The sequence below is a fragment of the Tepidisphaeraceae bacterium genome (assembly GCA_035998445.1).
Classification (GTDB): domain Bacteria; phylum Planctomycetota; class Phycisphaerae; order Tepidisphaerales; family Tepidisphaeraceae; genus DASYHQ01.
On sequence record DASYHQ010000055.1, the window covers coordinates 56,817 to 114,487 of the forward strand.

A 57,671-nucleotide genomic window follows, 5' to 3' on the forward strand; every position below is an offset into this window, starting at 1 on the left:
CTGGTGTGCCAGCGCCAGCGCCGGCACCCGGCGGTAGCTGTAGCTCACGAACGTCTTGGCCTTGCGCTTCACCTTGCGGGCCGCGTCGCGCATCTCTCGCGCATCGGCCAGCGTGGCGGCGAGCGGCTTTTCGCAGAAGACGTGCTTGCCGGCCTCCAGCGCCGCCAGCGTCATGTCCTTGTGCTGATTGTTCGGCGTACCGATGTCCACCAGCTGTACGTCCGGGTTCGTGACCGCCGTCCGCCAGTCGATCGACGCCGTCTGCCAACCCCAGCGATCCTTGAACGCCTCGAGGTCCGCACGATTGCGTCCGACGACCGTATGCATCACCGGCTGCACCGGCACGTCGAAGAACTTGCCGACCTTCATGTACGCGTTGCTGTGAGCACGGCCCATGAACTTGTAGCCGATCATGCAGACGTTGAGCGATTTCGCCGCCATAGATGGGTTTCCTTTCCGATTTGAAGTGCGCGAAGTGTAGCGGCAACGTTCCGAGGTGAAAACATCAACATGAAACGACATCGGCCCCGCCCGCGTGGTGCGGGCGAGGCCGATGCTTGGTTCGCAATAGTCTCGGCCCTGCCGCTTCAGCGGCAAGGGGCAGCTTGTCGCACGCGCGTTGCGAGGCTAAACGCGACGACGGCGCAGCGCCATCAATCCGCCCACGGCCAGCAATCCGAGGGTCGTCGGCTCCGGAACGGCGGCGATGACGCCGGGCGAACCGATCTCGCCGTCCGTGAGCGACGCGAATGCGCCGTTCACGCCGATCTCGCTCAGCGTCGAAATCAGCCCCGTCGCGCCCGCAGCGTTGTCGAACGTGACGCGGTCCGTCGAGGCGCCGAATTCAACGCTGGTGATGACCGTCCCGCTTCCATCAAAAATGTTGATGGCATCGCCACCCGTGCTCAGGCCAATGCCCGCGCCACCGTAGGCGCCTATCAGAAAGCCGGCTGGCACGTTCGAGCCGAACCAAGCATCCAGAAAGTCGGCAATCTTGGTCGGATCGTTGGTGCCGTCGGCGTTCGATTCCATGAACACCGCCGACGATCCCGCGGGCAGGCTCGTCACACCGCGAAGCGCGCGGGCCGTCAAGAAGCTGGCCGAACTGTCGTCCACGGCCCAGCCGGCGATGTCGACGGCCGACGACCCGGTGTTCGTCAGTTCGAACCAATCGGAACCGTACGAGCTTAAACCGCTGCCGGAGGGGTGAACCTCCGTTACGACGATACTCGCGTGCCCGGTCGACGTCAGGCTGACGCTCACAAGGGCCATGGCCGCAACGGCGGCAAACAGTTGTGACTTCTTCATTCTGATCCTCCCGCCCCATTCAGGGGCAATTTCGGTGACGCAGACGTTCAGGCCACATCCTCACGTGAGGCGCGCGCCCGGACTCATTCGTGCCGTGTCCGTTCGATCGATTGATTGATTGGTTAAAGCGCATCCTTCAGCGGTCGGTGCGCTCCCGTCATGCCCGCTTGCGTCGCTCAGGGCGCTGCATCGGCATCGCTGAGCGACCAGCGCAGGAAGCCCGGGCGGTTCATGGTCTCGTCGAATACCCCCGCGGTCGTCGCGTCCTTGTGGGACACGAACTGCACGTGTCCGTCGGCGAACAGCATATTCCCGCCCCGCGATTTGCGGTGGCGCGTGGTGAAGCGCTGGTAGTCGCCCTTGATGCGGTTCAGGTCACGGCTGGTGAGCCGGTCCGCGTCGCCACCCTGTGACTGGTAATAGGCATCGTCGGACGCGTTCACCTCACCGCCGCGCATGCGCTTCTCGAGCATCAGCACGAACTCCGATGCGGGCCGCAGCCGAGCCATCTTCAGGCCGGGGGTGCCGTCGGACATCTTCGAGTTAAGCACGTAGCAGATGAACGTGTCGCGCGCCTGCCCCGCACTTGAGGCGGCGGTGCGGCCGTACATCGTGAAGTAGCCGTTGTTCACGTTGGTCGCCGGGCTGCTGGTGCGGTTGACGGCGGTGCTGGCGACCGGGCAGACGAAGATGCTGTTGTCGCCGTCGAGTGGCAGTCGCGTGGTTCCCGCGATGTGATCGGCGTACATCTGGTTGTAGCTCTTGCCGTTCAGCAGAGGTGGGACGGCGTTGAACCATAGCCCGTCCGAGTCCCAGCCGCGTAGGTCTGGACCGGTGATGCGGTTGCCGTTGCTGTTGCCATCTTCTGGGCCATCGCTTGGCATCGTGCCCTTGTTGGCGTCCACGTACATCGTGAAGCCCAGGCCCCACTGGCGCAGGTTGCTGGCGCACTGCACCTCGCGTGCAGACTCACGCGCTTTCCCGAGCGACGGCAACAAAATCCCCAGTAGCAGAGCGATAATTCCAATCACTACGAGCAGTTCGACCAACGTGAAGCCACGACGATTCTTCTGCATGTCTAGTCCTTCCAGTTCAATTCGCGGGCGTCTTGCCCGCGGCGGTTAGTGCTTTACGTACTTGTTCGATGTCGGCGCCCGCCCGCGCGTCGGCAGTGACGGTGGCGAAGTCGGCTTTGAGTTGCCGGTTGTATTCCAAGGCTCGCGCGTCGAGCGTGCGGACGAGGTCCGGTGTCAGTCGACCGGCAATCGCGGTGGCGTCAGTGGTCGTGCGGCGGTGAGCGGCGCCGGTGACAGCGCCCCAGATTTCTGCCATCTCCAGTAGTTCAGCAAGATTGCCCACGTCCTCGGTGTCCAGTTCGTCGCTCCAGGGCTCGCGCAGGCTGATCCAGTAGGATGCGCCGTTCACGTCCATCGTGCCGCACACCCACGGTTGCGTGTCCAGCGCCGCCTGCATGTTCGCCACGCATCGCTGGGCTGGCGTGCGCTCGTCCAGTGGAACGACGCCTGCCCGCTCGGCGGCGCTGGGGATCTGTTGCTTCAGGTAGACGACGGCGTCGCCATCGATGCCGGTCAGCGGATTGGCCAGCAACACGTAACACTTTCGCAACCCTTGGCTACCGGACGACCCCACGCGCGACCGCAGCACGACGCCCTTCATTGCCGCGCGCACTTCTTCCGTCCCGCGAAGGCGGAACTGCGCCTTCAGGTCCGGCGATTCGTCGATGGCCGCTGCAAGCGCCGCGGCGATCGCGTCGGCCTGCTCGCTGGCGTCCTGCAACACCTCTTTGACCTTGCTCGACTTGCTCGTGATGGTTGCGTGGAACCGGTTCGTGTCATCCAGCAGTTCCTTCCGTGCGCCGTCGAATGGCTTTCGTTCCTTCGCCAGCATCTTGCGGACCTGTACGTTCCCCGCGAGATCGGCCGCCGCCGACTTAGCTTCAGACGTTAATGCCTCTCGATAGCGGCCGAGCATCGCCTCGGTCACCTTGGCGCGGTCGGCGGCCGCCAGCGTCATGCCGTTCGTTTCCGCGACAAGGTTCAGGCTGATCAGCCCGTGCAGCAGTTCCAATTGAAACGGCAGGCGGGCGCTGTCGTCGAAATCCACCCAACCGAACGCCAGCTTGCCCGGTTCCACGGCGTAGGTTCCGATGTTGCCCGGGTGCAGGTCGCCGTGACAGATGACGTACGCGGCATCGTCGGCCAGCCAGTCGGTGGTGTGCTGTTTGGCCCAGCGGTAGTAGAGGTCCTTCGTCCCCCGCCAGAACTTGTACTTCGACTCGGTGATCGCGGCGACCTTCATCGGGAAGCCGTACGGATCGCCCGCCTGCACGTACGGCGACCATGCGTCGCGCAGCACGGCGTACGGATCGCTCTGCTGCTGGCCCAAGGCAACCGCCGACGACCCACCGATCGCCGCGCCTAGCACGACGCTCATGGCGACGTGGCGAATGCATCTAAACAGCCGATGGCGAGCGATAGGGAGGGACATGTCCATTTCAGAGCATCTTCTGCAAGGTTGGCGACTTTCTATCACCGCCATCCACGGTTGGGGGTTATCACCGCGGTGGCGCTGGGTCGTTTCAGCAACGCGCATGCGTTGCGCTAATTGTCGAGGCTGCTGCAAAGGTGACGCTGCCACGCGCTCGGCGGTATGATCGATCTTGTATGCGATACGCCCGCCCTGCCCACCGCCGCTGCCTTGTCCTGCTGATGGTCGCCGTCACGATCGGTGGTGGCATCGCCACGGCCAGGTCGCAGGACGGCACGATCAACCTGCGTCGAACGGTCGCCGTGGACGTGGTCGACAAGACGAAGGACGCCGTCGTCAACATCGCGGCGCGGCGGTTCGTGAACCAGCGGGTGAACGCGCTGGGGGGCAACCCGATGTTCGACACGCGCGAGGTCGTGAAGGTGCCGTCCAACTCACTGGGCAGCGGGATCATCGTGCATGCCGACGGCTACGTGGTGACGAACAACCACGTCGTTGACCGCGCGCGGCAGGTCATCGTCGAGATGAACGACGGTCGAAAGCTGCCGGCCACCCTTATCAGCGCCGATGCCGGCGCCGACCTGGCGATCCTGAAGATCACCACCGACCAACCGCTGCCCGCCATCCCGCTCGGCGATTCGTCCGACCTGATGATCGGCGAGCCGGTGATCGCCGTCGGCAACGCGCTGGGGTTCAGCCACACCGTCAGCACGGGCATCGTGTCGGCCATGCATCGCGATCTGCGCGAGAACAACGGCACGGTCCTGCTGACCGACCTGATTCAGACCGACGCCGCGATCAACCCCGGCAATTCCGGCGGGCCATTGCTGAACGCGTACGGGCAGGTCATCGGCATCAACACCGCCATTCGCGGCGACGCGCAGAACATCGGGTTCGCGGTGCCGGTGAACAAGCTGCGCGAGCTGATTCCCGAGCTGATGAGCCCCGCGGTGGTGTCGAAGATGAACATCCCGATCAAGCTCGGCGAACGCCGCACGCTGACGCCCCCCGCAACGGTCACCACTGAGGTAATCGCCGACGATGGCGCGCCGATCACGGCGATCAACGGCAGCGAGGTGAAGGACATCGTCGACGCTTACGTGCAGTTGTTGAAGGTCGGCCGAGACGTGAAGGAAGTCACGCTGCGGATGGCCTCGGGCCAGCAGCGGCGGATCGAGATCAGCCCGGTGCCGTTGCCCGACGCGCTCGTGCGCGCACGGGAAACGCTGGGGGTAACGATCGAGCCGCTCACGCCGATGCTGGCGAACCGCTATCGACTGCAGACGGAGGAAGGCCTGATCGTGACCGCCGTCGAACCCGCCACCGCCGCAGCGAACGCCGGCCTGCAACCGGGCGACGTGATCGTGCAGATGGGCCGTTACCGCGTGTCGACGCTGGAGGACTTCTCGGCCTTGCTGCAACATTTGCCGGCATCCGGGCGAGTGCGCGTCGGCGTGGTGCGCGGCGACCGGTTCGGCGTGGCGGTGATCGAGTTTTAGGTTCGGAACGGTCGGAGAGATCGAGCGTCTACGAAAAAGTCTGTCATCCCGAGGGGAGCGGAAGCGACCTGAGGGATCTCCCACTGGCATGGATCGCTCGTCATTCGCGATCCCTCAGGTCGCTACCGCTCCCCTCGGGATGACAACTATCACAAAGGGGCACGCGAGGATGATCGGTCAGACAGTACCTAGATTCGAAAAATGGCGTGCCACCGCTAACGCTCGAATTATGCGAATCCTGATCGCCCCGGACAAGTTCAAAGGCTCGCTGAGCGCGGTCGAGGTGGCCGACGCCATCGCACGTGGCGTTGGCCGCGCTGTTGCGAGCGCCACCGTCGACCGCTGCCCAATTGCCGACGGGGGCGAGGGAACGGTTGCCGCCTTGGTGTCGGCGATGGGTGGGCGGCTCATCTCGGAGCGCGTCACCGGGCCGTTGCCGGAGATGAAGGTCGACGCCGTCTTCGGGCTGCTGCCAAACGACGTCGCCGTCGTCGAAATGGCGGCCGCCAGTGGGCTGGCGCTGCTGCCGCCAAGCGATCGTGATCCGATGGCCACCACGACCTTCGGCACGGGCGAACTGCTGGCGGCGGCGGCTCGACGCGGGGCGAAGAAGGTCATCCTGGGCATTGGTGGCAGCGCGACGATCGACGCCGGCATTGGCTGCGCACAGGCCGCGGGGCTCACCGTGCTGCTGGCCGACGGTGAACCGGTGCACGACACCGAACCGCTCTGTGGTCGTGATTTGGAGCGCGTTGTTTTAATCAAGCACGGGCGCGGCGGCGCGGTGGATCGGTTGACGATCGAGGTCGCCTGTGACGTCACCAATCCCCTGCTAGGACCCGATGGCGCCGCGGCGGTCTACGGTCCGCAGAAGGGCGCGTCAGCCACGGACGTGCAGTGGTTTGACGAGAAGCTTCGGCAGTTGGCGACACGCACGGGCAAGCTGGACATCGCCGGCCGTCCGGGCGCCGGCGCCGCGGGCGGGCTTGGGTTCGCAATGATGGCATACTTCAACGCGAGTCTACGCCCGGGCATCGAACTGGTGCTGGAGGCATGCCGATTTCACGGACGGCTAGCAGGTGTCGATCTCTGCATCACCGGTGAGGGCGGGCTTGATGGACAAACCGCCAGCGGGAAAGCCGTGCATGGCGTGGCGGCGGCGTGTAAGACCGCGGGGGTGCCGTGCATCGCGATCGCGGGAAGTCTGGGCGAAGGACACGAGCGGTTGCGCGACGTGGGCATCACGCGCATCATTTCGCTTGTTGATGAGAGCACCGATGTCGCCACCGCGATGCGCGATGCCGCGGCGTTGGTCGAACGGCGGGCCGAGACCGCGGTGGCGGCGTTCGTCGGTGATCGATCAAGGGGATCGAAATGAAGGGCAGCGCCGCGGTCGCGAGCGATTCCGTTCCGGTCCCTCTCCCGGTACTCCGGGAGAGGTTAGGTGAGGGTGATTCGAACTGCTGGCGATCAGTGCAGATCAAATTCACCCCCACCCAGCCTCCCCCGGCGTACCGGGAGAGGGGCAGGAGGCTGTTTTTCCTCTCCCTTATCGTCCTGCTTCTCGGCGTAGTTGGCTGTGGCGCGAAGGCGCAGCCGTTGCCGCGGGATGATGCGCAGGTCTACCTGCTGCGTGGGTATCGCGATTGGTACTCCACCGGCATCAACGACCTCGGCCGTCAGTTGCAGCACCGTGGCATCGATTCCGTCGTGCTGCCGCAGAAGAATAGTGGCGAGCTAGGCGAGGCACTATTGGGCCGCGACGGGTCGCAGCCGCTGGTGCTAGTCGGCTTCTCATACGGCGCCGACGACGTCATTCGCATTGCCCGCCGAATGGCCAAGGTGGGCAAGCCGGTGGATCTGTTGATTACCATCGACCCCGTCACCCCACCCCGCTTGCCGGCGAACGTCAGGGCTTGTGTGAACTATTACCAGTCCAACGGCGTCGCCGACGCGTTGCCGTGGTTACGCGGCGTGCGGCTGTCAGCCGATCGCGGTGCCGTTGCGCCGATCAACCACAACCTGCGCAACGACCGCAAGGACCTGCTGCAGCCCGACACCAGCCACGCCACCATCGCCGGTCATGCGAAGTTGCACGATGAGATCGTACAGCGGGTGGTTGGCGTGGTCGCGCCGGTGAGTACACTGTCCGGCTCGAAACCATGACCCCGACCTCCATCCCCATCCTCATCATCGCGCTGACCATCGGTGGCTATTGGCTGCGCGTCGTCAGCATGGCCCGCAAGCAGAAGCGCCGTAGCGGACGGGCCGCCAATTTTATTCCCGCCGAGCAGACGGGGCGGTGGAACCGGTTCCTCTGGATTCCTGCCGTCGTCGTCTGGGTCGTCCACCCGTTCTACTCGGCCTTCATCGCGAGCCCGACCGGGCCACTGGCGCCACTGGCCCGCGTGCCCAACGGCATGAAATGGGTGCTGGCGGGCGTCGTCGTTTGTTGTGCGGCACTCACGACGATCTGCTGGAAGCGGATGGGCAAATCGTGGCGAATGGGAATCGACCCTACCGAGAAGACCAACCTGATCGTCAGTGGGCCATATGCCTACGTGCGGCACCCGATTTACGCGCTGTCATTGGCGATGATGGCTGCGACAATGCTGGCCGTTCCGTCGCCGGTGATGCTGCTGGCGGGCCTCCTTCACCTGGCGCTGCTCGTGTGGGAAGCGCGCCGCGAGGAAAGCCATCTGGTGGCGCTTCACGGCGAGACGTACCGCCGGTATTGTTCGCGCGTGGGACGGTTCGTCCCACTGCCGAACCGGCGATACGTGCCGGTCAGCTAACGCCCGCGATGCCGCAAGGAGACGCCATTCATCCCGCCCCGCCAAGTCGACTCGCGCCACTGAATATATTTCAGTATCTCGCTCGGCAGTGGGACAACATCCACCCGTACAACGCCGCGCAAACGCTTGAGATCAACGGCGTCCCCGACCTGAACCAGATCAACGACGCTTGGACCGACACGCTCGCCGCCATCGGCCTCGGCCGCGTGCGGCTGACGTCGTGTGGTCATTTCGGCTTTGAAGTCTTGAACGGCGAGATGCGCGATTACCCCGTCCGCCGGGTGCCCGCGGCCACATCGCTCACGGAGTTTTTGACCGCCGAGATCAACCGCCCGTTCGCCGACCCCGGTGAACCGCCCTTCCGCGCGTTCGTGCGGCAAGGGGAAGGCTCGTACCACCTGGGCGTGGTCTACCAGCATTGGACGGCCGACAGCGTTTCGGTGCAGGGCATCCTGCGGGAACTGTTCTACCGGCTGTACGACCCGTCGCGCGTCCGCCAGTCACCCCAGCGCATTCAGGACACCGGCTATTGGGGCATGTACGGCCCACGGCATGGCCGGTGGAAGCTGGACGAGAACCTCTTCGGCCTGGCGCGGCGCTACTTCCGCTATCGCCGGGTGCGCAAGGTGCAGAGCGCCGGTTTAACCGACCCCGCGGTGCGCATCCACATGCAAACCGCGCCCGCAGACCTCATCGACGGCCTGCGCGCCGCCGGTAGCGCCGCGGGCGTAAAGGTGCACGACATCATCGTCGCCGCGCTCGCCGAGGCGTGCGCCCAGCACGTGCCAACGCAGTTCCGAAAGCGCCGGCGCGACCTGGCCGTCGGTTCGATCATCGACCTTCGCCCGCTGTCGCGCACCGATCTGACCGACGTGTTCGGCCTCTACCTCGGCTTCACCGGCATCATCGTCCATGAGGGCGACCTCGCCTATTGGCCCCGGCTGTTGAAGTCCGTCGCCACGCAGAACCGGCATCACAAGAACCTGGGCATTCCGCAGACCAGTCTCGCCTGGATGCTGGCCGCCCGACTGATCGGGCAGTTCGTGCCGCGCGAACGGCTGTGGCATTTCTATCGCAAGGAGATGCCGCTGTCGGGTGGTTTGTCGAACATGAACCTGTCGAAGAGCTGGGCGACTGCCTATGCGCCCAACCTCATCCGCGACTACATCCGCGTCTCCCCCACCGGCCCGCTCGCGCCGCTGGCGGTTGCCACCACCACCTTCGCCGGCACGTTCCGCGCCGGCGTCACCTACCGCAGTTCGCTGATCGACGACGGCCGCGCGGGCCAGTTCCTCGAAACCTTTATTTCGCGACTGAAGTCGGTGGCGGCACCGTCCGGATCTCCCGTTTCGTCTTGAACGACGAGACCACAGGAACCGTGCGAAGTCCCCTCCGCACGTAGCATGGGCGTCTCGCCCATGCCTATCAACAGCACGGGCGATTTATTTAATAGGGACCCATCCTCCCCGCGCAACCGCCACGAATCCAATTTCCCGCTCCGGCCACAGGCATGGGCGAGACGCCCATGCTACGTGAAGGCCGCCAGCCTTGTCCGTGGAACCCGCCCGCCCATGGCCGAGCATGTCATCCCGATGGGAGCCTCAGGCGACCTGAGGGATCTCGATTGGCCGAGAATCGCTCGGGCTCCGCTCGGAATGACATATCGGACGTTCGGGTCGCCCAATCCGGTTCGTTAGTCAAAAGGACGACATCAGGGCCAGATGCCGCCGAACGTCCGGATAACCATCGCAAGTATGACTTAACGCCTTGCGGCGCCGTGGCGAGCCCTGTCCGGGTCGCCGTGCGATCTGACGCAGGCCACCCGTCCGGACCAAGCGTTGGTCCTCCCCAATTTCCCGACGTCTTCTCCATTTTCCCGAGGCCGTCCCCAATTTCCCGACGTCTTCTCCATTTTCCCGAGGCCGTCTCCAATTTCCCGGCGCCTTCTCCAATTTCGCGAAGCCGTCTCCAATTTCCCGGCGCCTTCTCCAATTTCGCGAGGCCGTCGTGAATTTCCCGACGCCTTCTCCAATTTCGCGAGGCCGTCGTGAATTTCCTGACGCCTTCTCCATTTTCGCCAGGCCCTCGGGAATTAGGAGAAGCCTTCGCCAATTTCGCCAAGCCCTCGGGAATTTGGAGACGGCCTCCCGCGACGCCGTTGCTTTCAATCTTCCGATCCGCCCCTCGCCCCACCCGTTGACAGGAACGCGACATTGGCCACACTTTCCGGTCCGATACTACTTAAGGAGCAACCGCATGGCCAAGCAATACAAGTCCGCCCCCGCGATGTCGATCGACCCGTCGAAGAAGTACGCCGCCACGATCGAGACCAGCCGCGGCACGATCAACGTCGACCTGTTCGCCAAAGAGGCGCCGATGACGGTCAACAACTTCGTCTTCCTGTCGCGCGACGGGTTTTATGACGGCCTGACCTTCCATCGCGTCATCAACGACTTCATGATCCAGGGCGGCGACCCCAACGGCACCGGCAGCGGTGGCCCGGGTTACAAGTTCGGTGACGAGGTGGGGGCCGGCAAGCCCAAGCACAAGGTCGGCAGCCTCTCGATGGCCAACGCCGGCCCCGGCACCAACGGCAGCCAGTTCTTCATCACCCACATCGCCACCGAATGGCTCGACGGCAAGCACACCGTCTTCGGCCAGGTGACCCAGGGCCAGGACATCGTGAACGCGGTGAAGCAAGGCGACACGATCAAGTCGATCACGATCAGCGAATCGTAACGACCGCAACATAGCCGCCCGCCCGATCCCGCGCCATCCGCCGCCGGGACGGGCGGGCGTTCTCGTTACCCGCTCGTCCCGCAGCGACCGAATTCCCTCTTCTGTAGGACAGGCATTCCTGCCTGTCTCTCCCCCCGTCTGCTCTCCCCCCGTATTTCTTTCTGCTCTCTTCTGTGGCACAGGCATTCTTGCCTGTGTTTCTTCTGTCTTTGGACTTTCCAGTGGGGCAGACATTCTTGTCTGCCTCGCAGCGGTAGCTGCGATTCAGAGAGGTGGCAGAGAACGCGAAGGCGCGATGGCACGAAGAAAGCCGCGAAGGAAGAGGATTTGAATCACAGAGGAGACAGAGGGGGAAGGCACAGAGCAATCAATTAAAGCGGTTCTACCTCAGGTGTAGCGTGTCATCCCGATGGGAGCGGTAGCGACCTGAGGGATCCCGAATTAGAGGCGGCTCTCGACAGTGGCGATCCCTCGGGTCGCTCCCGCTCGGGATGACAGGGTTGCGGCCAGACGCTACACCTGAAGTTGAACCGCTCTAGATCAACCCTTGGCTCCCTCCGATTGGGATTTGGTGCTTGGGATTTTGCTTGGCATTGGCGATTGGGATTTCTCCCCCTACTCCACCAACCGCTGCCCCCGCGGCAACCGCCGCCCCGGCGAACTCGGCAGATGCGCATCGCGCTTCATGCGCGCTTCCAAATCCACCCGCATCGCGCGAAACGTGCGGTCGATCAACTGCGTGATCTCCTCCGCCTTCATCCCCCCCACGTCGATCGGCGGCCCGTACAGCACGCCCACCGGATGCGACTGCGGCATCGCCTTCGATCGCGGCCACGCCTCGTACGAGCCCGCGATCATCACCGGCACGATCGGCACCTTCGCCCGCTTCACGATCAGCGCCACGCCCTTCTGGATCGGCCCGAGCTTGCCATCGAGCGTGCGGGCGCCCTCCGGGAAGACGTTGAGCAGATGCCCTTCCTGCAGCTTCCGGATCGTCTCGTCGATCGCCCCCTTGTCCCCCTTGCCCTGGCGAACCGGAAACGCGCCGAGCCTGCGGATGAGCCAACCGAAGCCGGGCACCTCGAACAGCTCCGACTTGGCCATAAAGGTCATGTTGCGCCGAACCTGCACGCCGATGAGCGCGGGGTCGAGGTAGCTCTCGTGGTTGGAGATCATCAGGGCGCCACCCTCGTCGGGCACGTGGTGGACGCCGTAGACCTTCAGGTCGAACAGGACCGTGGTGGCGATGCGGCAGACGCCCCGGCAGAACTTGTAGATGACCGGCACCATCACTTGCCCGCCCCCGCCGCTGCCATCATCTGCCGGGCGCGGTCGGCGATCTGGTCGATGACGGCCTGCTGGGTGATGGACGTCGTGTCGATCGTCTGCGCATCGACCGGGATCGCCAGCGGCCCCACGCTGCGCGACGCATCGCGGCGGTCGCGCGCCACGATGCCGTTCAAAATCTCCAGGTAATCCACGATCTCCCCGCGCGACCGCAACTGCGCCACCCGGCGGTTGGCGCGCTCTTCCGGGGTGGCGTCGAGGTAAAACTTCAGCTCCGCATGCGGGAAGACGACGCTACCCTGGTCGCGGCCCTCGGTGACGAGGTTGGCGTGCTCGCGGCCGATCTGGCGCTGCTGCTCGACGAGCATCTCCCGGATCGCCGGCACCACCGCGACGTACGAGGCCGCCCGCGTCGCCTCACCACCGCGCAACAGGTGGCCGACGGGCTCATCATTCAACGTGACGGCCGGCGGCTGAGTAGAGAAGTCAAAACGGATTCGGGCGTGCCTCGCGACGAAGGTGAGTTCGCGCGGGTCGTCCAGCGACACCTCCCGCCGCAGTGCCGCCAGGCCGATCGCGCGGTACATGGCGCCGGTATCGAGAAAATCAAAGCCAAGGTCGCGCGCGACCGCCTGCGCGACCGTCGATTTCCCCGTTCCTGCAGGCCCGTCGATTGTGATGATCATCGTTCGCGCGGCACGTTAACCCACGCCCGCCCGTGCCGCAATGCATGGCGCGAACTTCTGCGTCGGACGCTCAGGAGTCACTTGTAGACGCGCGCTCGCAGCATACCTACGCGGCTCCCGAAACAGCGGCAAATCGTCATCCTGAGGTACTCCGAAGGATCTCCCCCAGTATTCGTACCCGGGACGGAAGAGATCCTTCGGAGTACCTCAGGATGGCGGCTCCTGGGGGATGCTGCGGCTGAACAACAACCCCAACCATAATCCGAACAAAATTCTTGACGTTCGCTATCCGTTAGGTAAACTACGCCCTAACAAGGATGTTCTTATGACGACCACGAAACGCATTGAGCGGCTTTGGAGCGCAAAGGACTATGCGCGACTGCTAGGCGAACTGTTGTCGGGCCGGTCGGAGGACTTGCCCCGCGCTCGCACGGACATTAATGCCAAGCTGGCTGCGACGGCGCTGGGCATCATCCGCCTGGATGAGTTCAACCAGTCGCACCTGCCGTTGTGCGGCCAACTGATTCGCATGATCCTGACGGCTCAGGAAGCCGACGGTGGATGGGCCGACCCGATGACGACCGCTCTCTGCGTGCGTGCCCTGCACTGCAGCCGTGGCAACGGCGTCGCGGGTGACCGTGGCTTGGAGGCGCTCGCCCGCCTGCAGAAATCGGACGGTAGCTTCCCCGCCGAACCGATCCGCCGCCTGCCCTCCGACGCCTTCGCCACCGCGTTCGTCGTGTACGAGGTGGGCGACATCGCCGGCCAATGGCTGGACGTGCCGCGCGCCATGAACTGGCTGGCGAGCGTGGAATCGTCGTTCGACGATGCGACCCGCATCATCGCCGACCGCCTGAAGCTGAAGTACGGCGCCGTGGCCGCCCAGCATGTTATGCTGCGTCAGTTGAGCGCGTAGGTGGAGGCGGTGTCGGTGACTGATTCAGCGCGAAGATCGTCATCCTGAGGTGTTCCGAAGGATCTCTTTGGTCTTACGGGGCAAACGGTCACCTTCGAAAGATGGTGTCACCTTGGGACGGCCGGATTCGTCGCCCGTAGCACTGGCGTCCCGCCCGTGGAGCCGCGGTACACCGCGGTGTCGGACGGTACGCCGTCCGAGCTAGAGAGCGCAAGCGATCTGCGCTATCGATGGTTCCAGACGATGTTTCGCTGGCGCGATTGCTGATTCGGATGGCGTACCATCCGACGCGTCGGGGTACCGACGCCATGGGCAAGATGCCCATGCCACGTGAAAAGCGGACGCCGCCGCGTTAATAGACATCCTTTGAGGTACTCCGACGGATCTCTTCCGTATCTCGTAGCACGGGCGGCCCGCCCGTGGAGCCGCGGTACGCCGCGGTGTCGGACGGTACGCCGGCTGAGCTAACGAGCGTAAGCGATCTTCTCTTCGGTCTCGCCAGCAAGTCCGTTCGCTGGCGCGATTGCCTAATCGGATGGAGTACCCTCCGATGCGTCGGCGTACCGACGCCATGGGGCGGGCCGCCCATGCTACGGGAAGACGGTCCGGACCGTTTGCTCCGACAGCGCTAAGCGGGTTGCGACAGGCGCTCGCTTGACTTGGGCCTCAGGCCCACGCCGTTTTCGCTTCAGGAAGAGAACGTCACGGGCCAGACGCCCGTGTCATATTCCGATGGGCACGGCCATTGGGTAGGCGTGTTCTCGATATTCATGGCAGCGGCCAGTGAATCGGTCCGAAATCAAACAGCACACACCAAAACGGCGAGACCGCAAGCGAAGTTGCTTGCGGTCTCGTCGTTTACGTTCATTTGGAAGTTGAAGTCCGTCCCGGCGCTTAGTTCGAAACCTTCGCCCCCGGCGGCAGCTTCAGAACGGCGCCGACCTTTAGCTTCGAGGGGTCGTTGCCGATCTTGGCCTTGTTCAGTTCGTAGATCTCGTCCATCTTCTTCGGCGTGCCGTAGAGCTTCACCGCGATGCGGTACAGGTTTTCGTCGTTCTGCACGCGGTACTCGTTCGGGCCGACGACGGTCTTTCGGTTGCTCGCGTTCCGGTTGCTGGTGACGTCGCCGGTGGTGGCGGTGTTCACGAGGCTGGCGTTGAGGTTCGGCTTGACCGTCGTGGGATCGGGCAGGTTGATCTTCATTCCTGCGCGAATCTTGGTCGGCACCAGGTCAGGGTTGGCCCGCTGGATGTGCGGGTAGAAGTGCGAGTCGCCGTACACCTCGCGGGCGATCGTGTAGTACGAGTCACCGGCCTTCACCGTGTACTCACGCGGCCCCGCCGGCGCGGCCGAACGGGTGACGGTGGGTGACGGTGGCAGCGCCATGGCGGCGGTCGCAGACGGCGTGGTAGCAGTGGCGCTCAGGGTCGGCGTCTCCTGCATGATCACCGGGCTCACCGTCGCCGCGCCCGTGTCAGGGGTGCTGGTGGATGAAACTTCGGTACCGATCGGCGTCGATTCGGCGAACATGTCGACCGGCTGCCCGGCCGGCGGTTGTTCGGTGGCAGCTTGATTGGCCGTCGTGCCGTTCGTGCGCGTCATCAGTGCCGGGGGCGCGCCGCCCTCGAGCAGCTTGGACCAGTCCGGCTCCGTCGGCGCCGCCGCGACCGCGGTTGGCACCCCGGCTGACCGGCCGTCCTCATTCTGGCCGATCACGATGCGCGTTTCGCGCACGCCGCCGGCGCGTTCCGTCGAAATGTCGATCGGAGCGGGCGGGCGTCCGTCCAGCGTTGTCACCGGTTTGGTGGCCGTCGGTGGATTGTTAATGGAGGAAACGTAGACGATGACGACGGCCAGCAATACAGCACCGCTGGCCAACCCGACCTTCACATCCTTGCGCAACATTGGCGGGACTCCTTCCCTGATCGACCCGAATGCCCTGAGCCTACAACCCGATGCATCCCCAGCCACGCTCGCACGCCTGGTGTTCCACACCATTCGCACGACGCGCGTTCGGGACGACCGCGCGCGAAGCGCGATCGTCACGAATCATTCGTACAACGCCCGCCGGGCTCCCGATGTTCGGAAAACCAGCGATGGCACCGCAGGGCGGCTTCACTATGCCCGTTGAAGCTGCCCCACTGCGGGATTGTTTCCCGCGCCGGCCGTCTCACGATCGCCACCGATCAAGAGGAACGGCGCGGCGATCGCAATGGACGAGTACGTCCCGACCAATATGCCAATCAGCAATACGAAAGTAAAGCCGTGAATCCCGGGCCCGCCGAAGATGTACATGCCCAGCAGCGTCGCGACAGTCGTGCCTACGGTCAGCAGCGTGCGCGACAGCGTCTGGTTGATCGAATTGTTCACCACGCGCCGCGACACGTGTCCCAGCTTGCCGCGGTTCTCGCGGATGCGGTCGAACACGACGATCGTGTCGATCATCGAGTAGCTCATCACCGTCAGGATGCCGGCGACCATCGTCAGGTTCATGCGGAACGGTTCGACCAGCAGCGCGCTGGCCAGCCACGGCGTCCATTGGACCATGTAGTGCGCGATGCCGACCGCGCCCACCGCCAGCAGCGTGTCGTGCGTCATCGCCAGCACCGTCGCGGTGCCGTACTTCAGGTTGCCGAAGCGCAGCCAGACGTAGACCATGATCACCAGCACCGACAGCACCAGCGCCGCCATCGCCAGTTCCTTCGTGTCGCTCGCGACGCTCGGGTCGATGCTGCGCACGCTCTGCAACGGCGCGGGCGTGTTGATCGCGTCGCCGATGAGTTTCCACATCGGCGCCGCCAGCTGCGCGGCCCACTGCTGGGCGTCCTTGTCGTACGGCACGCTGCCCGGCGCCACCAGGATGACCGCCAGGTCCGTCACGTCGTTGGGGCCGGCCGGTGATTCGACGACGAAGTCGATGTGGCTCGGCACCGGCGTGCCCGCCTGCGGTTGCAGTTGCTGCCGGCGGATGCGGTCGGCGATCTCGGTCGGCGTGCGACGGGGGTTCAGGTCCTTCAGCACGATCGCCGCCCCATTACGGTAGTCGGCCAACTGCGCCGGCGTGAAGCCCTGCACGGTGATCGGCTCGTCACCGATCGGCAGGATCACGTTGTTCAGCGCGGCGTCGAACGTGTCGTCGAAGCCCGCGTACTCCGATGGCGTCTCCACGTCCAGCAGCGACTCGTTCGCGTCGCCGTCGGCCATGGCGGCCAGGATCGCGTGCGTGACCAGCGTCGAGTTCTCCTCGGGCGTCACCACCTCGTACGTCGTGCCCTCGGTCCCCACGGCCACCACGCTTGGCGACGGCAGGTTGGTCGCAGCGATCCGCTCGCGCACGCGCTCGATGTTCATCTCGCGCTTCAGCTCGAACTGCACGCTGGTGCCCTTGGTGAACTCGACGTCCAGCAGTTGCCCCTGGTACAGCTTCACCATAAAGCCGGTCACGCCCAGCACGATGAACAGCGCGCTGAACGCCATGAACATCCACGCCTTGCTCATCCAGTCGATGTCCGGCTTCAGCGCACGATCCCACCACGGCACCGACAACGGCACGCTGCCGAACTTCGTCACGCCGAACTTGTCGACCAACAGCTCGAGCACGGTGCGCGTCACGTAAAGCGAGGTGAACAGGCTCCAGATCAAACCGATCAACAGCGTAACGCCGAAGCCCTTTACTTCTTCCGTGCCCAGCCACACCAGCACCGCAGCCGTGATGAGCGTGGTCGCGTTGCTGTCGATGATGGCGCTGGCGGCGCGGTCGTAGGCGTTGCGCAGCGCCGCCTTGATGCCGATGCCGCGCTGCTGCTCTTCGCGCAGGCGCTCGAAGATCAGCACGTTGGCGTCGACCGCGGCGCCGATCGTCAGCACGATGCCGGCGATGCCGGGCAGCGTGAAGGTCGCGTCGAGCGCGGCCATGGTGGCCAGGATCAGGAAGACGTTCAGCAGCACCGCGATCGCCGCCACGAGGCCGGCGAGGTAGTAGTAGCCGCATAGGAACAGGCCCACGACGAACAAACCGACCACGCACGCCGCCAGGCCACGCTTCAGGTTGTCGGCGCCCAACTGCGGGCCGACGGTCTGCTCGCGGATCGGTTCGTCGGCGAGCGTCGCGGGAAGCGAACCGGCGTTCAGCGTGTTCAGCAGGTACGCGAACTCGGCGTTCGTGTAACCGTCGCCACGCGTGATGATGCCGTTGCGCGTGATCTGGCTGTTAATGTTGGCGGCGCTGATGATCTTCTGGTCCAGCGTCACCGCCAGTGGACGGCGCAAATTGCCACCGGTCAGCTGGCCAAACAGCGTCGCGCCCATCGGGTCGAACTGGAAACCAACCGCCCGGCCACCGTTCGGGTCGTTCTCGGGGGTCGCCTTTTCCAAGCTCCAGAGGCGCTGGCCAGGCGGGTTGACCATCGATCGCTCGGGCGTGATCCACGCCAGCGCGTACCACTTGCCGCCGTACTCGAACTTGGGATAGCCCTCGAAGTCGTCGGGCTGGTCGATCTCGAACCAGCGCATCGTGTCGCCGGCCTGCACGTCCGGCCCCTGCGTCTGAAGACGTTGCACCATGGTGCCAAAGCCCGGTTCGTTCTCGTCGGCCAGGATGTAGAACGCGAGCATGCCCGAACCGCGCAACAGGCGTTTTAGCGACGCCGCATCGTCGATCGTGTCCTTCACCTTCGCGAACGCGTCATACGCCGCCACGAACTCGTCGACCGTCGCCAGCCGGTTCGCGGGCATGCCGACCTTCAGCGCGGCGAGCTGCGTCTCACGTTCAGCGGCCGGCAGGGAGAGGATCGTCTCCAACCGAGCCACGCCGACGTTGGTCGCGTCGATCTGCCCCTTCAGGTTGTCATACTCGATGGCGGCAACGGCCTCGGCGTCGGCGTCGCGGCGCTCGCGGGCGGCCTGCAGCGCGTCGTAGGCGGCCACGAGCCTGGCGAACAGGTCCTGCCTCGCCGGGTTGTTCGCGGCCAGCTCGTTCAGGCGCGGCGCGCGCTCGTCACCCTTAAGTTGCTCGATCACGCGCACCACTTCCGCCTGACGGACGGTGTCAGCTTCCAACTTCTGCTGGGCGGCGATGTAGGCGTCGCGCAGCTTGCGCGCATCGGCATTATCGGTGCTGCGCGGCAGCTGGATCTCCAACTGCGTGTTGCCCTGTGGGCGCCATACGATGTTGCGAACGCCCTCCGGGTCCACGCGCTTCTTCAGCGCCGACGCGACCGACTCGGCCAGCGTCACCTCGCCCTGATATCCCCCCTCGGGCTGCTTGATCTCGTAGGTGAGGCTGGTGCCGCCCACCATGTCGATGCCCGGCTTCAGGTTGATCTTTTCGCCCAACGGCACGTCCGACCGCAGCAACGCCGCGGGGTTCGGGAAGATCATGATCAGCGCGACCACCAGCACGATGGCGATCAGCGTCAGGCGACCGGAATGGTTGTATGTCATGGGATGTGAAGCCTGAAGGCTGAAGTCTGACGGCTGAAGTGACGAGGGACAAGCGTGCCCTGCCTACTTCAGACTTCAGCCTTCATCCTTCGGGCTTTCCTTTACTTACTTGGCGTCGGACTTGTCATCGAGCACGCGATGGATCGCGTTGCGGGTGAAGCGCATCTTCGTGTTGCTGGTCTCGTCGACCTTCAGCAGCACCTCGTCGTCGCGCGCTTCCACGACGGTGGCGATAATGCCGCCGATCGTCTGCACGCGCTGCCCCTTGGTCAGTTTATTCAGCAGGTCCTTCTTCTGCTGGTCCTGCCTGCGCTTCGTGCGGAACACGAAGAAGTAGAGCACGATGATGCCCAGGATCAACGGGAACATCGAGTTGCCGAAAATCGGCACCCACCAGGGGACCGGCTGCGTGGTCGAGGGGGCGGTAGCTTGTGCGATGAAGACGAGGGCGTTCAAAAAGGTGCTCCGTGTATATCAGCGGCGGTGGCCAGTGGTTATTGGGCAGCAGGAACAGAACGCGTCACGTTCCTTCTTCACTGCCCACCAATCACTGTCCACCGCCCACTATCCATCCTGTTTCCCCGACGGGCCAAGCAGGCTCCGCGGGTCGTTTCGTTCGAAATCGTCGAATCGATCTTCCGCAATCGCCTGCCGAATGTCGGCCATCAGGCGTTGGTAGAATCGGACATTATGCACCGAGACGAGGATCGGTCCAAGCATCTCGTCGGCCGAAAAATAGTGCCGGATCGCCCCGCAGGTAAACGTCCGGCAGGCGTAGCAGTCGCAGCCCTCTTCCAACGGCCCCGTGTCGCGCGTAAACCGCGCGTTGCGCAGCCGGATAGGCCCGGCGGCGGTGAACGCGTACGCGTTGCGGCCGTTGCGGGTCGGCATCACACAATCGAACATATCGATGCCGCGGGCCACGCCCGCCACCAGATCGCGCGGGAAGCCCACGCCCATCAGGTAACGCGGCTTGTCCTTCGGCAAAATGGGCGTGGTGAACGACAGCACCGCCTTCATCGCCTCAAACCCTTCGCCCACCGCCAGCCCACCGACGGCGTAGCCCGGCAGATCGAGCTTCATCAGCTCCTGCGCACAATACGCGCGAAGGTGCTCGCTGGTTCCACCCTGCACGATGCCAAACAGGGATTGATCGTTCGGCCGCTTGTGGGCCTCAACCGACTGCTTTGCCCATCGCAGCGTCCGCTCGAGCGCCTGTTTCTGATATTCGATGGGTGCCGTTCCGGGCGGGCACTCATCGAACGCCATGATAATATCGGCCCCCAGCGCGTTCTGGACCGCCATCGACCGCTCGGGCGTCAGGTGGACCTTGGCCCCGTCGATGTGGCTGCGAAACGTCACCCCGTCGTCGGCGATCTTGTTGATGTCGGCCAGCGAGAAGACCTGAAACCCGCCGCTATCGGTCAAAATCGGCCCCGGCCACGCCATAAAGCGGTGTAAGTCGCCCAGGGCCGCGACCGTTTCCTCGCCGGGCCGCAGCATCAGGTGGTAGGTGTTGGCGAGGATAATCTGCGACCCCGTGGCGGCCACGTGATCGGGGAGCATGCCCTTGATCGTCCCCTGCGTGCCAACGGGCATGAATGCCGGCGTGTCGAAGCTGCCGTGCCGCGTGGTGACGCGCCCCAGCCGCGCGCCGGTGGCGGCGGTCTTGAACAACTCGTACTTTAAGGCGGGGTCGTCGGCCATTGGGACGGCGAATAGTAGGGACCGGCCCGACCTGCCGCAAATCAGGCCGACCCTGCCCGCCATCCCCGCCGCCGATAATCTTGCGTTTCCCACCCTTCTTCCCGACAAGGCGGACGGGCCATAAAGCGTTCCTGGCACCGCGGCGGTCAATCCCGTTGCGCCGCAACGAATGGAACGGCCCGGCCGTTCCTATTCTTGCATCCCAAAAGAAAAGGAACGGCGCGACCGTTCCTCTATTTCCGCCTAACGAGAAACGGAACGGCGCGGCCGTTCCATTTGTTTCACCTTGAATGAAGTGGAACGGCGCGGGCGTTCCTCTTCGTTTACGGCGAAAGAATGGGAACGGTGAGGCCGCTCCGCTTCGTTCGAAACACCGGGAACGGCGGGGCCGCTTCGCCGCTAACGCTCCCCCGCGCATCGGACCTCCTCGAACTTTACGCCCATGCCGTCCATCGCCAGTGCCTAGAGCGTGTTAGGCACATTCGGGGTCAGTAACGCAGGCGGGACGACGCCGGGTGCCACGGTTTGGTACGCCAAGCCGTGTCTGCGTGTACCGGCACGGCTTGGCGTACCAAACCGTGGCACCCAAGCCAGTTTCTGAGCTGGAAAGTGCATAACACGCTCTAAGGGACATCCCGCATCCCGGGAAATTCTTCGGACGCAAACGATCTCTTAGCGCGTTCGACTCGTTATCATTCGTACAACCGCCCGCCAAAGGAAACCCATCCAATGCATCGACTGACAATCGCGTTGCTGGCCGCGCTGGCCATGGCGCCGCTGACGGCCAAGGCTGAAGAGTTCACGGTCGCCTCGTACAACATCGAAAACTTCCACGCCAACTTCTCCGGTCATCGCAAGCTGCAGGCCGCGCGCAAGCAGCCGCTGGACGACCCCGCCGCCAAGCGCGAGCGCGACGAGGCGATCCGCGAAGAGACGGCCATGAACGAGGAGGACCAGTGGGAGATCGCCGAGACGATCACCGACCCGGCGTTCAATCCCGACATCCTGCTGATCCAGGAGGGCCCGCTGCAGGCCGACCTGGAGTACTTCAATCGCCGCTGGTTGAAGGAGGCCTACACGACGGTCATCCAGCTGCCGACGAACGTGAACCCCGATCGCCCGCAGACGCTGTGCATCATGATGAAGCCGGGGTTCGAGATCGTCGACCGGCGGGACCAGTACTTCAAGGAAGTGGACGTCGTTCCGAACGACCGCGATAACCGCCTGTTCGCCCGCGGGCCGTCGTTCCTGAAGGTGCGCACGCCCAGCGGGTACGAGTTCTGGATCGGCAACACGCACCAGAAGAGCAAGGGCGTTCGCCTGCCGGCCCGCGACGGCAACGCTGCGGGTGAGGGATCTGGCGCAACCGATGAGGCGTCCCCCACCGAAGCCGCTAGCACGTCGCAGCCCGAACAGGAGTCGGCCAGCGAGATGCGCACCCGCATGGAGCGCGAAGCGGCCGAGTGGCGCTTCCGCGAGGCAGCCCGCACGCACCAGATCATCAAGGAACTGGAGGCCGCCGGCCCGACCGACGTCATGCTCGTCGGCGACATGAACGACGACGTCGGCATGGACAAGACCGAGAAACTGCTCGGCCACGACGGCATGGCCGCCCTCATCGGCCCCCCCGACGCCGGCCTGATCCTGGCGACGCAGAAGTTGATCGGCGACGAGCAAATCAGCTTCGGCGGCTACTGGCGGCCGCGCTATCGCAGCCTGATCGACCACGTCGTCACGACGAAGTCAATGGGCGACCAGATCGCCGACATCAAGATCTTCACCGGCTCGCTCGCCCGAGTCGCCAGCGACCACTACCCGGTCGTGGTCAAGGTAAAGGCCGACCCCGCAACGACCCCGGCGGTGGATACGGCGATCATGCCGTAGGTGTGTGTGCCGCATAAGGACGGACGGCAGCTCAGTCTCAACCCTCGCTTTTGTCAGCGTTCTGTGGTGGCGACGCCTGCGTCGCGGTCGGGGTACAGCCCCGAATCCCGGGCATTGATTCGACGCTCCGCGTCGACCGCGACGCAGGCGTCGCCACTACGGCAGTCACTCCAATGTAGGTTGAGACAGCGCCACGGACGGCCATTTTAAAGCGAGCAGTGTCATCCCGATGGGAGCCTTGGCGACCTGAGGGATCTCGACTGACTGACAGTGCGGGCCATGGGAGATCCCGCAGGTCGCCTGAGGCTCCCGTCGGGATGACAGGTAGCGAACTGGGACGAGGTTTTGTCCGCTGGCCTTCGGGCTTCGTCTTTCAAATCCCCTGCGCACGGCTTGTCTCCCCACCCCACCGCCACTACAAGTTGATGGTGATGAGCCCTCCCGTCCTGCAGCCCGCCGCCGCGTTGTGCAAGCGGGAACTCGTGCGCTTCGTGCGGCAGCGAAGCAGGGTCATCGGTTCGCTGGCGACGCCGTTGATCTTCTGGCTGTTCATTGGCGGCGGCATGGGCCGCAGCTTCAACGCCACCGGCATGCCGGGCGGCGACAACTTCCTGCACTACTTCTTCCCCGGCACCGTCCTGATGATCCTGCTGTTCACGGCGATCTTCTCGACGATCTCGATCATCGAAGACCGCAAGGAAGGTTTTCTGCAGTCGGTGCTGGTGTCGCCAATCTCTACCATGGCGATCGTACTCGGCAAGGTGATGGGCGGCACGATCCTTGCCGTCGGACAAGGGTTGATCTTCCTGGCGCTGGCGCCGTTGATCGGCATTCAGTTCACGCTCGTAGGCTTTCTGGGCGCTGCGGTCATCATGTTCGTGATCGCCTTTGCGCTTACGGGGCTTGGCTTCTGCATCGCCTGGCGGATGAGCAGCACGCAGGGGTTCCACGCGATCATGAACTTGTTCCTGATGCCGATGTGGTTCCTCAGCGGCGCGCTCTTCCCGGCCGAGCAGGCCTGGGGGGCGTTACGATGGTTGATGAACGCCAACCCATTGTCGTACGGGCTCAGCGGGCTACGCGAGGTGTTGTATGCCCCGTCGGCCGGCGCGGGGGCGTTGCAGAGCGGTTGGTGGACGGGAATGATCGTCAGCTGCCTGTTTGGCGTCGCGATGTTCACGCTTGCCAGTCGCATGACGCGGGCGCGCGTGAGTGGCGATTTGCATTAGGACGCGCGGTCCATTTATCACTTAGCCCCGGGCTTGCCCGGGGGAACGCCTCCCCCGGGCAAGCCCGGGGCTATATCATTGGTGACCTTTCATGACGAAGAACCTGAAACGCCTGACGATCGCCTTGTGGGTTTTGTGCGTGTTGGTCTCGGTAACGGTGGTGCTCGCGTACTACCGCTCGCGCGACGTGCTGGCCGCCATGGACGCGCCGACCGCGGCGCCGCACGTGGTGCCGGCGATGGCGCCGGACCTGTCGACGCGCCTATTCCCGGTGCCCGACTTCGCGTTGCGCGATGAGAACGAGAAGCCGGTCACCCAGCAGACCCTGTCGGGCAAGCCGTGGATCGCGGCGTTCATCTTCACCAACTGCGCCGGCGCCTGCCCGATGATGTCCAAGCACATGGCCACGCTGCAGACGAAGATCGCGAGCCCCGACGTGCGGCTGGTCTCGTTCACGCTCGACCCCAAGCGCGACACCCCCGCCGTGCTGAAGTCGTACGCGACGAAGATCGGCGCCCAGCCCGGCCGTTGGTTCTTCCTGAGCGGCACGACCGAGGAAATGCAGGCCGTCGCCCGCGGCATGCTGATCGGCATCGGCGACCCGCCCGAGGGCAGCGACCAGTTCACCCACAGCAGCAAATTCCTCCTCGTCGACGGCACCAACATGGTGCGCGGCATCTACGAGGGCACGAGCGAGGACGTGCTGGACCAGTTGGCCGCCGACGCGGAGAAGCTGGCGCGGGAGTGATTGGTCGAGCGCCGACGGACGCGTGTTGCCTCATCTTGAGACGGCGTTGAAGCACCAGATGGCGTCCGCTTCCGACCGTGGCATGGGCGTCCCGCCCATGCTCGTAGTAAGGCCTAAAGCCTGCATTTGTTCTGACAGCCCGGTCAGCGCAGCATCCACCAAATCAGATTCTTCGTTCCAATCCACATGCATGGGCGAGACGCCCATGCCACGGGAAAACGGCGCCTTAGTCATCCCGGGTCAATCGAGGGATCGTCTGTAACGTTGCGCAGGTAATGAGGTCTTTCCCCGAGCGCGGATAAACAAACAGAACTACGGTTGAGGCGGGCCATCCGTCACCCAGTGCGCGCAAAAAAGAACCGGGGCAGCGCATCGCGCCGCCCCGATTCCGTTTTCGTATCCAACCGTAAGCCGTTCGCTTACGACTCGAGGATCTGCTTCTTCACGTTCGCGGGCACTTCGGCGTACTTCAGGGGTTCCATGGCGCTGGCGGCACGGCCGGTCGACATCGAACGAAGTTCCGTGGTGTAGCCGAACATTTCGCTCAGCGGCACCTCGGCCTCGATGATCGTGGTGTTGCCACGTTCCTCGCTGTTGACGATCAGCCCGCGGCGGCGGTTCAGGTCGCCGGTGACGTTGCCTTGGAACTCCTGGGGCGTGGTCACGACGACCTTCATGATCGGCTCCATCAGCGTCAGGCCCGCGCTCTTGGCGGCGTCCTTCAGCGCGATCTGGCCGGCCAGCTCGAACGCGACCTGCGACGAGTCGACCTGGTGGTACGAACCGTCGGTCAACGCGACCTTCACGTTCAGCAGCGGGAAGTTCGCCAGCACGCCGGTCTTGCACGCCATGCGCACGCCGTACTCGATCGACGGGATGAATTCCTTCGGAACCGAACCACCGAAGATCTTGTTCTCGAACGCCACGCCATCTTCCCAGCCCAGCTTCTTGAGCTTGTCGGCGTCCATGGCTTCGCCGGTCGCGGGATCGGTGCCGTCGAACGGCTCGATCTCGATCGTGCAGTCACCGAACTGACCGCGACCGCCCGACTGCTTCACGTGCTTGCCGCGCGCGCCGGCCTTCTTGGTGATGGCTTCCTTGTACGCGACCTTGGGCTTGCCCACGATCACGTCGACGCGGTAGTCGCGCGTCAGGCGCATCTTCAGGATTTCCAAGTGCAGCTCGCCCATGCCGGCGATGACGGTCTCGCCCGTCTCCTCGTCGTACTTGGTGCGGAACGTCGGGTCCTGCCGGCGGAGCTTCGTGAGCGCGTCGCCAAGCTTCTGCTTGTCGGCGCCGCTCTTGGGCTCGATCGACATGCTGATGACCGGCTCCGGGAAGCTCGGGCGCTCCAGGATGATCGGGTGATCAGGGTCGCAAAGGGTGTCGCCGGTGTTGGCCTCATCGATACCGATGATGGCCACGATGTCGCCGGCTTCAGCGCGGTCGCGGGCCTCACGGTCGTCGGCCGACATCTGGAACATACGGCTGATGTTCTCGCGGCTGTCCTTGTTGGCGTTCAGCACGCGGGTGCCCTTTTCGAGCACACCGCTGTAGACGCGAACGTAGGTCAGCGTGCCGAACTTGTCGTCGACGATCTTGAACGCCAGACCGCAGAACGGCGCATCGGGCTGACGCGGGCGAATCTCGACCTTTTCCTTGTCGCGCGGGTTCGTGCCCTTCACCTCGGCCATGTCGACCGGGCTGGGCAGGTACTCGATGACCCCGTCCAGCACCTTTTGCACGCCGATGTACTTGTAGGCCGAACCGCAGTACAGCGGGTGCGCCTTGAAGGCGATCGTGCCCTTACGCAGCGCCGCGCGCAGCTCGGCGGGCTCGAGCGATTCCGGGTCGGTCAGGTACTTGTCCATCAGCGCGTCGTCGAGCTCGGCGATCTTCTCCAGCATGATCGCGCGGTAGTGGGCGACCTTCTCCTTCATGTGCTCGGGGACGGGCTTCATCGTGACCGTGTTGCCGCGGTCCTTGTCGTTGTCCATGTCGCTGTAGTAGCCGACCTGGTCAATGAGGTCGATCACGCCCTTGAACGTGTCGGCCTGCCCGTCCGGAATGACGACGGGGATCGCCGGGGCGCCCAGGCGGTCCAGGATGCTGTTGTAGCAGTAGTCGTAGTCGGCCCCGACCTTGTCCATCTTGTTGATGAAGCAGATGCGGGGGACGTTGTACTTGGTCGCCTGGCGCCAGACGGTCTCGGACTGCGCTTCCACGCCTTCCTTACCGTCGAACACGGCCACGGCGCCGTCGAGAACGCGCAGCGAGCGCTCCACCTCGACGGTGAAGTCGACGTGGCCGGGGGTGTCGATCAGGTTGATGTCGTAGATCGGCGCGTCCGAGCCCTTGCTGATCCACGCGCCCGGCTGCCACTTACAGTAGGTGGCGGCCGAGTTGATCGTGATGCCGCGCTTCTGCTCTTCAGGATCAAAGTCCATGACGGCGGTGCCTTCGTGCACCTCGCCAACCTTATGGACGCGGCCGGTGTAGAACAGGATGCGCTCGGAGGTCGTGGTCTTGCCGGCATCGATGTGTGCAGCGATACCAATGTTTCGAATCTTCGTCAGGTCGCGGGCCATAAGGGTCCTTGTTGGATGTCGTCCGTGAAAATCTAGGGGCAAGTATGATAAAGATGCGTGCGAACGCGTCAAGATCGACGCACGTGCGGGTGAATGCCCTCAGTTCACCACATCGCGATCCGTTGCCTTGACCTCACCACGGGAACGTCCGTGGTTCTAGGTTCGTTCGTCGGAAAAACCACAGGTAGGCCCGGGGCTAAATAAATCGAGTCAGGCTTTTAGCCAAACCCCCAACGAGTCGCGTTCGTACGCATCTCACCTGCAGCATTACGTTTCCCACCATCGATTGGTTCGTCCGGGGGTCTACAAGCGCCTACAATTGAGTGACTTAGACGAGTTCGCTGGCGCGGCATTTGCACTAAACATTACTGCGATGAACACCGATATTAACAACATCGAGACGCGCGCTGGTCAGGAGGACCGGCGCCTGGTTTCTCAAGGGGTTCACACGTCGCGGCCGTCTTTGGCGGGTTGCGTCACGGGATTGCAGGAAATGCGCAAACTCGCGATCGCTGTTGCTCTGATCTCCTGCGGTGGCCTTTGGGTCCAACCGCTACTCAGCCCGGCGGGTGACGGTGTCACCGCGCCCGCAACGCAACCGACCACCCAACCCACCGCCGCCGCGGTTCCATCCAATGGTGCCGATTTGTCCACCTACCAAGTGGTCAGCGGCACGCCCAACTTCTGGCGCCTTGGTCAGGACGCCTCCGGCGTCTGGTGGCTGCTAAGTCCCGACAACGAGCCCGAATTCCTCAACGCCGTCACCACCGTCCAACCGTACCAGCGCGGCCGCGACCCCGATGGGCCGGCGTTCGTCTCCAAAGACTGGATCGACCCCGCAACCGGTAAACCTGACCTTGACCGCTGGGCGAGCCTGACCCTGACGCGCGTCCGCGACAAAGGCTTTAAGTCGCTGGGCGCGTGGTGTCACCCGGTCTTCCACAAGCTGGACGTGCCGATGACGCGCGACCTGAACGTGTGGACATGGGTCCCATCGAAGCACAAGCGCCTGTACGACCCCCAATGGCCGGCAATCGTCGACAATGCCATCGAGACCCAGACCGAACCGCTGAGCGACAACCGCCAGTTGGTTGGCTACTACATCGACAACGAACTGGACTGGACGGACGTTTCGTCCGGCGCGGGCATCTACTTCGATCACTTGCCGGCGGGCGATCCGAACCGCGCCGAGGTGCTGAAGGTCATTCGGTCGATCTGGTCCGACGTCGAGAGCTTCAACGACGACTGGGGCACCACGATCAAGGATTTTGCTGAGCTTGATGCCATGCCCACGCTGCCGCGCGGCAACCCGCGCGGGTACCACCGCCTGAGCGGCCCGTGGCTGCAGCACATGGCGACCGACTACTTCCGCATTACCACGGCCGCCATCCGCAAGTACGACCCGAATCACCTGATCCTCGGCGTGCGCTTCAAGGGCTACGCCCCGCCAGAGGTCTGCCGGGCCAGTAAGGGGTATACGGACGTTCAGTCGCTGAACTATTACGTGAACGACGCGATGCTGGACGCGGACATGTTCGCGTCGATGTACCACGAGTCGGGCAACCAGCCGATCATCATCGGTGAGTACTCGTTCCACTCGCTCGACGGGCGCAGCGGCAACCGCAACGTGGTGGGCTTCTCGGCGCAGGTGCCCGACCAGCAGGCCCGGGCCGACGCGTACCGCATCTTTACGACCGGCCTGGCGCGCGTGCCCTACGTGGTGGGCGCCGACTGGTTCCAGTGGTCCGATGAGCCACCGTCGGGCCGGCTGATGGATGGCGAGGACGTGAACTTCGGCATCGTCGACGTGGACGACCGCGCGTACGAGATCCTCGCTACGACGATCCGCAGCGTCACCGGCACGCTGAACGACTTCCACCGCTCCAGCGCCCGCGACGATGGCCGTGGCGTGTGGCGCGAGAGCTTCGCCAACAAGCCCGTGATGCGCGTGCCGTTCCTGTCCAAGCCGATCACCCTTAACGGCGAGCTGTCTGACTGGTCGCCGGCATCGAAGGTGCCAGACGTGCGCCCGTCGCAGACCGTCGGCCTCGATCGTTCCAAGCTGCCGGTGCCGAACGTCTATATGGCGTGGAGCAGTGAGGGGCTGTACGTCGGTGTGGAGGTCTTCGACAACGACATCCTGGCCACGCCCGCCAAGGGATGGTGGTGGACGCGCGACCACTTCGAGCTGTTCATCAACACGAAGCCGGTCACCAGCGACCAGCGCGATTACGACGCGTACTCGCACCAGTTCTTCTTCGTGCCCCACGACATCCCGGGCCCCGACGGCGCCGCCGGCACGGTGGGCCAATGGCATCGCAACGGCGACGCGCTGGCCGACCACCTGATCCCGCATCCGAAGATCCGCGACGCGGCCCGCATCCTGCCGGACCGCTACGTGATCGAGATGTTCATCCCCGCCGCCGCCATGAACGGGTTCGACCCGAGCAGGCAGTCGGCGATGGCGATGAACCTCGGCATCAAGAACTTCCAGCATGCCAGCAGCTACTTCTGGTCGGCCCCGAAGGAAGTGCAGACGCAGCTGCGCCCGCACACATGGGGCACCATCTACCTCGAGCCCGCCCCCGAGGGCGCCACCGCCGGCACCGTTCGCCGGGCGTTCGACGAAACCGTGATGCTGGCGAACTAATGATGCCGCTGATGGAATCGACGACGATCGCGATCGACATCCGTTGTCCGTTCGACCTTGCCAACGCGTTTCTGTCGCAGCCGGAGAATTTCCCGGCCTGGGCATCGGGACTGGGCGAATCTTTGGAACAACGAGACGACGGGTGGATCGCCTACACGCCCGACGGCGAAATGCATGTGCGGTTCACACCGCCCAATCCGCTCGGCGTGCTTGACCACTACGTCACACCCGATGGCGGCCCGCCGATCTACATCCCCATGCGCGTGATCGCCAACGGCGAAGGCTGCCACGTCTCGCTGACGCTCTTCCGCCAACCCGACATGACCACCGAGCGATTTGTCGCCGACGCCGACTGGGTGCACGAGGACCTGAAGGCGCTGAAGATGCTGCTGGAGTCGCTGGGGTAAAAAAGAAGCCCCGGGTCTTTTCGACCCGGGGCCCTACAGTGTGCTTACTGCTGTCGCGGCGGAACGCATCCCGCCGCACGAGCTGCCGGAGCAGCTGCGTGGATCACCGGAGTCTCACCGGTGAAAGCTGCTCACAGCAGCCCACACTTACAGTCAGAATTGGTCACGGATCACCTCCATTTCAATGGACACGCGGCTGACGGTTACACGTCCGTCCCGCACGCTATCCAGGTGATGCCAAGCCGTCGCGGGCTTCACTTCGGGTGTGACTGCCAGCCGGTTCAGGAAGCGACTCGCGTCGCGACCGGGACTCATCGGCCTTAGTAAAACACCCTACTACACCGCCGCCGGGCTCTTTCGTCCGAAAACGCCTTTTCGGACACCTTGCGTCCCGCTGCAGACGGGACGCACGAATTATACGGCCAACCTCCAAGCTGGTTCCAGAAAATTTTCTCAAATCCGATCTATTATCGACCGTCGGTGGGAACAGTCGACGGCAGGCTCGGCCTACTCACTTTCACCCCTTTGACCACGAGTTCCTTTCCCCAGATGTCCAAGACATCTAATGACATAGCAGCGACGGTGGGGTCGGGACGAAAGCAGACGTCAACGGTATGGATGTCCGGCGAGAAGCCGGGAACATTAGAACCGATGCTCCAGGCAAAACTGCGTTGTCCGGCTGGGCGTGACAAGCTGCCCACTTTCCATTCCCGTTCGCCCGCCCGCAACCAGACCATGTGCGCCAAGCCGGCGGGCGCTTCGTCAACCTTTACACTAACCCTTAGGGATGCGGAGCTCTCCCCATAACGGTAGACGGATACCCCTGTGACGGTGATTGCATGTTGGATGCCGGGAAGCAGCGATGCGTCTGTCGTCAGCGTCACGATGGGCTCGTCCGAAGGCCTCAGGTCGAATGTCTCCGACAAGTCGAGGTCGATGGTCGCCAATGTCTTTGTGTCGTCCGGGTTCTCGCGAATGTAAAGCTTGGAGCGAAAACGGAAGACATGCTTCCCATCCGCGAGCCGGTCGAGCAGGGGCGTAGGGTTGTAGACTCTGAAAAACACCGAACGGCTACCGACCGAAGTTGACCCACTTCCGTAAGCGCGGTCCTTGGGTTCAACAAATTCCAGTTCATCCACACTGAAGCGGTCATCGCGCGAGTCGTAGCCGAGGGTCAGGCGGGTATTGGAACCAGCACGCGCGTTCACGTTTTGAATGCCGAGCGGCATCGGATCGCCACGCCGGACGTTCTCGCGTACGTGGAGCTTCATCTGCACCGCCTGCCGGGCATATAAGATCCATTGATCATCGGATACCTGTTGCTGGGCCCGTGCCCGTTCGATCATGTCGCCCCATTTCCTGTTCCAGGGCTGGTTGGGGTCGCCCTGCAGGTCCAGCGCACGCGACACGATGGATGCCACAGCGTCCCGCGACAGCAGCCCGGCGGTCAACCGGCGCTCCATCTCGGCAATCGCAGCGTCGCGGCGTTGCGCGTTGGCGGAATGAGCCTCGCGTTGCAACAGCCACATTGGCTTGTGCAACTGCGGGTCGAACGAGGTAGCGGTGGCGATCACCGTTGGCGAAAGGAACGCGAGGCCCAGCAGTATTCCGGCGACGCCCGCCGCGATCAACCCGCCCCGCCGCTGGCGGTGACCGTGGCGGATGGCCTTGGGTTGCGTCACGTCGCGGCCGCACTCTGGACAACGGTCGCTGCCTTCGGCCCGGCCGGTGAGGTCAAAGCCGCACGCGCGGCACAGTGGGTGGTCGTCGATCCGCCGGCCGATCATCCCACGGACCAGCAGCAGCAGGCCAGCCCCACCGCACACCAAGCCGGCGACCCAAATACCAACCCAGAGCCAGTTCGTTGATTGTTCCATCGCCATCGCAATCCCCTCTTGTCCAGACACGCATCGAAAAGACCGATATAATCCGCATATGCACGACGCCCGCAAGATTTTGGACCAGCAGTTCCTCGAGATGCGCTGGCGGTGTCTGTCGCTCGCCGCCGACTTTGATCGGATCGAGCGGGCCGCCGGTGGCGCCGATGTGATCGCGAGCGACCCCCGGCTGGCGAACCTGCGCGAGGCGATGAAGCAGATCGCCACCGCCGGTGGCGCGACGAGTCGGGCCGAATCGGTCCAGACGATCTTCAGCGACAAGACACCGCCACCCGATCGGAAGCCTTAACGCGTAGGGGCGGGCCTCCATGCCTGCCCTCTTTCTTCACTTGCGGCAACGGCGAAGAAGGGCAGGCACGGAGGCCTGCCCCTACAAGAACCAATGAAATTCATCGACCCCCACATCCACTGCGTCAGCCGCACCACCGACGATTACCTGTACATGGCCCGCGCTGGCGTCGTGGCGGTCTCGGAACCGGCGTTCTGGGCGGGATACGACCGCAGCAGCGCCAGCAGCTTCGGCGACTACTTCCGCCATCTGCTGGATGTCGAACCGTTGCGCGCGGCCCGTTACGGCATCGACCACTACGCGTGGCTGTGCATCAACGCCAAGGAAGCCGAGAACGTCGAGTTGGCCCGTGAGGTGATCAAGCTGATCCCGCCGTTGCTAAGCCACCCGCGTGTCCTGGGCGTCGGCGAGATCGGCCTGAACAAGAACACCGCCAACGAGATCACCATCTTCGAAGAGCAGGTCGAGATCGCAGCCACGCACGATCAGATGATTCTGATCCACACGCCCCACCTGCACGACAAGTACAAGGGCACGAACATCATCACGAGCATCCTGAAGAACGATTCGCGCATCAAGCCGCACCGCGTGCTGATTGACCATTGCGAGGAACACACGATCCGCATCGCGCGCGACAACGGCTTCTGGGCGGGGTTGACGATCTACCCGGTCAGCAAGGTGACGCCGCAACGTGGCTGCGACATCCTGGAGACGTTCGGCACGGACATGATCTGCGTCAACAGCGCCAGCGACTGGGGCGAGAGCGGCCCGAGCAACCTCACCGACACCTACCTCGAGTTCCGCCGGCGCGGGCACAGCGAGGCCGAGGCGACCGACGTATTCTACAACAACCCCTGCCGGTTCTTCGGCCAATCTCCGAAGTGGAAACTGCGTCCCGTCTCCTACGGTTCCAACAACTAACCGCGGCAAGATTTCGACGCAATTACCGGTGAAAAGCGCGCGTACGGTCGGGTGATTGCGGGTTGCCGCCGGACGCGTTGGCGCGCTATACTGCCCTTCTGGCCGAGGAGTGTTTTGCATACCGTGCCCCAACCAGAAAAGACCGTTGCAGCGGTTAGTGACGTTCGTGTCATCGTAGTCGACGACAGCAGCCCCACCGCGACCTCGCTGGCGCGGCTGCTGAAGTCGACCGGTTTCACCCCGATCGTCTTCCACAAGGGCAACGACGCCCTCGACCACGCCCGCACGATCGGCGCCGACGCCGCCGTCATCGACATCCACCTGCCCGACATCAATGGCCTGATCCTCAGCCAACAGCTCCGCGGCTGCCTGGGGCCCGGCAAGCCGATCATCGTGTTGTCCGGCGACACCTCCATGGAAACGCTGAACTCGCTGCCCCACGTCGGTGCGACACACTTCTTCAGCAAGCCCGTCAACGGCTCGCAGCTGGTCGAGCGACTTCGTGAACTGACCACCTAAGTGCCGCGCCCCCTCAACGACCGCCATTCACCAAACAAAAAGAAAAGCCCCTGAAAATTCAGGGGCTTTTCTCGTCGCACTAAGTGGAGGCGGCGGGATTTGAAGCATACGCCTCCCCCACCATTTCCCCCGAAATCCAGCGAATCGAAGACGTAGGCGGCATGGAATCCGGCATTACGGACGCCAGCTTACTTTTTATTGTTGAATCGTGGCCACGTTTAAACGCAGCTGTGCGGGCAGCTGTGATGGTCACGTTGCGCGCCGCTCTGCGCGAGGGAGTCTAGCTATGTCTCACGATGTGCCAGGGATTATTTCGCGGTTGTTTACGTTCCGTGTGCATCAGGGTGGGTATCTGGGTAACCGGATATCGAGCGGCGTTGCGGCTCCGGCATGCGATCCGGCGAGCCTCGCCGTGTTGAGGTTCCACCGCGTGGTTCTCAGCCTAATGGCGTCCGTTTATCGGGGGTTGCCGAGCGGTGTGGCCCGGCGTGTCGACGTGGCTGAATTGTACGTGGCGGGATTGCGTGGGGCGTGGCTCGCGGCTGTGAAGATCGACGGCGGGGCGCTGATCGCGAATGAGCGCGGATACGTCACCACGATCGTTCGAAATGCGATGATCGACTGGCTGATTACCTGCGGCGTTTGGCGAACCGCCGGCTCCCCAAACAATCGCTTTCACTTGGAGCGGCAGGCCGGGAAGAAGGAACGGCAGCGACTCGGGGCTTCATATGGTCTTGGTGACGGGCGGTACGCGAGCGAGTTGAATCGAACTGAGGCGGCGATCCTGGCTGATCAGGTAGCCGAGAAGTTGGATGACAGGGATCGGCAACTGTTGGTTCTCGTCTACCGCACGGGCATGGCCGTTGGGGAGGCGGCAGAGCATCTGGGCATGTCCTCACAGAGCGGAGAAGTAGCGCATTCTCGCATCATCGGGCACGCCCGCCGTCTGTGTGGCGTTGAAGGACCGATCGCCGAGGGTGTGGCGGTGGCTGACCTCGTGAAGCGCCTCGGATGGGTAGATGAAAAGCGCAGGGCCAAGCGGCTGGCCGATGCGGCGTGGAGGCGTACGCCGGCCGGTCGGGAGGCGAAGCGCCGAGAAAATGCGCGTCGTGCGGAGCGGCGCCGTGGTGAAGCAGTGTTGGCCAGTTGATGGCGAGGTGGCTGCATGTGTTCAGCAAATTCGCCGGAGTTGCTTTGGACGTTGCGTAACGCCCGGGGGCTCCGTTGTGGTTCTTGTGACCAAGAAGGGAGCCCCACTATGGGTGTGTTTGACAGCGTGATTGAGTGGCAGAAAAAGAGTGCGGACAAAGAGGCCTTTTTCAGCGGTGTGAATCGCGAGCGGCACACGGTTAAGCAAACGCGTCGAAAGTTCTTTTACGAGGCGGGCAAGGTTGCGGCGGAGTCGAATGAGCGCGTCGACAACTTCATGTTCGAAGAAGCTCGCATGAAGTGGGAAGAGCGCCAGATGGAGCGTGCGGAAGCTGGCCAAGAAGATGACTCGGAGGATGAAGCTGAGGACGCCGAAGCGGTTGACGATCAGGCCGATGAGGATTCGGCCGAAGAGGATGCCGCCGAGCACGATGACGCCGACGCCGACGATGCTGATGATGATGAATCGGAGTACGACGAGGCCGACGAAGACGAGGCGGATCATCGGTGTTGAGGGATGAGGGGAGGGGTAGGGGGAAGGCCGCAAGCGTAGCGGGCCGCCCCCCTGCCCCTCCCTGTTTTTTGGGTGGTGTCATGCGTGTTACTGATGTTGTTTATCCGGTCGTGACGGTGCCGATCGCTGATGTGGATTGGCTGCTCGGTGCGGCGATGCTGTCAGCGCTCGGCGTGTGCACCTGCGTCTATTGGCTGGCGACGTTGTCCTGGTCGATGCCGCCGGCGGTGCTGCGGTTGATGCGGTGGGCGGTCTCGCTCGGCCAGCGCTCGCAACTGACACGAAGGCGGCGGGGCCGGCGTCATCTGCACCAACGACGATGACCGCGGTGTCGGTCGGTCTGCAGCCTCGCCAGTGGTGGCGAGTGAGGAGCCGGTTAGTGCAGGAGGCTCGAATGTCGAATTTTGATTCGGTCAATTTACCGGTTGCGAGTCCCCACGCCCGTCGACCGGAGCCGCCGTCGCAGGGCCATGACGCCCTGGCGGAAAGTGGTGAGTCAAGGGTGTGCCCCGGTACTCCGGGGCTTGCGCAGCAACCCTTGACGCACCACGGGCCAGGGCAAAATGGAACGGAGACGGTGGCGCAGGGCGATGGGTGTGGGGACGACCCCCACGCCCAGAGATTGGTGGGCCAGAGCTCGGGAGCGGCAAAGCGGCCCGCACGACCGAAGCGCCGCCGACTGAAGATCGACGTGCTGGCAAGTCTTGCCGTCGAGGTCGAGGCGCTTGCCGATCAATCTGGCTTGGCTCGATCACAGTTCATGCCGGCGGCGTTGGCGTTGGGCGCTCGGAAGCTGGCGGCGCAGCTGGCTGGAGACGCCGAGCCCTCGAAGTAAACAAAACGACCGCAATCGGGTTCTGCTTGGCGGCGATCCGATTGCGGCCGTGTTCACACCGCACCGTGAGGGTGCAGGGAGGTATTGCGTGTCCAATTCTAAGTCCGCTGTTCGGGCTGGGCAACGTTTGTCCATTGCCGATCCCGGTGCGGAGTTCGATCGGCTGGCTGATTTACAGGCGACCTGGCCAGAGGTCGGCCGGTTCTCGGTCTGGCCACGTCGCAAGCGTGGTGGAAAGGTCGTCGTCCTGGCTGCATCGCCTGCCGTGGCGATGGGATCTGCCGCCGCAGTCTCTTCGGTTGTGTCGATGCAGGGTCTGGCCGGGGGCTTGTCTTCCCCACATAACGGGCCGCAGGCCCTTTTCGGCCCTGTTTTCGCGGTCAAGCCGCCTTCGACCCGGCCGACGCTGGATGAGTGGCTTAATGACGGCCGCAGGCTCGCCGAGAAGGTCCGTGAATCGCGGGCCGTGCATCGTGAAGCTGCGACCGATCGGCGGTTCGCGTTGCCGCACGCCGTGTGGGGTGAACGCAGTGAAGGGGATGCAACACCTGACCACCCCGCAAATCAGGCTGTGTATGATCCGGTTCGTGAGGCGATCAGCGATTGGGAGCGGGGTGGGCGTGTTGCCATCCCAGCCGCGATCTTCTTCGCTGATCAGAAGCTGCACGACGTGCACCGCATGCGTTACGCGGTCGGCGGCAACGTCTTCGAGTACAAGGGGCCACACGTGTCGCCGGCCGGCACGCGGGGCGATCGTCGTGAAATTACGGGCTTCTCGGACGCCAGCCGGCACCGCTGCTTGAAGTTCATGAACTCCGTCAACCGCACGGTGATCGAAGCGACGCGGGTGTGGTTCGTCACACTGACGTACCCGAAGGTGTGGGATGATGACCCGCAAGTATGGAAGAAACAACTAAAGGCGTTCCGCAAGCGCCTTGAGCGTGCGTTTGGCCGAATGGGCGTCGTGTGGAAGCTCGAACCGCAGAAGCGGGGAGCGCCGCACTTCCATTTGCTGCTACTAGTGCCGCCGGCGATGTGTCGCGACCTTCGCCAGGGCGAACGGAAGTGGCGGAGGGGTCGGTACTGCACCAACTGGCGTGGTGTGCATCTTCGGACCGTGCGTAACTTCGTGTCGCGTGCGTGGTTCAAAGTCGTCAACAGCGGGGACGTGAAACACCTCAGGGCCGGTACGCAGGTTGAGCCGCTCGAGACGTGGGACAAGATCGTGGGGTACGTCTCAAAGTACCTCGGGAAAACCTGCGTGTTCATGGATCAGGGATCGGGCGAGGTAAAGAACGTCGGGCGCTTCTGGGGCGTCTGGCGTCCGCAGCTGTGGGGCGTGCGGTGGGTCGAGGTGACGTTACCGCCAGAGGCGTGGCCACGGATGCGACGGCCGCTGCGGTCTCTGCTGGTGAAGCGTGGCCGGCAGATGAGGCCTGCCAACGGTGCACCGCCAGCGTTCCAGTGGATCGGCCGTCCGAGGCCTTGTAGTGCGTTTCTCCCGAGCGAGGTCATAGAGCGCCTGTTGTCCGAAGAGACGCCCTGGCGGTCCCTAGGGATGACGTACAGCCAAGAATATGAGTTCCGCCGCGATCTCGGCCGATCGCGCGAGTTGGAACGCGAGGCGGCGAGGTATCATTAAGCATGCAATACGAAAACGAACCAAACGCTGCGGGCGAGGTCGAGAGCGTGATCCTGGCCGTCATTGTCGATGCCCAAGAAGATTTGGTAGCACGCGAGGTTGTTCGGAAAACGCACCAGCTGGCGGTTGCGAATCGGTGGGCAAGGTATCACGCGGGCAAGGTGACCGCCGAGACAGACCCGGGGCTTTTGTTCGTCGTTGAGAGGCGTTTCACGCCGGGGCATGTGCCGCCGGTCGATGCAATGGTGCTAGACCTTGCGAAGTTACTGGACAGCATGCCCGGCCCGGCTGTGAATCGTCGAGCGTGACCGGCCGCGGAGACTGGAACGCCGGCGGGTCACGCGTTGTCACAGCCGGCGTGGCACGCGTGCTTCGGGCCGGCATGGATTCCGGAATTGATTTCGGAAACAATCATGGTAAGGTGAAGCCATGGCGAAGCGCGGTGCAAAGAGGACGAGGGTAGCAACAGACGGAAAGGCGAGGCTTGAGGTTCGCGTCGATGAGGTGGTGGCGAACCGTCTGTTCGAGCTAGCGGAACGCGCTGGATTAAGCGTGAATCAGATAATGGCTGGGTTGGCGCGGTGGGCCGTGGACAACGGCCATCCGGGCACGCCAGTGATCACAGGGCATCGCGTGGAATCTGGCGAGGTGCCTGGGTGCGTGTGGTTTGGTCAGGCGGAGTGGGATGTCGAGGAGTCTGAGGATGGTCAACTCCATCCGTCGTCGCCGGTGATCGTGTTGGCTTTGGATTATTCGGATGCTCGAGCAATCAGGAATGAGTTGCACGGCAAGCGGGCGAAAAGTCAGAAAAGGCGGTGAGGTGATGGTCGATCAGAAACCTCCGAAGGACGATGCAGCACCGGTAACGGTGGACGTTGTAGCGGCGGAATTGCACGTCACGGATAAGACGATTCGCAAGTGGCGGCGGGTGTACGGGCTACCGTTCAAGAAAATCGGAGGGGTGCTTCTGTTCGATCTGCATGACGTTCGGCGATGGTTCAAGGAGTGGAACGGAAATGGCCACGCTTGCAAATGATGGTGGGCTCTTCCGGGTCGTGGTGAACTCGCCGAGCCGGCGTGCCTACCCAATTCGTCTTGGTCGCGTGAAGCCGCCGTCGCTCGCTTCAGCGTTCCGCACCCGGGTGACAGAACTCGAAGACGCCGTGCGGCTCGGGCTTCCGCCGAAGCCTGCGATTATCGAATGGTTGAATGCCCTACCGCCGGACCTTCACCACAAGTTGGTCAAAGCCGGGCTCACAACCGCGCGCGTTGACACGACACTCCACGCGTGGCTCGAAAGTCATCTAGCCGGGAAGGTAAAGATGAAGTCGCGATCAAAGAGCAAACTGCGTGATACCCATGGCAAGCTCTACGAGTTCGGTGGTTTTGGCCGTGACATCAATATCGCAAAAATCACAGTTGGGCATGCGGAGGATTGGCACACCTGGCTGCATTCCTTGGCACTGAGCGACGCCACGATTAGAACTCACTGCGGGAACGCCAAGGCGATCTTTAACCGTGCGGTGAAGCGAAAATTGATCAGCGACAATCCGTTCATAGATTTGCCATCGGGCACGACGGCCGGTGCTGCCTCAGCGTACGTGTCGGAGTCGGACGCCGCTGCGATCATCGAGCGGTTGCCCGATGCCAAGTACAGGCTCTTGTTTGGCCTTGGGCGATACGCTGGTCTCCGCATCCCTTCCGAAACGCGACCCCTGACCGCGGCTCAGGTCGATCTCCACGGTGGCATGTTGCACGTGCGATGTGCGAAAACTGAGGGACACGCCGGGAAACAAGATCGCTACGTCCCGATTTCCCCACGGCTCAGGGCGTTGCTCGTAGACCGCCTAGCTGAAAGCCAGAGCGGCGATCTCTGCCCGGTCGGCTCTCACTCCCAAATCGGCGGATATGCCCGTCGTGTCGTTTGTGAAGCGATCAGGCGGGCGAACGTCCTTCCCTATCAGGACGTGTTTCAGTCGCTGCGGTCGTCACTCGCAAAAGAGTGGAAATCGCTTGGCGTCCCTGAATTCGCGGTCGATGCGTGGCTCGGGCATAACAACGTCACGAGCCGAAAGCATTACACGAGCAACGTGCCACCGCAGATGTTCAGTCTGATTACCGGCATCGAACAGGCGGCACGGAATCCGGCACGGAACGACGCGGAAATAGGTGGAAGTCAGGGAACGCCAGCGGACGGCCCAAAAACAGAACCTGCCGAAACTCCCCGAGTTATCGAGGATTTCCGGCAGGTTCCGTTGAAGTCCGAAGCGGACTTAGTGGAGGCGGCGGGATTTGAACCCGCGTCCCGAGATACTGCGAATGGCGGCCTCTACATGTTTACTCGGTCTTTTGATCTTGTTGCCGACGACGAGGAACGAGACCCTTCGCCGGCAACCAGTCGTCTTTATCTCGCCCGAAACCAACGACCGAGTCGCCGGGCTATCCCACTTTTTTCGGCTGGTGCTTAGTGGGCGTCGGCACCATACCGAGGTTACCTAATTACTTAGGCAGCCATACGAACCGGGGCGGCAAAGCCGACACGGCCTGCAACATCGTTGTTGGCAGTTAAGATTTACCCAAATGATTAACCAGGCCTATTGGGCGTCCTGGACATGCCACCACCACCGACACCATCCGGTCGAAACCAGTCGCCCCCGGTGATCTAGGGCTAACGCGACCTATCATAGCCCACCGGTCGGCACCCGACAACAGCGGACAGATGTAATACGATAGGCAGCATGAACGGTTCACTTGACCAGCCACTGGGTGAGCCCGTGCCCGATTGGGCACCGCCCCCGTCGCCGCAGCATCGGGAACTTACTGGACGCTACTGCCGGCTCATGCCGCTGAGCTTCGCCGAGCATGCGGACGCGCTGTACGAGGCGTACTCGGCCGACGCGGAAGGCCGCCTGTGGACGTACCTGCCCTACGGCCCATTCGCCGATCGGCCGGCCTTCGACGCGTGGCTGCAGGCGAGCGCCGCCAGTCAGGGCGACCCGCTCTTCTTCACGATCATCGATCATGCAACCCAGCGGCCGGGTGGTGTCTGCAGCTACCTGCGCATCACGCCGGCGGCCGGGTCGATCGAGATTGGCCACCTCGCGTATGCCCCGCGGCTGCAGCGGACGACCGCGGCGACCGAGGCGATGTTCCTGCTCATGCGGCACGCGTTTGAGCTGGGGTATCGCCGGTACGAGTGGAAGTGCAACGCGCTGAACGCACCCTCGCGCTACGCCGCCGAACGGCTTGGCTTCCAGTTCGAAGGCATCTTCCGCCAGGCGGCCGTGGTGAAAGGCCGCAATCGCGATACAGCTTGGTACTCGATCATCGACCAGGAATGGCCAGCCTTACATCGGGCGTTTATCCAGTGGCTTTCGCCGGCAAACTTCGATGCGGATGGGCGACAGCGGCGATCGTTGACGGCACTTCGCGATGAGACGGTAGCGGGGTAGCGGAAGTCGAAGAAACCATGACGCCTCTGCCCGTAGTGGCGACGCCTGCGACGCGGCGACGCGCAGCGTCGAATCTTCGTACTTCAGGCAGACTGCGGCTCCCGCTGCCCCGCGACGCAGGCGTCGCCACTACTGACAGTTCGGTGCCGCATTCGCTTCAACCGTGGCATGGGCGTCTCGCCCATGCTTGTGGATTGGAACGGCAGATCTGATTTGTTGGGTCTGCGCTGACCAAGGCTGCCGACACGAATTTGATCTAACGGCCTCTCTACGAGCATGGGCGAGACGCCCATGCCACGGTCGGAGAAGGCGCCGCCGTTCTCTCTACCGCCCGTTGCGGAGAACGAGCTTCGCTCTCGGTTCAGGCGTACCGCCGCCAATTCTTAAGCCCGCTGCAGTCGCTTTAACTGCTCCGCCACCGATCGCAGGTCCCTTTCGAAATCGGCCATATTGCGTGCGCGCAAATCGGGGTCCGGAATCCGCAGCAGCGCCGACGGGTGCAGCGTCGCGACGGTCCAGTCGGCCCAGGGGCTCTTCATCACTTGGCCGCGCGATTGCGTGATGCGAAAGTCGCGGCCGAGCAGCGATTGGGCGGCGGTGGCGCCGAGGCAGACGAGCATCTTCGGTTTGATCAGCCCCAGTTCCGCCTCCAGCCACGGCCGGCACGCGGCGACCTCGCGGGCGGAGGGTTTGGCGTGGATGCGGCGCTTGCCGCGTGGTTCGAACTTGAAGTGCTTAACGGCGTTGGTGACGTACACCAGATCGCGCGGCAGGCCGACGCGTTCCATCACGTCGTCCAGCAACTGCCCCGCCGGGCCAACGAACGGCCGACCCTGTATGTCTTCCGAGTCCCCCGGCTGCTCGCCGACCATCACGATCTGCGCCTCCGCCGGTCCTTCGCCGAACACCGCCTGCGTGGCATTGCAGTAAAGGTCGCACCCCTTGCAGGCCTGCGCGGCCTTGGCGAGCACCGGCAGCTTCAGCGTCTGCGGGATGAACGGTTTGGCGGTGCCGGTGTTGGCACACGCTGCACTATCGGCGGCGGCGGTGGATGCCGTCGCCGCGCGTTTCGTTCCCGCGCGCTCGGTCATGCCGGGCAGCAGGCTTGCCTGTTCACGGGCGGCGTTCGTTGCTTTTGCCTTTCGCACCATTTCCTCCACTCGGCTGGGGGCCTGGCGAAGCAGGTCGTCGATCAGCTCGGCCTCGGGCAGCGTTGCCCAGTGCCGCACGGGCATCTCCTTCTTCATCGCCCGCACCTTCACGCGTGCCGGGTTGAAGATGGAGGCGTAATACGTCTTCCACATCCCCTCGACCTCGTCCGGCTGCGGCGCCAACCGATGCGGCACGCCGGGACCGAAGGTCAAGGACTGCCGGTCCCACGACACCGATTCATCCGGCGTCAAGATCGTCCACCGCTGCACACCGAACCGCTCGCGGAAGAACCCCGCGACATGGCGAACGATCGGGTGGTCCGGCCGATGCCAGGCGACGTAGTGATCGTCGCCGGTCGCGCCGTCCTGCAATTTTCGGAAGCGCACGAACGCGTGCATCTTGTGCACGTCACGCGAGACGGCCTTGTCCATCGCGGCCAGTTGGGCGACGTCGTCGTCGATCATCACCTGCAGCAGGTGTGGCTCGCCGTGCGTTAGTCGCCAGAGCGCGCGATACAACAACGGCCATTTTTCCAGATCACGGTGAAACGCGACGCGCTGCGCCATCGCCAGAAACGCGGGCGGCACGGTGGCAACGGGGATACGGTTGGGATCGCTGGCCGGCTCGGGCGGACTTTCAAAGAGCACGTCGCCGTTCGACCAGATGACCTGGTCCGGCGGCGTCTGACTTTCGAGCAACCGGCGTGCCTGCGCACGCCATTGCGCGAAGTCGGGACCTTGGAGGATGACGTGCTGCATGATGATCGGACGGAACTTTCGCTAAAGACCGGCGGACAAAAACTTGTCGCATCGCGCGCAAATGTCATCCCGATGGGAGCCTTGGCGACCTGAGGGATCTCCCACTGGCGTAAATCAATCGTCATTCGACATTCCTCAGGTCGCTACCGCTCCCTTCGGGATGACAATCACGCGCATGGGCATTGCTGGGACCCCCCGTTATCCTTGCTCGTTAAACCTCCCCCGTCACGGCCGACGTCGCGGCGCCGAAGAGTTCCATCTGCGGGTCGACCGCGGTCACCCGTCGTTCCAGGTCCGACCGGTCGATTCGAAGCGCGTCAGGGTTCGAGTCGGCCGCGATGACAAACGGTCGCGTCTTGGAAAGGCTGATGCGCAGCTTTGCCAAGTCCGCCAGCGTCAGCTTGTGGTGCCGGCGGATCGTCAAAATCCTGCCGACGTTGCGCGCGCCGATGCCCGGCACGCGCAACAGCGCCGCCTTCGGGGCCTTGTTGATGTCGATCGGGAAGAAGTCGCGATGCCGCAGCGCCCAAGCTAGCTTGGGGTCGAGCGTCAGATCGAGGTTGGGCTGGTCAGATGACGTGAGTTCGCTGGCGCTGAAGCCGTAGAACCGCATGAGCCAGTCGGCCTGATACAGGCGATGCTCGCGAACGAGCGGCGGTGACTGCCCGGGCAGCCGGGTGTCACTGTGCTGGATTGGGCTGAACGCCGAGTAGTACACCCGCCGCAGCTTCTGCTTCGTGTAAAGCGTGGACGCCGTCGTCAAAATCGCGGCATCACTGCTGGCAGTGGCGCCAACGATCATCTGCGTGCTTTGACCGGCCGGGGCGTACTTCGGCGCCGCGTAGCTGTCCGCGCGCTCAGCCTTGCTGATGTCGATGCGCTGGCGGATCTGCGCCATCGTCTGATTGACGATCGCCATCGTCTTTTCCGGCGTCAGCTCGGCCAAATCCGCATCCGTCGGCAGCTCGACGTTGGCGCTCAACCGGTCGGCGAACCGCCCTGCTTGAGCCATCGCCTCTTCGCTGGCGCCCGGCACGGCCTTCAGGTGGATGTAACCGTTGTAATGATGCACCTCGCGCAGCTGCTGCGCCACCGCGATCAACTGGTCCATCGTGTAGTCGGCCGACCGGATGATGCCGCTGGAGAGAAACAGCCCCTCAATGTAGTTCCTGCGGTAAAATTCGAGCGTCAGCCAGACCACTTCCTCCGGCGTAAACCGGGCCCGCGGCACGTCGCTCGTCACCCGATTGATGCAGTACTGGCAATCGTAAATGCAGTAGTTGGTCAGCAGAATCTTGAGCAGCGACACGCACCGGCCATCGGGCGTGTAGCTGTGACAGATGCCGATTTTGTTCGTGCCCCCCAGCCCCTTGTCGTTCCCCTTCCGCCGACTGCCCGACGAGGCGCACGACGCATCGTACTTGGCGGCGTCGGCGAGCACGTTCAGCTTTTTACGCAACTCCATGGCATTCGTATCATACCTTACATAGTCCGTACAATCGACCGAGAAATGTAGAGCGACGAGTGCTGAGTGATCGTCATCCCGAGAAGATGTTAGACAACACCGCCGCGTCCGCTGCAACCGTGGCACGGGCATCCTGCCAGTGGAGCCGCGGTACGCCGCGGTGTCGGACGGTACGCCGTCCGAAGTAACGAGCGCAAGCGATCTGCTCTTCTTTGGCGTCGTCAGCGGTTTCTTCGCTTGCGCGATTGCTGATTCGGATGGCGTACCATCCGATGCGTCGGGGTACCGATGTCATGGGCAAGATGCCCATGCCACGATCGGAGCGGACGCGGCACTGTTCTTCAACACCCTCTGAGGATGACGAATGTTCTTGGCGGGACCGCTCTCACACTCAATCCTCCTCCTTCGCGGCTACCTTCGCGTCATCGCGCCTTCGCGTTCTCTTCCTCCGCCAACACGTCGAAACATGACGCCCCCGCACCGCTCTGGTAGAACAGGACGATTCCCCTCACCACCCGGGCCGCCTAAGAATGTCCAACAGCCTTTCACAACCCCAGCACACCACCGACGAACTGCTGAACTCCGCCGGCGTCACGTGGTCGCTCGATCCGATCACGCACTCGCCGTTGCACGCGGGGGTCGATCTGCGGCGGTACTACTTCCTGCACGTGATGGCGGCGGTGTTCCCCGCGACGATGGGGCTCATCCTCTACGGTTGGCGGGCGCTGGCGGTCATTGCGATCCTCATGGGGTCGGCGATGGGGGCAGCGCTGATCTGGCAGCGCATTGGGTCGCGCGGGGCACAGGTGCACCTGCTGCACGTCGCGTGGTCGGCATTGCTGCTGGCGCTCATGCTGCCGGCACACCTGGCGTCGCGCGGCGACGGTGGTGAGCAGAACATGCCGTGGCTGATCCTGGTGACCGCCGGCTGCACGCTGGTGATGCTGATGTGGACGCTGGGCGGCATCGGCGCGGGGCGCGTGTCGCCCGTGCTGGTCTGCTTCCTGTTGTTGAACGCGCTGTACGGCCACTCGTTCGTCGCGCATCACGTGCTACAGCGGGACAACCTCGTCACGGGCAACCTGCTCGACGCGCAGGCCGACGGCACCCGCGCCACCGGTGACCCGTGGATCAATTCCGAAGATTCGCTCGGGGGTGATGCGCTGTGGCGAGATAATTCCGGGCAGTTGCTCAGCAGCTTCACCACCGGCACCGAATCGGCCGACCCGCGCCTGTGGTTGAGCCTGGACGTGCTGCTGCGCGACCGGTTGCCGCCGTTGGAGGATTTCATCGTCGGGGGTGAACCTGGGCCGATCGGCGCGGGGTGTGCGCTGGGCGTAATCGTCGGTGGGCTGTTCCTGCTGTACCGCGGGCTGATCGACTACCGCATTCCGGTGCTGGTCATCGTCTTCACGTACCTGACGATGCTGATCCTGCCGATCCCGGTACTGCTCACCGATCAACCGCAATACCACTGGCTGGCGATGCGCGTGCCTAGCGTAACGTGGCAGACCGCCCTCACGTTCGTGCATTACGAACTGCTGGCGGGCCCGGCGATCTTCATGGCGCTGTTCCTGGCAACCTGGCCGAGCATTCGCCCGATCGAGCGTGGGGCCCGCGCGGTATACGCGGCCCTCATCGGCATCCTGACAGCAATCTTCCAGCTATACGCGTCGGTGTCGTATGGGCCGTACATCGCGCTGTTGATCGCGAGCCTGTTGACGCCGTGGTTCGACAAATGGCTGAGGCCAAAGCCGCTCGTGTGATGAGCCCTGCGATCGCAGAGTTCGCATCGCGGATTGACGAACCAGCACCCTCTCTCAATCCGTAAGGCGAACTCCGCAATCCGCAATTTCCTACCCCTCGGCTCCACCCAGTTCGCGGGTCTGGAAGAGCCACATTCCGATGCCCAGCGCGAACGCCGCGTAGGCGATGCCGTAGATCAGCGCGATGCCAAAGTAGCCCCAAATGGTCGACAGCGCGACCGCCTGCGGGTTGGCGGCGAACTCGGTGCCGGCGAGCGCGATGGGGCTGTAAACTGTCAGCGAACGCAGGTCAAACGTCTCTAAATACGGCAAAATAAGACTTAATACGTACGCGAACGCCTTCACAATCACCGATCGGTCCGCCAGCGGCGTGCCGGCGTCGTTAGCGCCAAAGTTGATCGGGAACAGGAACCGCGTGAGGTTGCCGGCGATGTACAGAATGATGACGGTCGGCAAGTTCACCACGAGCGAGAACCGGGTCGACAGCGCCACCCCGATGGCCGCCAAAACGCTGATCTGCATCCACGACAACAGCAAGCTGGGAATAAGCCCGGCGATGTGCATCGCGCGGTAGTCGGCCAGCCGGGCGACGTCGCGCTCGTCGAGCGTGTTCGTGCGCAGCTGATAGTCGGCCGGGATGCGCAGGTAGGTCGCTAAGCAAAGAATCGCCCCCAGCACCACCACCGCCAGCAACGCCGCCAGGATGATGCCCAGGTACTTGCCGATCAGCACCTGCCACTTCTGCACCGGCTTGCTCATCAGCGTGAGCATCGTGCGGTCCTCGATCTCGTCGAAGATCGACTTGCTGGTCGCGAACAGCGTCGCCAGCAGCACGAGCAGCAGGATGACGTCGAGCCCCACTGCCTTGAACATGATCGTGTCTTCACCCAGCGTGAAGAACGGCAGCAGCGCGAAGATCGTCAGGATGCCGACCCCGATCGCCAATAGCAGCGAATAGATCGGCTGGACGATCGCCTCGAAGAACGTGTGCCGAAGGATGACGTATGTGCGGTACATGTGACGTGCGATTGTAAGTAGGCAAGTCGATCTGTACCAGCATCATGCGCAGGGGCGCTGGTCGTTGCAGAAGTTTGAACCGCCAATGAACGCCAGGGACGCTAAGAGAAGAGAGGAATGGGAGGATTGAGAATGGACGGCTGGCGGCTGGCGGCTGGCGGCGGGCGGAGCCGCGCAGCATGTCATCCCGATGGGAGCCTTGGCGACCTGAGGGATCTCGAGCCACGGACGGTTCTCGACCTTGGGAGATGGGTCAGGTCGGCAAGCCTCCCATCGGGATGACACGACCGCGCGCCGCGTCGGCGTTTTGTCCGCTAGCCTTCAGGCTCCGCTCGGGATAACGGTCGTTCCACCCCAATCGTCTGCTGCTTCCCTTGGCGTCCCTGGCGGTTCACCTCACTGTTCCCAGCCAAATTGGTCGCCAAACCCGCACATCGCTACAGTACGCCCAATGATCAGCGCGTTCATCAAGTTTGCCGATGGGGAGATCTCCACCGACACCTCCGTCGCCACCCTCAGCCGCGCGGTGCGCGATCCGAAGGCGACGTTCTGGGTCGACATGATCAAGCCGACCGACGACGAATATGCGCTGCTCGACGACGTCTTCGGTTTCCATCCGCTGGCGATCGAGGATTCGATCAAGTACCTCCAGCGGCCGAAGATCGAGAGCTACAACCACATCGGCGACTCGTTCCGGCAGGGCTACTTCTACATGGTCATCCATGGACCCGACCTCTCCAGCTTCCGCGACAAGCTGCGCACGAAGGAACTGGACATGTTCGTCTCCGAGCGCTACCTCATCACGATTCACGATGAGGAAATGACCAGCGTGAAGGAGAACCTCGTCCGCGCAAGCGTCGATCCGGCACGGATGCTGGACGGCGGCATCGACATCCTGCTCTACCACATCCTCGACCGCCTCGTCGACAACTACGGCCCGATCCTGGAGAACCTGCAGGAGGAGATCGACGACGTCGAGGAACAGTCCGTCACCGACCCCACGCCCGAGCTGCTGCAGCAGATCGCGACGAAGAAGCGCGACTTGCTGAACTTCCGCCGAATCATCGGCCCACAGCGCGACGTGCTGGCCCAGTTAACGCGCGGCGACGTGCCGTTCATTCGTGAGGGGACGCGCGTGTATTTGCGCGACGTGCTCGACCACCTCACGCGGGCCGTGGAAATGATCGAGCTGTACCGCGACCTGATCGTGGGCGCGCGCGACATCTACATGTCGAGCATGAGCAACAACCTCAATCAGGTGATGAAGACGCTGACGATCATCACGGTGATCGCGCTGCCGTTGAACATCCTGACCGGCTTCTTCGGCATGAACTTCGAGGTGGCCGAGTTCAAGTGGATGCTGGACCACCAGACCGGCTTCTGGGTCACGATCGTGCTGGCGCTGACGTTCGTCGGCCTGCTGTTGTACCTGTTCAACAAGAAGAAGTGGTTGTGACGTCGCGCGGCAGTCGACGCGCCGTCTGACACATCCGAGAAGCTCATCAGAGGCGAAGGCTGTCATCCCGATGGGAGCCTTGGCGACCTGAGGGATCTCGAACCACGGGCGGTTCCCGGCCTTGGGAGTTCCCTCAGGTCGGCAAGCCTCCCATCGGGATGACATTTTGCGCGGTCGGGTCGCCAGATCTGATTCGCTCGACAGGAGCCGCTCCCCCGGCACGCCGGAACACCCTATCCGTCGACAGCGCCCGCTCAACCCACGCTTGCCGGGGTCGGAACCGCCGCGGCCAGTTCCATCTGCTCGCGCATGTCCTGGTGCATCTTCCAGAGCACCCACAGGCTGCTGAAGCCGACGTAGAAGTAACCGCCAGCGAAGATCATCAGGAACGGGATGCTGCTCCAGCCGTACCCGTAGGCCAGGCTGAGGAAGATGAAGCTCAGCGTGTAGATGCCAAACGCGACCTCCACGATCGGCAGCGCCAGCCGTTTGAACGTGAGGACGCTGTTGCCGCTCCAAGCGCTGCGGACCTTGCCGTTGGCGCCGTACTTGGGCGTCCGCACGAACTCGCTCGGCTTGCCCTTGTAGTGCGAGATGATCGCTTCGATGACCGCCTTGGCGTTGTTCAGGCTAATGCCCACGCCCAGCGCCATCAGGACCGGCAGGTGCAGTAGCGTCTTCCAGCCAACCTTTTTCCCAAACAGTTCTCGCTGGGCGAAGATGAAGAACGTGCTGGCCGAGCAGGTCGCCAGGATGAAGAGCGTGCCGGTGAAGAAGTAGTTCTTGAACGTGTACTTCGCCAACAAACCATCGAAGATGAACATCGACGGGTACATCATCAAGGTCAGGATGACCATGAACGGGTAGACGAGCGTGTTGGTCAGGTGGAAGAACGCCTCGTTCTTTACCGCGTACGGCAAGTGCTTGCTGCGCAGGATGCTCGGCAGCAGCTTCAGGCAGGTCTGGAAGCTGCCCTTTGTCCAGCGGTGGGCCTGTTGCTTGAACGCGATCATCTCCGGTGGCAGCTCGGCCGGGGCGGCGTACTGCGGCAGGTAGACGAACTGCCAACCCTTCACCTGGCACCGGTACGACAGGTCCAGATCTTCCGTGAGCGTGTCATGCTGCCACCCCCCGCCGTCGGCGATCGTCGCGCGGCGCCACACGCCGGCGGTGCCGTTGAAGTGCATGAACCGGCCACTACGGTTGCGGGCGGTGTGCTCGATCACGAAGTGACCATCGAGGAAGATCGCCTGCGATCGGGTCAAGAGCGACGCGTCGCGGTTCAGGTGGTCCCAGCGGATCTGCACCATGCCGATCTTGTCGTCGGTGAAGTAGTGCACAACGTTGTGCAGGATGTCGATCGGTGGAACGAAGTCGGCGTCGAAAATCGCGACGTAGTCACCGGTCGCCGACTTCAGGCCTTCCTCGAGCGCGCCAGCCTTGTACCCCTCGCGATTCGTGCGGTGCAGGTAGACGATGTCGTACCCTTTGGCCGCCCACTCTGCGACTGCGGCCTTGGCAATGGCCTGCGACTCGTCGGTGCTGTCGTCGAGCACCTGGATCTGCATTTTATCCAGCGGATAGTCGATCTTGCAGGTCGACGCGATGATGCGCTCGGCAACCGGGCCCTCGTTGAACATCGGCAACTGCACGGTGATGCGCGGCAGCTCGGGCCACTGGGCCTTGGGCAGGTAGGCGTTGTTGCGATGCTTGATGTACAGGTAAACCAGCACGTACCGGTGCAGGCCGTAGAACGCGACCGTTGCGAGCACGAACAGGTACAGCACGACCAGCGTGTATTTGAAGACAGGATCCATGACGTTCTTCTATGTACGAACCGCCGCGCGAGGCAGGGCCACCCCGTTTGAACTAAGCCCCTATCGTATGCGAAAGCCCGCAGCGAACACAAGATATAGGTTTGTCCATGCCTGGCGTTCAACCGTCGCGACCGTCCCGCGAAACGAGTGTGTCGACTGTAACGACCCCCGCGAGCCGTAGGGCCGGCACTTGTGTCGCCCGCTCGTCCTGGCGAGTCCAGAACGGGGGCCAAACATGTCCCCCCTACGTAAGGCCGCCCACTCGTCACCCGCTCACCCATTCGGCCGCGGTACAAGGATTTGCATCTCCTCGCGCAACTCCCGACAACGCTCCGAAGTCGAGAATCAACAAAAAGGGCCGGCGCGTTTGCGCCGGCCCTATCGTATTCATTGCATCAGCCTGACTTTAAGTCGCGGCCGGCGTCTCGGCGGGAGCCGATTCACCCTTGGCGGCCTTGGCCAGCTTCGCGGCGAAAGCGTGGCGCTTCTCGTTGCGCTTGCGACGCAGGCCGGCGGAGCGGCGGATCGTGCCGGTGGGCGCGGTCGCCTTCGTCACCAGCTGCAGCACGACGATGTCACCACCGTCGCCGATGCGGAAGTCGCTGGTCTTGATGATCTGCGTGTACCCACCATTGCGGTCGGCAAACGTCGGGGCGATCTCGTCGAACAGCCGGCGGACGACCGTCATCTCGCGGCCCTTCTCGTCGACCACGAACTCCTGATCCTCGTCCGTCACCCGGCGGTCCTGCAGCGTGGCGATCACCGCGCGGCGGGCGTTCAAGGTGCCGGTCTTGGCCAGCGTGATCAGCTTCTCGGCCAGCGCCTTCACTTCCTTGGCCTTGGGCCCGGTCGTGCGGATCGAGCCGTGCTCGAACAGGCTTTGGATCAGGTTGCGCCGAAGCGCCTTACGGTGTTCCGTGTCACGGCTCAACTGCCGGCCGCGCATCATGTGGGAAGACATCTTTAACTCCAAGCTTGTCAGTCGTCCGTCGTCCGTCGTCTGTCGTAAGGCTGAAGAAGCCTGCTACAACTGACCACCGACCACCGACAACAGACCGTTGACTTTCTACTGGTTCGCCGTCTCGGTTTCCTGTTCGACGGCATCATCGTCGTCGTCATCGTAATCGTCGTCGGCCATCGTGGCGGCGTCGAGGTTGGCTTGAGCGGCATCCAGATCCATGCCGAGGCTCAGGCCCATGTCGGCCAGTTTACGCTTCACTTCGCGAAGCGACGTCTTGCCGAAGCTGCGAACCTTCAACAAATCGGCGTCGGTCTTCTTCACCAACTCGCGCACCGTGCTGATCTTGGCCGATTCCAGACAGTTGTTGGCCCGCACGCTTAGGTCCAGTTCCTGGACCGTCATGCCAAGCTTGCTCTGCAGCTCGGGGTCGATCAGGGCGCGGTTGCTGTCGCGCAGCATCGCGATCGCGTCCTCGTTGGCGGTGTCGCTGCCCAGTTCGAAGTACTGCACGAACGGGTTCAGGTGCTTGCGGAGGATCTTGCTCGCCTCGACCAGCGCCATCTCCGGCGTGATCGTGCCGTTGGTCCAGATCTCCAGCACCAACCGGTCGTAGTCGGTCTTCTGACCCACGCGGGCATCTTCCGTCGCGTAACGCACACGGGTGACCGGCGAGTAGATGCTGTCGACGGCGATGTGGCCAGTCTCCTGCTCGTCGGCGTCGTCGATGTTGTCCGACGCCGTGACGTAGCCACGGCCCTTGCTGACGGTCAGCGTCATGTCGAAGTCGACGTCTTCCGTCAACGTCGCGATGACGTGGTCCTTATCGATGATCGTGATCGACGGGTCGGCCTCGATCATGCCGGCGGTGACCGGACCGGCCTTGTTGGCGCGGAGGGTCATCGTCTTCACGTCTTCGCTGTCGAGCTTCACGATCAGCGACTTGATGTTCAGGATGATGTCGGTGACGTCTTCCAGCACGCCGGGCAGGCTGCTGAACTCGTGGTCGGCACCCTTCAGGCGGATGTGCGTGACCGCGGCCCCTTCGAGCGACGACAGGAGGATGCGACGCAGGCTGTTGCCCACGGTCGTACCAAACCCGCGCTCGAACGGCTCGGCGGTGAACTTCGCGTACTGTTCGGTCGACACCTGCTCGTCACGCAGCACGCGAGACGGCAGTTCCAATCCACGCCAACGAATTCGCATAACAGTTCTCCTACAGGTGCCCGATGAATTGCGGAAAGTTCCCGCCCACCACAGTTGGGGGCCATCTGTACTTCCGCCTCGTCAGGAGGCACGATTCTTTGTGATGTAGCCACGGGCTTGCCCGTGGGATTTCGATGCTTAAGCAGTTCGTCAAATCACCCAGAAAAGACCACCGGCAAGCCGGCGGCTATATGGGGGAAGACGAACTTCGATTACACGCGACGCTTCTTCGGCGGGCGGCAACCGTTGTGGGGCAGCGGGGTCGTGTCCTCGATGCCCGTGACCTTCAGGCCTGCGTTCTGCAGGTTCAGGATAGCTTGCTCGCGACCGGCGCCAGGACCCTTCACGCGCACTTCGACCTCGACCATGCCGCTCTTGCGGGCGGTGCTGGCGGCGTTCTCCGCGGCGCGACCGGCCGCGAACGGGGTGCTCTTGCGGGCGCCCTTGAACCCGACCGTGCCGGCCGAGGCCCAGGAGATCGTCTCACCGTTCGTGTCGGTGATCGTAACCATCGTGTTGTTGAACGTCGCCTTGATGTGCGCCACGCCGCGCGTCACACCCTTGCGGACGCGCTTCTTCGCGGCGCCCTTAGCGCCAGTCTTTGCTGCTTCTGCCATGATTCTGTTCCTTGCGGATCCTCCGGCTCAACGGCCGTACCCGCGATCAAAAGTCGGAAGCTGGATGTGCGACGGTGGAAGGAAATCTGATCCGACTTCCCACTTCCACCTGCCGCGATCCCACTTCGTTTACTTACCGAGTTCCTTAACGCCCTTCTTGCCGGCAACGGTCTTGCGAGGTCCCTTGCGGGTGCGGGCGTTGCTGCGGCTGCGCTGGCCGCGCACGGGCAGCGAGCGACGGTGGCGGTTGCCACGGTAGCTGCCGATGTCACGCAGGCGAGCGATGTTCTGCTGGATGTTTCGGCGGAGGGCGCCTTCGACCGGAACGCTGCGGTCGAGGATCGTCACGATGCGTGCGACCTCGTCTTCCGTCAGTTCCTTGGCACGCTTCTGCGGATCGATCCCAGCTTCCTTCAGAATCGCCCGACCGTTCGTCCGGCCAACGCCGAACAGGTAGGTGATGCTGACCCAGGCCGGCTTATCATTCGGAATGTCTACGCCTGCGATACGGGGCATGTCTAACTCCCAGTTGCGGATCTCGGACCGCCGATTTCGGATGGAAGGATCACTTCAAATCCGCAATCAGAAATCCTCGCTCCGCAATGCTTAACCTTGTTTCTGCTTGTGCTTCGTGTTGGTGCAGATCACGCGCACAATTCCCTTGCGGCGAACGATCTTGCAGTTCTCACAAATCCGGCGAACGCTGCTTCGGACTTTCATGATTCTATTCCTGCCTACAAAGCCAAAAACCGGCCCGAGAACCGGCGAATCGTCAACTATAGCAAAAACATTCCGGGGCCTCAAGCGCTCCCGCAAAGCGTTTTTGTGCTTGAAACATCTGTGCCAGTCACCTCAACGACCGGACGTCGCCTCTCCGCGCCCCGTCTAGCCGCGGGCTTGCCCGCCATGGATTCCTCGAAATCAATGGCGAGCGAGTTCCCGGATTCGATGGAAACCTCTACATCGCGTACGGCGCCCGACCGTCCGTCAGCACGTCCACGCCGGTCTCGGTAACCGCCACCGTATGCTCAAAGTGGGCAGCCGGCTTGCGGTCCTTCGTCACCACGGTCCAGCCATCCGCCAGCAGCACCACTTCGCGGTGGCCAACGACGACCATCGGCTCGACGGCCAACGTCATGCCTGGCCGGAGCTTAAAGTCGCCTCGGAGCTGCTCGGCGGTGACGAAGTTCGGCACCTTTGGATCCTCGTGCATCGATCGCCCGATGCCGTGGCCCACGAACTCGCGAACGACCGAAAAACCGGCCCGCTCGACGTTGTATTGCATCAACCGGGCTACATCCGACCACTTCCGCCCGGGTCGAATGTGCTGCAGCGCGATCGCAAGCGTATCGCTTGTCACGTCGAGCAGCTTCTGCTGCAACGGAGAGATCGTACCGACCGGGACGGTAATCGCGGTATCGGCACAGTAGCCGTTGACCGACAGAGCCAGGTCGAGCGTGACGATGTCGCCGTCCTTCAGCGGGCGGTTGTCGGGGATGCCATGGACGACCTGCTCGTTGACGCTGATGCACGTCTCGGCCGGGTAGCCGGTGTTCGGCTTGTACTCCGGATAGTTTTTGCTCAGGCCGATCGCATCGTTCTTGTCAAGCTCGATGCGGGCGATCTCGTTCAGTTCCGCCGTCGTGATGCCCGGGCGGACGGCCTCGGCCATTTTGCCAAGAATCTCGTGCCCCACCTTGCCGGTGTGGCGCATCATCTCCAGTTCACGACGAGTCTTAAGAACAATTGGCATCGCACGCGCTGGTTGAACCCGAGTGGACGGGGGAAGCTGAGCCTTCTTGAGCGAATCCTTCATGGCAACAGTACGGGCAGCAATCGTCGAAGATCAGAGAAACTCGCTCAGTCTATGCGTCGGTTTTCGTCCGATCCACGCGCTTCAGGTGATCTCGATAGCCGCTTGCGGTTTCGCAAAACCACATGCTCGAGTTGGCGAAACCGCAAGCATTGGAGTAGATCGACCGCGAACCGGAATTAGTACTGGCGCCCCTTGATCCGCTTGCCTGAGTCGCCGAGGAAGCCGCTGTAGTTGCGCATCAGCAGGTTAGCCTCGATGCGCTGCACCATGTCCAGCGCCACGCTGACCACGATCAGCAGGCCGGTGCCACCCAGGAACTGCGCGATGTTCGGCGGAATGTTCAACCAGGCGCTAATGGCGGTAGGGATGACGGCGACGAAGCACAGGAACGCGGCGCCGACGTAGGTGATGCGCATCATCACCCGTTCCAAATAGTCGGCCGTCCGCTTACCAGGACGCAGGCCGGGAATGAAGCTGCCGTAGTCGCGCAGCTGGTTGGCCATTTCCTTCGGCTGGAACTGCACGGTGGTCCAGAAGTAGGCGAAGAAGTAGATCAGCACCACTTCGACCATGATGTACAGGAACGCCCCACGGCCGAGCTCGATGTTCAGGAAGTTGACGATGCCACCGTACCAGCCACTGATCTGACCATTGGGGTTCACGACGCCGTTCAGCCAACCGACGAGCATGCCGGGGAACAGCATGAGCGACTGGGCGAAGATGATCGGCATCACGCCGCCATGGTTCACGCGAAGCGGCAGGTACTGCTTGCCGCCACCATACACCCGGCGACCGCGGGTGTGCTTGGCCTGCTGAACCGGAATGCGACGCTGGGCCTGCGTGATCAAGATCGCACCGGCGACCACGAACAGGAAGGACGCCGCAAGGAACAGGATGTGACCCGGACCGAACGGCGTCTCGGCGCCACGATTGGCGCTGAAGCTGGTCATCGTCGTCAACTGGATGAACGCGTCAGGCATATTCGCGACGATGCCGGCAAGGATGATCAGCGAGATGCCGTTGCCCATCCCGTACTCGTCGATCTGCTCGCCCAGCCACATCAGGAAGACCGAGCCAGCGACCATGCAAGAAAGCGCCATCACGTAGAACGCCACGACGTTCTGGTACATGAACTGGGCCTGCACTAGCGGCGGGCTCGTGCTGCGCATGTACTGGATCCAGAACACGCCTTGGATCAAGGCCAGCACGACGGTCGCGTAACGCGTCCATTCCTGGATCTTCTTGCGGCCGGTCTCCCCTTCCTTCTGAAGCTTTTCCAGCGTGGGGACGACGGTCGTGAGCAACTGGAAAATGATCGACGCCGAGATGTACGGCATCACGCCGAGCCCGAAAATCGTGCTCTGCTGCAGGCTGCCGCCGCTAAAGAGCGACACGTAGCTGGCGAGCCGCCCCGCGGCCGAGCCGTCCTCGCTCTGCTTCTGTACGAGGTCCTCGAAGTGCTGCTGGTCGACGCCGGGGATCGGAATCCAGTAGCCGACGCGGTAGATCGCCAGCATCAGCAGCGTGAACAGGATCTTGTTCCGCAGCTCGGGCACTTTGAAGATGTTGATGAGGGTCTGGAACATAGTTTCAATCCACGCCTGTGCGGCCGAACGCCATGGAAAGTCACGGTCATCGGACCGACGTGAACGACTGATTACCAAAAGCAGTCATCCTGAGCAAAGCGCCCGGCCTCTACCGTAGCGGTAAAAGCGTGTCGCTTCACTCAGGATGACGTTGTTCGAACTCGTTATTCGCTCTTCGCAGCCGCGTCGCCTTCGGCGTCGGCCGAACGCTTGCCTGTTTTGGGGGCATCGCGCTTCACGAACTTCTTCTTGGGCTTGGGGAACGCGAAGGCTTCGCTCTTCTCGTTCAGCGCGGTGCCACCGGCGGCGCCGATGCGTTCGTGGGCGGCCTTGCTGTACCAGGCGGCGACGATCGTGAGCTTCTTGGACATCTCACCGTCGCCGAGGATCTTCACCGGCAGCTTCAGGTCGGGGACGAGCCCGGCCGCTTCCAGCGCGGGGGCGT

General features: G+C 63.2%; 49 protein-coding genes, 1 other RNA gene and 1 pseudogene (2 of these 51 cut by a window edge). 25 read left to right on the forward strand and 26 right to left on the reverse strand.

The genetic code is table 11. The annotated features are described in order from the left end of the window. From VGN72_21125 to VGN72_21140, 4 genes are all read right to left on the reverse strand, one after another. Positions 1-441, reverse strand: the 5' end (the start) of a protein-coding gene (locus tag VGN72_21125) for a Gfo/Idh/MocA family oxidoreductase (protein ID HEV7301852.1). The gene continues 759 nt to the left of window position 1, outside the view; only the first 441 of its 1,200 coding nucleotides appear in the window; its start codon is at positions 439-441; its stop codon lies off the left edge, out of view. A 186-nt stretch (positions 442-627) separates the two neighbouring features. After that, on the reverse strand, positions 628-1,308 hold the full coding sequence (locus VGN72_21130; GenBank protein HEV7301853.1) for a lamin tail domain-containing protein: 681 nt from the start codon (positions 1,306-1,308) through the stop codon (positions 628-630). Between the two features lie 176 nt (positions 1,309-1,484). Next, positions 1,485-2,384, reverse strand: a complete 900-nt coding sequence (locus tag VGN72_21135; GenBank protein ID HEV7301854.1) for a DUF1559 domain-containing protein — start codon at positions 2,382-2,384, stop codon at positions 1,485-1,487. A 16-nt stretch (positions 2,385-2,400) separates the two neighbouring features. Next, positions 2,401-3,762 carry a DUF2252 family protein gene (locus VGN72_21140; GenBank protein ID HEV7301855.1) on the reverse strand — a complete coding sequence of 454 codons (1,362 nt, stop codon included), beginning with the start codon at positions 3,760-3,762 and terminating at the stop codon, positions 2,401-2,403. 230 nt (positions 3,763-3,992) lie between these two features. Between VGN72_21140 and VGN72_21145 the strand changes: the two genes are divergently transcribed. The 6 genes from VGN72_21145 to VGN72_21170 all read left to right on the forward strand — a co-directional run bounded on the left by VGN72_21145 (position 3,993) and on the right by VGN72_21170 (position 10,849). Further along, the gene (locus tag VGN72_21145; protein ID HEV7301856.1) at positions 3,993-5,315 is read left to right on the forward strand and encodes a trypsin-like peptidase domain-containing protein; all 1,323 of its coding nucleotides are present in this window, start codon (positions 3,993-3,995) and stop codon (positions 5,313-5,315) included. 229 nt (positions 5,316-5,544) lie between these two features. Further along, the gene (locus VGN72_21150; protein ID HEV7301857.1) at positions 5,545-6,693 is read left to right on the forward strand and encodes a glycerate kinase; all 1,149 of its coding nucleotides are present in this window, start codon (positions 5,545-5,547) and stop codon (positions 6,691-6,693) included. A 221-nt stretch (positions 6,694-6,914) separates the two neighbouring features. Beyond that, positions 6,915-7,481 (forward strand): hypothetical protein, encoded by a 567-nt coding sequence (locus VGN72_21155; protein ID HEV7301858.1) that lies wholly within the window; start codon positions 6,915-6,917, stop codon positions 7,479-7,481. Continuing rightward, positions 7,478-8,110, forward strand: coding sequence for an isoprenylcysteine carboxylmethyltransferase family protein (locus tag VGN72_21160; protein HEV7301859.1), 633 nt, complete (start codon positions 7,478-7,480; stop codon positions 8,108-8,110). The genes VGN72_21155 and VGN72_21160 overlap by 4 nt, the downstream gene beginning before the upstream one ends. An 8-nt stretch (positions 8,111-8,118) precedes the next feature. After that, complete coding sequence (locus VGN72_21165) at positions 8,119-9,468, forward strand: hypothetical protein (protein ID HEV7301860.1); 1,350 nt, start codon at positions 8,119-8,121, stop codon at positions 9,466-9,468. A gap of 898 nt (positions 9,469-10,366) precedes the next feature. Then, positions 10,367-10,849: a peptidylprolyl isomerase gene (locus VGN72_21170; GenBank protein HEV7301861.1), complete on the forward strand. Its 483-nt coding sequence runs from the start codon at positions 10,367-10,369 to the stop codon at positions 10,847-10,849. Between the two features lie 615 nt (positions 10,850-11,464). Here VGN72_21170 and VGN72_21175 read toward each other — a convergent pair. Together VGN72_21175 and cmk are read right to left on the reverse strand one after the other, a co-directional pair. Continuing rightward, positions 11,465-12,139 carry a lysophospholipid acyltransferase family protein gene (locus VGN72_21175; GenBank protein ID HEV7301862.1) on the reverse strand — a complete coding sequence of 225 codons (675 nt, stop codon included), beginning with the start codon at positions 12,137-12,139 and terminating at the stop codon, positions 11,465-11,467. Beyond that, the gene (cmk, locus tag VGN72_21180) at positions 12,139-12,822 is read right to left on the reverse strand and encodes a (d)CMP kinase (protein HEV7301863.1); all 684 of its coding nucleotides are present in this window, start codon (positions 12,820-12,822) and stop codon (positions 12,139-12,141) included. The genes VGN72_21175 and cmk overlap by 1 nt, the downstream gene beginning before the upstream one ends. 325 nt (positions 12,823-13,147) lie before the next feature. Here cmk and VGN72_21185 point away from each other — a divergent pair, with 325 nt between their 5' ends. Beyond that, on the forward strand, positions 13,148-13,738 hold the full coding sequence (locus tag VGN72_21185) for a hypothetical protein (GenBank protein HEV7301864.1): 591 nt from the start codon (positions 13,148-13,150) through the stop codon (positions 13,736-13,738). Between the two features lie 894 nt (positions 13,739-14,632). Here VGN72_21185 and VGN72_21190 read toward each other — a convergent pair. The 4 genes from VGN72_21190 to tgt all read right to left on the reverse strand — a co-directional run bounded on the left by VGN72_21190 (position 14,633) and on the right by tgt (position 20,887). Continuing rightward, on the reverse strand, positions 14,633-15,643 hold the full coding sequence (locus VGN72_21190) for a LysM peptidoglycan-binding domain-containing protein (protein ID HEV7301865.1): 1,011 nt from the start codon (positions 15,641-15,643) through the stop codon (positions 14,633-14,635). 213 nt (positions 15,644-15,856) lie between these two features. After that, entirely contained in the window at positions 15,857-19,180 is a 3,324-nt protein-coding gene (gene secD / locus VGN72_21195) for a protein translocase subunit SecD (protein HEV7301866.1), read from the reverse strand. Between the two features lie 105 nt (positions 19,181-19,285). Further along, positions 19,286-19,636, reverse strand: a complete 351-nt coding sequence (gene yajC / locus VGN72_21200; GenBank protein HEV7301867.1) for a preprotein translocase subunit YajC — start codon at positions 19,634-19,636, stop codon at positions 19,286-19,288. 108 nt (positions 19,637-19,744) lie between these two features. Next, positions 19,745-20,887 carry a tRNA guanosine(34) transglycosylase Tgt gene (gene tgt, locus VGN72_21205; protein ID HEV7301868.1) on the reverse strand — a complete coding sequence of 381 codons (1,143 nt, stop codon included), beginning with the start codon at positions 20,885-20,887 and terminating at the stop codon, positions 19,745-19,747. A gap of 729 nt (positions 20,888-21,616) precedes the next feature. Here tgt and VGN72_21210 point away from each other — a divergent pair. The 3 genes from VGN72_21210 (at position 21,617) to VGN72_21220 (ending at position 24,748) form a co-directional block, all read left to right on the forward strand. Beyond that, the gene (locus VGN72_21210; GenBank protein HEV7301869.1) at positions 21,617-22,771 is read left to right on the forward strand and encodes an endonuclease/exonuclease/phosphatase family protein; all 1,155 of its coding nucleotides are present in this window, start codon (positions 21,617-21,619) and stop codon (positions 22,769-22,771) included. A gap of 431 nt (positions 22,772-23,202) precedes the next feature. Next, positions 23,203-24,000, forward strand: coding sequence for an ABC transporter permease (locus tag VGN72_21215; GenBank protein ID HEV7301870.1), 798 nt, complete (start codon positions 23,203-23,205; stop codon positions 23,998-24,000). Positions 24,001-24,091: 91 nt separating this feature from the next. Continuing rightward, positions 24,092-24,748, forward strand: a complete 657-nt coding sequence (locus VGN72_21220; GenBank protein HEV7301871.1) for an SCO family protein — start codon at positions 24,092-24,094, stop codon at positions 24,746-24,748. Positions 24,749-25,167: 419 nt separating this feature from the next. Here the strand turns inward: VGN72_21220 and fusA are convergent, their stop codons facing one another. Further along, on the reverse strand, positions 25,168-27,336 hold the full coding sequence (fusA, locus tag VGN72_21225) for an elongation factor G (protein HEV7301872.1): 2,169 nt from the start codon (positions 27,334-27,336) through the stop codon (positions 25,168-25,170). Between the two features lie 373 nt (positions 27,337-27,709). Here fusA and VGN72_21230 point away from each other — a divergent pair, with 373 nt between their 5' ends. Beyond that, the gene (locus VGN72_21230; GenBank protein ID HEV7301873.1) at positions 27,710-29,986 is read left to right on the forward strand and encodes a hypothetical protein; all 2,277 of its coding nucleotides are present in this window, start codon (positions 27,710-27,712) and stop codon (positions 29,984-29,986) included. Positions 29,987-29,997: 11 nt separating this feature from the next. After that, positions 29,998-30,393, forward strand: a complete 396-nt coding sequence (locus VGN72_21235) for a hypothetical protein (GenBank protein ID HEV7301874.1) — start codon at positions 29,998-30,000, stop codon at positions 30,391-30,393. 467 nt (positions 30,394-30,860) lie between these two features. Here the strand turns inward: VGN72_21235 and VGN72_21240 are convergent, their stop codons facing one another. Then, on the reverse strand, positions 30,861-32,276 hold the full coding sequence (locus tag VGN72_21240) for a hypothetical protein (protein ID HEV7301875.1): 1,416 nt from the start codon (positions 32,274-32,276) through the stop codon (positions 30,861-30,863). 52 nt (positions 32,277-32,328) lie between these two features. Between VGN72_21240 and VGN72_21245 the strand changes: the two genes are divergently transcribed. From VGN72_21245 to VGN72_21290, 10 genes are all read left to right on the forward strand, one after another. Continuing rightward, positions 32,329-32,580, forward strand: coding sequence for a hypothetical protein (locus VGN72_21245; protein HEV7301876.1), 252 nt, complete (start codon positions 32,329-32,331; stop codon positions 32,578-32,580). Positions 32,581-32,673: 93 nt separating this feature from the next. Continuing rightward, entirely contained in the window at positions 32,674-33,501 is an 828-nt protein-coding gene (locus tag VGN72_21250; protein ID HEV7301877.1) for a TatD family hydrolase, read from the forward strand. Between the two features lie 123 nt (positions 33,502-33,624). Next, complete coding sequence (locus tag VGN72_21255) at positions 33,625-34,020, forward strand: response regulator (protein HEV7301878.1); 396 nt, start codon at positions 33,625-33,627, stop codon at positions 34,018-34,020. A gap of 286 nt (positions 34,021-34,306) precedes the next feature. Further along, on the forward strand, positions 34,307-35,170 hold the full coding sequence (locus tag VGN72_21260) for a sigma-70 family RNA polymerase sigma factor (protein HEV7301879.1): 864 nt from the start codon (positions 34,307-34,309) through the stop codon (positions 35,168-35,170). A 108-nt stretch (positions 35,171-35,278) separates the two neighbouring features. Further along, on the forward strand, positions 35,279-35,683 hold the full coding sequence (locus VGN72_21265; protein ID HEV7301880.1) for a hypothetical protein: 405 nt from the start codon (positions 35,279-35,281) through the stop codon (positions 35,681-35,683). A gap of 80 nt (positions 35,684-35,763) precedes the next feature. Further along, positions 35,764-36,006, forward strand: coding sequence for a hypothetical protein (locus VGN72_21270; GenBank protein ID HEV7301881.1), 243 nt, complete (start codon positions 35,764-35,766; stop codon positions 36,004-36,006). A gap of 402 nt (positions 36,007-36,408) precedes the next feature. After that, a complete protein-coding gene (locus tag VGN72_21275; GenBank protein HEV7301882.1) occupies positions 36,409-38,160 on the forward strand; it encodes a hypothetical protein in 1,752 nt (583 codons plus the stop codon). Between the two features lie 2 nt (positions 38,161-38,162). Then, a complete protein-coding gene (locus VGN72_21280; GenBank protein HEV7301883.1) occupies positions 38,163-38,468 on the forward strand; it encodes a hypothetical protein in 306 nt (101 codons plus the stop codon). Between the two features lie 121 nt (positions 38,469-38,589). After that, on the forward strand, positions 38,590-38,979 hold the full coding sequence (locus VGN72_21285; protein ID HEV7301884.1) for a hypothetical protein: 390 nt from the start codon (positions 38,590-38,592) through the stop codon (positions 38,977-38,979). Positions 38,980-38,983: 4 nt separating this feature from the next. Then, positions 38,984-39,196, forward strand: coding sequence for a helix-turn-helix domain-containing protein (locus VGN72_21290; protein ID HEV7301885.1), 213 nt, complete (start codon positions 38,984-38,986; stop codon positions 39,194-39,196). 450 nt (positions 39,197-39,646) lie between these two features. Here the strand turns inward: VGN72_21290 and VGN72_21295 are convergent, their stop codons facing one another. Next, entirely contained in the window at positions 39,647-39,811 is a 165-nt protein-coding gene (locus VGN72_21295; protein HEV7301886.1) for a hypothetical protein, read from the reverse strand. A 623-nt stretch (positions 39,812-40,434) separates the two neighbouring features. Next, positions 40,435-40,816: a transfer-messenger RNA gene (ssrA, locus tag VGN72_21300) on the reverse strand. An 82-nt stretch (positions 40,817-40,898) separates the two neighbouring features. Between ssrA and VGN72_21305 the strand changes: the two genes are divergently transcribed. Next, positions 40,899-41,612, forward strand: a complete 714-nt coding sequence (locus tag VGN72_21305; protein ID HEV7301887.1) for a GNAT family protein — start codon at positions 40,899-40,901, stop codon at positions 41,610-41,612. A 383-nt stretch (positions 41,613-41,995) separates the two neighbouring features. Here the strand turns inward: VGN72_21305 and VGN72_21310 are convergent, their stop codons facing one another. Together VGN72_21310 and VGN72_21315 are read right to left on the reverse strand one after the other, a co-directional pair. Continuing rightward, the gene (locus VGN72_21310; GenBank protein ID HEV7301888.1) at positions 41,996-43,522 is read right to left on the reverse strand and encodes a UdgX family uracil-DNA binding protein; all 1,527 of its coding nucleotides are present in this window, start codon (positions 43,520-43,522) and stop codon (positions 41,996-41,998) included. A gap of 211 nt (positions 43,523-43,733) precedes the next feature. Then, the gene (locus tag VGN72_21315; protein ID HEV7301889.1) at positions 43,734-44,987 is read right to left on the reverse strand and encodes a putative DNA modification/repair radical SAM protein; all 1,254 of its coding nucleotides are present in this window, start codon (positions 44,985-44,987) and stop codon (positions 43,734-43,736) included. 530 nt (positions 44,988-45,517) lie between these two features. Here VGN72_21315 and VGN72_21320 point away from each other — a divergent pair. Then, positions 45,518-46,753, forward strand: coding sequence for an RnfABCDGE type electron transport complex subunit D (locus VGN72_21320; protein HEV7301890.1), 1,236 nt, complete (start codon positions 45,518-45,520; stop codon positions 46,751-46,753). A 90-nt stretch (positions 46,754-46,843) separates the two neighbouring features. On the opposite strand, the gene VGN72_21325 is transcribed toward VGN72_21320, so the two are convergent. After that, positions 46,844-47,770 carry an ABC transporter permease subunit gene (locus VGN72_21325; protein HEV7301891.1) on the reverse strand — a complete coding sequence of 309 codons (927 nt, stop codon included), beginning with the start codon at positions 47,768-47,770 and terminating at the stop codon, positions 46,844-46,846. A 451-nt stretch (positions 47,771-48,221) separates the two neighbouring features. Between VGN72_21325 and corA the strand changes: the two genes are divergently transcribed. After that, positions 48,222-49,226: a magnesium/cobalt transporter CorA gene (gene corA / locus VGN72_21330; GenBank protein HEV7301892.1), complete on the forward strand. Its 1,005-nt coding sequence runs from the start codon at positions 48,222-48,224 to the stop codon at positions 49,224-49,226. A 254-nt stretch (positions 49,227-49,480) separates the two neighbouring features. On the opposite strand, the gene VGN72_21335 is transcribed toward corA, so the two are convergent. The 9 genes and pseudogenes from VGN72_21335 to rplO all read right to left on the reverse strand — a co-directional run. After that, complete coding sequence (locus VGN72_21335; protein HEV7301893.1) at positions 49,481-51,043, reverse strand: glycosyltransferase; 1,563 nt, start codon at positions 51,041-51,043, stop codon at positions 49,481-49,483. A 406-nt stretch (positions 51,044-51,449) separates the two neighbouring features. Beyond that, entirely contained in the window at positions 51,450-51,992 is a 543-nt protein-coding gene (gene rplQ / locus VGN72_21340) for a 50S ribosomal protein L17 (GenBank protein ID HEV7301894.1), read from the reverse strand. Positions 51,993-52,109: 117 nt separating this feature from the next. After that, complete coding sequence (locus VGN72_21345) at positions 52,110-53,207, reverse strand: DNA-directed RNA polymerase subunit alpha (GenBank protein HEV7301895.1); 1,098 nt, start codon at positions 53,205-53,207, stop codon at positions 52,110-52,112. Positions 53,208-53,419: 212 nt separating this feature from the next. Then, the gene (gene rpsK / locus VGN72_21350; GenBank protein HEV7301896.1) at positions 53,420-53,824 is read right to left on the reverse strand and encodes a 30S ribosomal protein S11; all 405 of its coding nucleotides are present in this window, start codon (positions 53,822-53,824) and stop codon (positions 53,420-53,422) included. Between the two features lie 129 nt (positions 53,825-53,953). Continuing rightward, positions 53,954-54,340: a 30S ribosomal protein S13 gene (rpsM, locus tag VGN72_21355; GenBank protein HEV7301897.1), complete on the reverse strand. Its 387-nt coding sequence runs from the start codon at positions 54,338-54,340 to the stop codon at positions 53,954-53,956. Positions 54,341-54,430: 90 nt separating this feature from the next. Continuing rightward, entirely contained in the window at positions 54,431-54,544 is a 114-nt protein-coding gene (rpmJ, locus tag VGN72_21360; GenBank protein ID HEV7301898.1) for a 50S ribosomal protein L36, read from the reverse strand. Positions 54,545-54,782: 238 nt separating this feature from the next. After that, entirely contained in the window at positions 54,783-55,577 is a 795-nt protein-coding gene (gene map / locus VGN72_21365) for a type I methionyl aminopeptidase (protein ID HEV7301899.1), read from the reverse strand. A gap of 239 nt (positions 55,578-55,816) precedes the next feature. After that, positions 55,817-57,226, reverse strand: a complete 1,410-nt coding sequence (gene secY / locus VGN72_21370) for a preprotein translocase subunit SecY (GenBank protein HEV7301900.1) — start codon at positions 57,224-57,226, stop codon at positions 55,817-55,819. Positions 57,227-57,519: 293 nt separating this feature from the next. Then, positions 57,520-57,671: pseudogene (gene rplO / locus VGN72_21375) on the reverse strand (50S ribosomal protein L15) (it continues 274 nt past the right edge of the window).

Bases quoted from the DNA above. Each gene is read 5' to 3' on its own strand.
- VGN72_21270 (HEV7301881.1), top strand. From the start codon at position 35,764: ATGCGTGTTACTGATGTTGTTTATCCGGTCGTGACGGTGCCGATCGCT.
- secD (HEV7301866.1), bottom strand. From the start codon at position 19,180: ATGACATACAACCATTCCGGTCGCCTGACGCTGATCGCCATCGTGCTG.
- VGN72_21240 (HEV7301875.1), bottom strand. From the start codon at position 32,276: ATGGCGATGGAACAATCAACGAACTGGCTCTGGGTTGGTATTTGGGTC.
- VGN72_21315 (HEV7301889.1), bottom strand. From the start codon at position 44,987: ATGGAGTTGCGTAAAAAGCTGAACGTGCTCGCCGACGCCGCCAAGTAC.
- VGN72_21285 (HEV7301884.1), top strand. From the start codon at position 38,590: ATGGCGAAGCGCGGTGCAAAGAGGACGAGGGTAGCAACAGACGGAAAG.
- VGN72_21260 (HEV7301879.1), top strand. From the start codon at position 34,307: ATGTCTCACGATGTGCCAGGGATTATTTCGCGGTTGTTTACGTTCCGT.
- VGN72_21160 (HEV7301859.1), top strand. From the start codon at position 7,478: ATGACCCCGACCTCCATCCCCATCCTCATCATCGCGCTGACCATCGGT.
- VGN72_21245 (HEV7301876.1), top strand. From the start codon at position 32,329: ATGCACGACGCCCGCAAGATTTTGGACCAGCAGTTCCTCGAGATGCGC.
- VGN72_21210 (HEV7301869.1), top strand. From the start codon at position 21,617: ATGCATCGACTGACAATCGCGTTGCTGGCCGCGCTGGCCATGGCGCCG.
- VGN72_21190 (HEV7301865.1), bottom strand. From the start codon at position 15,643: ATGTTGCGCAAGGATGTGAAGGTCGGGTTGGCCAGCGGTGCTGTATTG.
- tgt (HEV7301868.1), bottom strand. From the start codon at position 20,887: ATGGCCGACGACCCCGCCTTAAAGTACGAGTTGTTCAAGACCGCCGCC.
- VGN72_21345 (HEV7301895.1), bottom strand. From the start codon at position 53,207: ATGCGAATTCGTTGGCGTGGATTGGAACTGCCGTCTCGCGTGCTGCGT.
- VGN72_21310 (HEV7301888.1), bottom strand. From the start codon at position 43,522: ATGCAGCACGTCATCCTCCAAGGTCCCGACTTCGCGCAATGGCGTGCG.
- VGN72_21250 (HEV7301877.1), top strand. From the start codon at position 32,674: ATGAAATTCATCGACCCCCACATCCACTGCGTCAGCCGCACCACCGAC.
- VGN72_21165 (HEV7301860.1), top strand. From the start codon at position 8,119: ATGCCGCAAGGAGACGCCATTCATCCCGCCCCGCCAAGTCGACTCGCG.
- VGN72_21145 (HEV7301856.1), top strand. From the start codon at position 3,993: ATGCGATACGCCCGCCCTGCCCACCGCCGCTGCCTTGTCCTGCTGATG.
- VGN72_21135 (HEV7301854.1), bottom strand. From the start codon at position 2,384: ATGCAGAAGAATCGTCGTGGCTTCACGTTGGTCGAACTGCTCGTAGTG.
- VGN72_21235 (HEV7301874.1), top strand. From the start codon at position 29,998: ATGGAATCGACGACGATCGCGATCGACATCCGTTGTCCGTTCGACCTT.
- VGN72_21215 (HEV7301870.1), top strand. From the start codon at position 23,203: ATGAGCCCTCCCGTCCTGCAGCCCGCCGCCGCGTTGTGCAAGCGGGAA.
- VGN72_21290 (HEV7301885.1), top strand. From the start codon at position 38,984: ATGGTCGATCAGAAACCTCCGAAGGACGATGCAGCACCGGTAACGGTG.
- corA (HEV7301892.1), top strand. From the start codon at position 48,222: ATGATCAGCGCGTTCATCAAGTTTGCCGATGGGGAGATCTCCACCGAC.
- VGN72_21150 (HEV7301857.1), top strand. From the start codon at position 5,545: ATGCGAATCCTGATCGCCCCGGACAAGTTCAAAGGCTCGCTGAGCGCG.
- rpsK (HEV7301896.1), bottom strand. From the start codon at position 53,824: ATGGCAGAAGCAGCAAAGACTGGCGCTAAGGGCGCCGCGAAGAAGCGC.
- rpmJ (HEV7301898.1), bottom strand. From the start codon at position 54,544: ATGAAAGTCCGAAGCAGCGTTCGCCGGATTTGTGAGAACTGCAAGATC.
- map (HEV7301899.1), bottom strand. From the start codon at position 55,577: ATGCCAATTGTTCTTAAGACTCGTCGTGAACTGGAGATGATGCGCCAC.
- VGN72_21280 (HEV7301883.1), top strand. From the start codon at position 38,163: ATGCAATACGAAAACGAACCAAACGCTGCGGGCGAGGTCGAGAGCGTG.
- rpsM (HEV7301897.1), bottom strand. From the start codon at position 54,340: ATGCCCCGTATCGCAGGCGTAGACATTCCGAATGATAAGCCGGCCTGG.
- VGN72_21325 (HEV7301891.1), bottom strand. From the start codon at position 47,770: ATGTACCGCACATACGTCATCCTTCGGCACACGTTCTTCGAGGCGATC.
- VGN72_21220 (HEV7301871.1), top strand. From the start codon at position 24,092: ATGACGAAGAACCTGAAACGCCTGACGATCGCCTTGTGGGTTTTGTGC.
- VGN72_21335 (HEV7301893.1), bottom strand. From the start codon at position 51,043: ATGGATCCTGTCTTCAAATACACGCTGGTCGTGCTGTACCTGTTCGTG.
- VGN72_21130 (HEV7301853.1), bottom strand. From the start codon at position 1,308: ATGAAGAAGTCACAACTGTTTGCCGCCGTTGCGGCCATGGCCCTTGTG.
- VGN72_21230 (HEV7301873.1), top strand. From the start codon at position 27,710: ATGAACACCGATATTAACAACATCGAGACGCGCGCTGGTCAGGAGGAC.
- VGN72_21265 (HEV7301880.1), top strand. From the start codon at position 35,279: ATGGGTGTGTTTGACAGCGTGATTGAGTGGCAGAAAAAGAGTGCGGAC.
- fusA (HEV7301872.1), bottom strand. From the start codon at position 27,336: ATGGCCCGCGACCTGACGAAGATTCGAAACATTGGTATCGCTGCACAC.
- VGN72_21185 (HEV7301864.1), top strand. From the start codon at position 13,148: ATGACGACCACGAAACGCATTGAGCGGCTTTGGAGCGCAAAGGACTAT.
- VGN72_21175 (HEV7301862.1), bottom strand. From the start codon at position 12,139: ATGGTGCCGGTCATCTACAAGTTCTGCCGGGGCGTCTGCCGCATCGCC.
- VGN72_21320 (HEV7301890.1), top strand. From the start codon at position 45,518: ATGTCCAACAGCCTTTCACAACCCCAGCACACCACCGACGAACTGCTG.
- rplQ (HEV7301894.1), bottom strand. From the start codon at position 51,992: ATGATGCGCGGCCGGCAGTTGAGCCGTGACACGGAACACCGTAAGGCG.
- VGN72_21170 (HEV7301861.1), top strand. From the start codon at position 10,367: ATGGCCAAGCAATACAAGTCCGCCCCCGCGATGTCGATCGACCCGTCG.
- VGN72_21140 (HEV7301855.1), bottom strand. From the start codon at position 3,762: ATGAGCGTCGTGCTAGGCGCGGCGATCGGTGGGTCGTCGGCGGTTGCC.
- secY (HEV7301900.1), bottom strand. From the start codon at position 57,226: ATGTTCCAGACCCTCATCAACATCTTCAAAGTGCCCGAGCTGCGGAAC.
- cmk (HEV7301863.1), bottom strand. From the start codon at position 12,822: ATGATCATCACAATCGACGGGCCTGCAGGAACGGGGAAATCGACGGTC.
- VGN72_21305 (HEV7301887.1), top strand. From the start codon at position 40,899: ATGAACGGTTCACTTGACCAGCCACTGGGTGAGCCCGTGCCCGATTGG.